Source organism: Stenotrophomonas sp. SORGH_AS_0321 (assembly GCF_031453215.1).
In the GTDB taxonomy this organism is placed as follows: Bacteria; Pseudomonadota; Gammaproteobacteria; order Xanthomonadales; family Xanthomonadaceae; genus Stenotrophomonas; species Stenotrophomonas chelatiphaga.
This window is the reverse complement of record NZ_JAVIZG010000001.1, coordinates 1,592,112-1,648,106: the sequence shown is the minus strand read 5'-3', so window position 1 is coordinate 1,648,106 and position 55,995 is coordinate 1,592,112. Positions and strand designations below refer to the sequence as shown.

The window sequence follows — 55,995 nt, the reverse complement described above, 5'->3', positions numbered from 1 at the left end:
CCGATGCGACACCCCCCTGCTCCGCCCACCGGTGCCACCGCCAGCGATGACGCGCTGCTGGAAGGCCTGCTGCAGCTTGCCGTGGAGGGCCATACGGACCAGACGCAGTTCCAGCAGATCGGCGAAGAAGTCTTCACCCGCCTGCTGGATACCTACGGCGTGGACAGCGGCACCCCGCGGGCGCGCTAGCCACCGCCGGTCGCGGCCCGCGCCCTCAGCCGCCCAGGCCGAAGCGCGGGTTGGACAGCTCGCGCAGGAAATGGTTGAAGATGCCCGGGTTCATCGCCAGCAGGAACAGCACGCCGAACGCCGCGCCGGCCAGGTGGGCGCTGTGGTTGATGCGGTCCCCGCCCTTCTTGTCCATCCAGATGCTGTAGCCCACGTAGAACACCGCGTACAGGATGGCCGGCGCCGGGATGAAGAACACCAGGATGATCGTCCACGGGCTGAGCAGGATGAAGGCGAACAGCACCGCCGACACCGCGCCCGATGCGCCCAGGCTGAGGTAGTTGGGGTTCTTCTGGTTCTTGATGTAGCTGGGCAGGATGGACACCACCAGCGCACCGAGATAGAACGCCGGATAGGTCAGGTAGCTGCTCCGGACAGCTGCACCATCACCGTTTCGATCTGCCCGCCGAAGAAGAACAGCGTGATCATGTTGAAGATCAGGTGCGGCCAGTCGGCGTGGATGAAGCCGTAGGTCACCAGCCGGTCGTACTGGCGGTGGCGATCCACCGCCGGTGGCCACAGGATCAGCCGGTCGGCCAGCTTGCGGTTGTTGAACGCCAGGTAGGAAACGATGGCGGTGATGGCGATCAGCAGGAGGTTTACAGGCGTCATGTCAGGCTCAGGCGGCGCGGTAGTTGTCGACCATGCGGTAACGGCGCGCATACCAGCCGAAGGCCAGTGCGGCGACGAACGCGAAGCCGGCGAAGAAGAACATCAGGAATGCCGCTTCGCTCAATCCAGTACTGGCGATCTGGTGGGTCACCGTATCGTTGCGCACCGCGGCGTTGGACAGCAGCACCCACAGGTTGCCGATGGTGGTGGTCAGGTTCCAGAAGCTCATCACCACGCCCTTCATCGCCTGCGGCGCCTGGCTGTAGGCGAACTCCAGACCGGTCGCCGAGACCAGTACCTCACCGAAGGTCAGCAGCGCGTACGGCAGCATCTGCCAGAAGATCGACATCGCGTTGCCGCCATCCATCACCACCTGGATGCCACCGACCACGATCCACGCCAGGCCGCTGAAGGCGATGCCGGCGGTCATGCGGCGCAGCGCGGTGGGTTCGAAGCCGAACCGGCGCAGCGCCGGGTACAGCACCAGGTTGTTGAACGGGATCAGGATCATCACCAGCAGCGGGTTCAGGGCCTGCATCTGCGAGGCGGTGAACCAGCTCGGCATCTGCATCTGCTGGCCCTGCAGCACCCAGGTGGAGGCTTTCTGGTCGAACAGCGAGAAGAACGGCGTGGTCAGCGCGAAGATGACCAGCACGCGCAGCACCGAGCGCACGCCTTCGACGGCTTCGTCCGGGTGCACTGCACGGGCGCGCTCCAGCTGCATCCAGGTACCTCCGCCGATACCGGCCAGGATCGACACCAGCGCCAGGCACAGGCAGATCACGATACCCAGCGTGCCGACCAGCCCGAACGAAGCGATCGCCAGCACCACGCCGGCCACGGCCAGCACCAGGCCAGGACGGCCGCGCCCTTCCACGCGCGCGGTCAGCGCCGTACGCACCACGTTGGCGAACGAATGCGGGTCCTTCGGCGGCAGCGGGGTCAGCACGTAGCGCTTTCGTCCCAGCCAGAACACGAAGGTCGCGATGAACATCAGGATGCCCGGGATGCCGAAGGCCCACTGCGGTCCCCAGTTCTTCAGCACCAGCGGGATCAGCAGCGAGGCGAACAGCGAGCCGAAGTTGATGATCCAGTAGAAGGCGTCGAAGACCAGCTTGGCCAGGTGCTTGTTGCCCTGGTCGAACTGGTCGCCCATGAACGAAGCGACCAGCGGCTTGATCCCACCGGCACCCAGCGCGATCAGGCCAAGGCCGAAGAAGAAGCCGCCGCGGCTGCCTTCGAACAAAGCAAGGCACAGGTGGCCGACGCAGTAGATCAGGCTGAACCACAGGATGGTGTGATACTTGCCGAAGAATCTGTCGGCCAGCCAGCCACCGAGCAGCGGGAAGAAATACACGCCGATCATGAAGCTGTGCATGATGTCCTTGGCTTCACCGGCACGGCCTTCGGCGGTGATCTCCTGCAGCAGCAGCGAGGTGATCAGGAACTGCACCAGGATGTTGCGCATGCCGTAGAAACTGAAGCGCTCGCAGGCCTCATTGCCGATGATGTACGGGATCTGGCGCGGCATGGATCCCTTGCCGGCGGGGGCGACTGCGTTATGGCTCATCCTGTAAGGCTTTCCTGCGGACACGAAAGCGCCAAGGTTACCGGAAGGCAGGCCCCCAGCGCACGCTGCACGGCTGCATGACAGCGCCCGGAAAGCATTGCAGGGACGCAACGGGGTCACGACGCCTGCACGGCGCAAGCGTAAACTTATCGTTATGCGCGCCCCCCCTTTCCCCTTGTTGCTGTGCGTTGGCCTGTTGCTGGCTCCTCTGGTGGTCCGTGCACAGCCGGCGGCGGCAACGCCGCTGGCCGAACTGAGCGTGGCCAGCCTGCAGCTCCCCGCGCAGGAGGATCCGGCCTGGGAACATCGTCGCGAAGCCATCGCCCAGCTGCTGGCTACGCTGCAACCGGACGTGATCACCGTCCAGCAGGTGTTGCAGGAGGGCAGGCGCAATCCAGCGTGCTGGCTGGCCAGCCGCCTGCGCTACAGCTGCGATTTCATCACCGCCGATCCGCCCAGCCAGGCCCAGCGCCACGGCAGCGCGATGCTCAGCCGGCTGCGCGTGGAAGAAGACGGCGTCACCCTGCTGCACCCGCCCGGCCGCTACAGTGCGGCGGGCATGATGCGCGTTGCGGTCGGCGAGGGCCAGGTCAACATCTACGTGGCGCGGTTGCGCCCCGAGCCGGATACCGCGGCCAGTCGCCAGCACCAGGCCAATGACCTGATGACCTGGATCGCCGCTACGTCCGATGGCCACCCCAGCCTGGTGGCGGGTGACTTTGCCGCCAGCAGCAGCGACGTTGTGCGTGGCATGCCCGGTTTCCAGCCAGCACGGCGCAATCCGTCGGCCAAGGTCGAGAAGCCGGGCGCGGGCAACGGCAACATCGACAGCCACGGGCTGGATGTGCTGTTCCAGGTCAAATCCTTCAGCGGCAAGCGCCAGCAGCGCATCGAACTGCCGGTCGAAGGCGATATGCCGGTGCTGCCACTGGGCGTCATGGCGGTGCTGCGTCTGCAGGCGCCGGCCGGCTGAGCCGACGCCGGCGGTCGTGCAACAGAAAAAGGCCGCGCTTGAGGGCGCGGCCTTTCTGCTGTTTACCGTGGCGCTGTTGCGATCAGGCAACCGCTTCCTGGTAACGACGCTCGACTTCATTCCAGTCGATCACGTTGAAGAACGCGCCGATGTATTCCGGGCGACGGTTCTGATACTTCAGGTAGTAGGCATGCTCCCAGACGTCCAGGCCGAGGATCGGCGTGTTGCCTTCCATCAGCGGGCTGTCCTGGTTGCCGGTGCTTTCCACCACGACCTTGTTGTCCGGGGTAACGCTCAGCCAGGCCCAGCCGCTGCCGAAGCGGGTCAGCGCAGCCTTGGTGAAGGCATCCTTGAACTTGTCGAAACCGCCGAGATCGCTGTCGATCTTCTTGGCCACGTCACCCACCGGGTTGCCGCCGGCATTGGGCGCCATCACCGTCCAGAACAGCGAATGGTTGGCATGGCCGCCACCGTTGTTGCGCACCGGGCCCTGCAGGTTTTCCGGCAGCGACTTCAGCTTCTTGACCAGCTCTTCCACCGGCAGGTCGGCATATTCGGTGCCTTCCAGCGCTGCGTTGACGTTGTTGATGTAGGTCTGGTGGTGCTTGGTGTGGTGGATCTCCATGGTGGCCGCGTCGATATGCGGCTCCAGGGCTTCATAGGCGTAGGACAGCTTGGGCAAGGTGTAGGCCATGGTGCATCTCCTCGTAGCTTGGGGACCTGGCAGGCGCCAGGTGGTGCGCAGTAAATGATGGGGACTGGCGTGAAGATTACCAAGAGGGATGTAAAGGAAACTTCGTCCTGCAGGTGACCGTCGTGCGACAGCAGCGGCCCTCATGCACGATGCAGGCCCGCGGCGCTACAGTGGGCGCCGTCCCCACGCCTGCCCTTCGCCATGCGCAATCCCCGGCTGTTGATCACCGCCATCGCCCTGCTGCTGCTCGGGCTGCTGGGCAATCATTTCCTGCAGCGCCCGGCCAAGCCACAGTTCGCGCCCAGCCTGTCCGGCGCGCCGGCAAGCGTGGCGCGGCCGGCTGCCATCGCCGGTGACGGCGAACTGCCCGGTTTCCTGCCCGCCGAAGCACGCCACACGATCACCCTGATCCAGCGTGGCGGACCGTTCCCGCACCGCCAGGACGGCAGCGTGTTCGGCAACCGCGAACAGCGGCTGCCGCAACGCGAGCGCGGCTATTACCGCGAGTACACCGTGGAAACGCCGGGCGCCGGCAATCGGGGTGCACGCCGCATCATCACCGGCGGTCAGCCACCCGATGCCTGGTATTACACCAGCGATCATTACGAAAGCTTCCGCAGCTTCAACGTACCTGCAGAAGGGACCGCGCCATGACCCACGATGCCTTTGGCCTCGGCCTGCACGACCTCAACAATGCCGGCGTGTATGCGATCGGCGAAGGCGACGAAGCCGCACTCGCCGCGGCGATGCGCGATGCCGGCCTGCAGGTGCGCCGGGTCGACCTGGAAGGGGTCGCGGACAAGCGCACCCTGCTGGCCCGGCTCGCCGCGCAGCTGGATTTCCCGACCGGTTCCGGCGGCAACTGGGACGCGCTGTCGGACAACCTGCGCGACCTGTCGTGGCTGCGTGCCGATGGCGGGCATGCGCTGTTCCTGGATCGCATCGATGCGCTGCGTGCGCAGGACATCGGCAGCTTCGACACCCTGCTGGACATCCTCGACGAGGCCAGCCAGTACTGGGCCGCGCAGGACGTGCCGATGTGGGCGTTCCTGTCCAGCGAGAGCTGAGTTGCCGCACGGCGCGCGCCGCGCGGCAGGCGTCAGCGGATGCTGCCGTTGTCTTCCTGCAGCTCTTTCTTGAACGGGATATCCGGCGGCGGACGCGCGATGGCCGGCTGGTCCTGCATGTTAGGATCGTTGAGGCCGCAGCCGCCACCGAACTGCAGCACCGAGATCACGCAGGAGATCTTCGTGCTGGTACCGGGCAGCGGGATTTCCACCGACTGCACGCCACGCCGGACCCATTCGGCCAACAGTGATTCATTGGGCACCCAGTACTTGTCGAACGAGGTCGGGGTGTAGTCATACGGCGGCCGTTTGAGCCAGGTGCCGGACTGCGCTATGCGGTCGCGGGTCCACCCATCGTTGTCGCCGCCGGGGGCGCCGCGATCGGCCGTGCCGGCGCCATCCTGGCCAGGAACGCGCACGCTGCCGTCGGCGTTGAAGACACCGGTGCCCTGCCCGGCATCGCGGTTGGCCTGCGCTCCCGCACTGCTGCCGGGACGATCCCGGTTGGACGCACCCCAGTCATCGCCACGCGCCGGCGTGGCCCAGTTGCCGGGCGTCGGCCGCGCCTGCGCACCGGCCTGGCCGGGCGCGCGCGACGCGGTCGCGGTGGCCGCAGGTGCGGTGGCAGGCGCAGTCGAAGATGACGAAGAAGACGCCTGCGCAGCGGCGGTGGTCGGCGCGCGTGCGGGTGCACTGGCGGCCGCGCTGGCAGGGGCGACGGCACGTTCGCGCACTGTCGGTTCACTGCTGGGACGCGTGCGCAGCACCGGTTCGCGCCCCGGCAGGGTCGGCACGCTGACGGCAGGGGCGGTCACGGTGGCCACTTCGCGCTCACGCACGGCGGTTGGATCCCGCGGCGTTACCTGCACCGCTACCTCGGCCTGCGGTATCCGCAGCGGGGTCGGTGCCTCCACGGCCAGGGCGACCTCGCGCTCACGCACCTGCACCGTGGTTTCCTGTGGCGTGCGAGTACGCACGGGCGTTACCGGACGCGGCGTGACCACGGCCGGGACCTGCACGATCTGCACCTCGCGTTCGCGGACCGACGGCGCCGCCTGGCGTGGGACATCGGTGACTTCGGTGCGCGGCACACTGACCGGCGGCACCACGAAATCGGTGGTCGCCTCGGCGACCTCGGTGGCCTGTATCGGCGGTGTCGGCAGTGGCGGCGCCGTTGCCGGTGGCGCCGGTTCGGCAGGCGGCGGTTCGGATGCGCTCGGCGGCGCCGCAGCGGCTTCAACCGGTGCAGGCTGCGCCGCGGCGGTCGATGCTGTCGGCGCGCTGTCCTGTGCTTCGGATGGGGCGGCGGCAGGTTCGGCCGGCGCCGCGGCTGCCGCTGCGCCGACCTCAGCCGCCGCCGCATCGCTGCCCGGCTGGTCGCCGCCACCTTCCTGCGCGCCCTGGCCGATGAACTCGACCTGCACCCGCTCGCCTTCTCCGCCCTGGGTATCCGGCTGCGAAGAACGCACCAACGCCACCCACAGCAGCAGGACGGCGAACAGCACGTGCAGCAGCAGGCTGGCGACGGCGGAGGTCCAGCGCATCCAGCGCTGGTCGCGCGGCGCCGGGTCCCACTGCTGCCACCCCAGGCGGCGCACCGCCTGCCACATCGTCAGTCCAGGCAGGCGCCCACCGGCGGCCGGCAACGGCCGCGGCAGCAGCACGGCGACTACCTCACGCGCATGCTGGGGCCGCGGCAGCGGCGGACGCGCGCGCAGCCAGATGGCCCACCCATAGGGCAGGCCGGTCTTCTTTTCGAGAATGGGCGGCTCCTGCTGGCGTGCCAGCAGGGCCTCGATCCACTGTGCAGCCCGGGATGACGGCACGCAGCGGGCGTCAGGCGACGTTGCCGCGCGGCATGTACGGCGCCTGCCCACTATCGTGGTCGGTGGCATCGCGCACGGCCGTGATGCCCGGAACCCGGCCCATCAGCGTTTTCTCGATTCCCTGCTTCAACGTGACATCGGCCATGCCGCAGCCCTGGCAGCCGCCGCCGAAGCGCAGCAGCACCACGCCGTCGGCAGACACTTCCTGCACCGCGACCTTGCCGCCATGCGAGGCAAGCTGCGGATTGACTTCGTTTTCGACAACCCAATGCACGCGCTCCACCAGCGAGGCCGCGTCTCCGGGTGCTTCACCCTTGATGCGCGGTGCCTTGATGGTCAGCTGCTGGCCTCCGGCATTGCCGGTGACGATGTCGATCTCGGCGCCGTCCAGCCAACCGACGCTGTCCGAAGCCACGTACAAGGTGAAGCCATCGCAGTCCACCGCCCACTCGTCGCCGAGCAGGTCGGCCGGTTCGGCGAACTCAAGGCGGGCGTCGGCGCGGGGGGTGCCGGCGTCGACCGCGGACACGCGCACGCCCATGCCGGGCACGCCTTCGCGTTCGATCAACTTGCGGAAATGGGTCTGGGCGGTGTCGGAGATCTGGATCATGGCGCTATTCTAACGAAGTACCTGTTACGCGATCATTCGGTTTATACACTGGACCGCGCAATGTTCAGTCAACGATTTCAGAGGTAGAGCATTCCATGAACGATCTGGTCCCGCTGGTACAGGCCCATTGCATCCCCCGCCGGGGCAACGAGCACCGCCTGGGGCAGGCCCGGCTGGCCGAGCTGCTGCCGCAGGTACCCGGCTGGGAGCTGGTCGAAAACGGCCAGGCGCTGCAGCGCACCTTCCGCTTCAAGGACTATTACCACACCCTCGCCTTCGTCAATGCGCTGGCCTTCATCGCCCATGGCGAGGACCACCACCCGGACCTGGGGGTGCATTACGACCGCGCCGTGGTGCGCTTTTCCACCCACGACGTGGGCGGGCTGAGCGAGAACGATTTCATCTGCGCTGCCAAAGCATCGGCCCTGACGGAGTGACTGCCATGACCCTGCGCTTGTTGACCCTGCCCCTGGTCGCCACGCTGTTGACCGCCTGCGGTGGTTCCGGCCAGCCCGCGACCCCGGCCGCAGCGGCCACCCCGCCCACCGAAGTCGCCGCGGTGAAGACCCCGCCGCCGCAGTACCCGATCGAACTGGCCTGCAGCGGCGTGGGCGGCACCACCACGCTGAAGGTGGTGGTCGGGGTGGAAGGCAAGTCCACCGACGTGACCCAGCTGACCAGCAGCGGCAACCCACAACTGGACGAACAGGCGCGCACGGCCGTGCAGGGCTGGCAGTTCAATGCCGCCAGCCGCAATGGCCAGAAGATTCCCGCCACGATCCAGGTGCCGGTGAGCTTCAACCCGCCACAGCCGCGCCCGGATGAGTGCTTCGCGGTGGAAGAACGCCTGCGCCGCGGCGGCTGATTCCTGCTTTACCCACCAAGGCCAGCCTGCGCCCGCCTTCCCTCCCCAACGCCCCGCCTGAGCGGGGCGATCGCTACCTGAAGGATCGCGCTGGCAGATGCTGCAGATTTCTACTGAAAACGTCTGGATCGCCATGGCGGTCACCCTGGCCGCTGGCCTGGCGACCGCGCTGGGCAGCCTGATGGTGTTCTTCGCCAAGCGCCCCAACCCGCGCCTGCTGGCCTTCGGCCTGGCCTTCGCTGGCGGTGCGATGGTCTATGTGTCGCTGTCGGAGATCCTCAACAAGTCGATCGACTCGTTCACCCAAGCCTACGATCCGCGCCTAGGCTTCACCTATGGCACCCTCGCCTTCCTGCTGGGCATCCTGGTGATCATGGGCATCGACCACCTGATCCCCAACCCGCACGAAAGCCTGGACGCCAAGGATCCAAGCTTCCGCGCCGACAACAAGGCCTACATCAAGCGGGTCGGCCTGCTGACCGCCGTGGCGATCACCGCACACAACTTCCCGGAAGGCCTGGCGACGTTCTTCGCCACGCTGGAGAGTCCCTCGGTGGGCATGCCGCTGGCCTTCGCCATCGCCATCCACAACATCCCCGAAGGCATCGCCATCGCGGTGCCGGTGTACTTCGCCACGCAGAACAAGTTCTACGCCTTCGCGGCCAGCCTGCTGTCTGGCCTGGCCGAGCCGATCGGTGCGGCGATCGGCTATTTCCTGCTGTCCGGGTCGCTGAACCACGCCACCTTCGGCTGGGTGTTCGGGCTGATCGCCGGCGTGATGGTGTTCCTGGCGCTGGACGAGCTGCTGCCGGCGGCCAAGCGCTACGCCAAGGGTCACGAAACGGTCTACGGCCTGGTGGCTGGCATGATGACCCTGGCCTTGAGCCTGGTGCTGTTCAAGTGGTGAGTGGGTTGGCGAACGGGTGAAACCCCCTCGCGGGGGGCGGTCTGCTGAAGCTGCTTTCTGGGGTAGGTCCGGGCGGGGTGGGTCTGCGGGACACGCGGTGAATCCATCCATGGAGGCTGCATCGCCGCATCCATGCGGCTCAGCGTCCCGCCAACCCACCCCGCCCGGCCCTTGGACAGGTTCCGTGGCCGCCAGCCGCGTGAAAAGAAAAACGGGGTCTGAGTCCTTTCGCTGCGCGAAAGGACTCAGACCCCTGCCTTCAATCTCTCATTACGCAGCGGATGGCAACCGGAATCTGTCAGGGGCCGGGCGGGTGGGGTATGCGGGGCCTTGAGCGGCAGGAGCCGCGAAGAGCTACATGGACGTACTTGCGCGTGCCCCGCATACCCCACCCGTCCGGCCCAACCCGGGATGCAGCTTGAAAACCATCCGCCGCGAGGGGCTCCGCCGTTCGCCGACCCCAAAACGGGGTCAGAGTCCTTTCGCTGCGCGAAAGGACTCTGACCCCTGCCTTCAATCTTTCCTTACGCGGCGGATGGCAACCGGAATCTGTCAGGGGGCCGGGCGCCGGGGCTGGGCGGGGGCGTTGAGCGCCATGGATGGCGCGAAACGAGGCCCGCAGGAGCGGCTTTTGCCGTCCCCCGCACAGCCCCGGCGCCCGGCCCAGCCCAGGATGCAGCTTGAAAACCACCCGCCGCGAGGGGCTCCGCCGTTCGCCGACCCAAAAACGGGGTCAGAGTTCTTTCGCTGCGCGAAAGGACTCTGACCCTGCCTTCAATCTTTCATTACGCGGCGGATGGCAACCGGAATCTGTCAGGGGGCCGGGCGCCGGGGCTGGGCGGGGGCGTAGAGCGCCAGGGATGGCGCGAAACGAGGCCCGCAGGAGCGGCTTTTGCCGTCCCCCGCACAGCCCCGGCGCCCGGCCCGGCCCGGCCCAGCCCAGCAGGCAGCTCGAAAACCACACGCCGCGAGGGGCTCCGCCGTTCGCCGACCTACTTCAACCGGTCCAGCGCCTCGACCAGTTCCTCGGCCAGCGGTGCGTTCAACACGTAAGGGGTCTTGCCCGCGTCCAGCGCGAACTCCAGCGAGGCCGCGTGCAGGAACAGCCGCTTCAGCCCGATCTGCTCACGAAACCGCTTGTTGACGACCGGATCGCCGTACTTGTCGTCACCGGCCACCGGATGACCCAGGTGCTGGGCGTGTACGCGGATCTGGTGGGTGCGCCCGGTTTCGATCCGCACCTCGCAGTAGGAATGGCCGCCGCGGCGCTCCAGCACCTTGAAATGGCTGATCGACGGCTTGCCGATCGCATTCACCTGCACGTGCCGCTCCCCGCCCTGGCGCAGGCCCACGTGCAGCGGCGCATCCACCGTCATGGTGCCGTCAGGCATGCGCCCGACCAGCAGCGTCAGGTATTTCTTGCGGATGCCGGCACCATGGTCCTCGCGCAGCAGCGCCTGCAGCTCGCTGAGCGCTGAACGCTTCTTGGCCACGATCAGCAGCCCGGAGGTGTCACGGTCCAACCGGTGTACCAGCTCCAGCGTCTTGCCCGGACGCAGCGCCCGCAGCGTTTCGATGGCACCGAAACTGATCCCGCTGCCGCCATGGCTGGCCACCCCGGAGGGCTTGTTCAGGGCCAGCAGACGCTCGTCTTCATAGACGATGGCCTGCTCCAGCCGGCGCATGAACGACTCCGGCGGGCCGGCCTTGTCTCCCTCCTCGCTGAGATGGACCGGAGGGATGCGGATCACCTCCCCGCCCTCCAGCTTGCGTTCGGCCTTGGCGCGGCCGCCATTGACCCGGACCTGGCCGCTGCGGACCAGCTTGTAGACCAGGCTGCGCGGCGCCCCTTTCAGTTGTCCGAGCAGGAAATTGTCCAGCCGCTGTCCCGCCCGGTCATCGGGAACGGTGATCATGCGCACGGAAGGCTTGTCGGAGTTGGGCTTTGCGGGGTCTTGAGCAGTCATCAGCCTGTTTATTCTGTTACACTCGGGCGGCGAGATAAGGGATTGATTTCGTTGGAAGTTACTCCGGGCCAGAAGCCTGTCTTCCAACGAATCCGGCACAGTGCGCGACCACCGCCCCCGGGGCGGCCATGTTAGCGGCTCACCGGCGCTCCCGGCCATCGCCGATTGCCTGACACGCAGTCGCGCTGAACATGTCCCGTGTGGCGCTCCAGTTTAGGCTGACAGCTGCCGCCGGTCCCGCAACACCCAAAAACCAGATAACAAGAGCGCTCCCGCGGCCTGCCGTGGTGTCGTAGCGCTGGAAACCCGGGCCACCCTCCCCGCGCCTGCGCGAATGGGCGGCCAGCCGTATCCAGAGGCGAAACTCCATGGCGTTCCGCGCGGTAGCCGCTTGCGAGGAACGCAACAATGAAGCGAATGCTGATCAACGCCACGCAGGCCGAAGAACTGCGTGTCGCCATCGTGGATGGCCAGTCGTTGTATGACATCGACATCGAGCAGCCGGCCAAGGAACAGAAGAAGTCCAATATCTACAAGGGCCGGATCTTCCGCATCGAGCCCTCGCTGGAAGCCGCCTTCGTCGAATACGGCGGTGGCCGCCATGGCTTCCTGCCGCTGAAGGAAATTTCCCGCGATTATTTCCAGGCCGGTGTCGACCACAACAAGGCCGGCATCAAGGAGCTCCTGCGCGAAGGCCAGGAAATCGTGGTGCAGATCGACAAGGATGAACGCGGCAACAAGGGCGCTGCCCTGACCACGTTCATCTCGCTGGCCGGCCGCTACATGGTACTGATGCCGAACTCGCCGAGCGCCGGTGGCGTCTCGCGCCGGATCGAAGGCGAAGACCGCGCCGCGCTGAAGGACGCGCTGGACAAGCTGAACATTCCCGACGAAATGGGCGTGATCATCCGCACCGCCGGCGTCGGCCGCGATGCCGAAGAGCTGCAGTGGGACCTGGATTACCTGCTGAACGTGTGGCGCGCCATCGCCGAAGCGGCGCTGAGCAAGCCCGCCCCGTTCCTGATCTACCAGGAATCGCGGCTGATCGTGCGCGCCCTGCGCGACTACCTGCGCGCGGACATCGGCGAGATCCTGGTCGACACCGAAGAGATGTACCAGCACGCCCGCGAGTTCATGCAGCAGGTGATGCCGCAGACCCTGCGCAAGCTCAAGCACTACACCGACGACATCCCGCTGTTCAACCGCTTCCAGATCGAGTCGCAGATCGAAGGCGCCTATGAGCGCAACGTGCGCCTGCCGTCGGGCGGTTCGATCGTGGTCGACCAGACCGAAGCACTGACCGCCATCGACGTGAACTCCTCGCGCGCCACCAAGGGCAGCGACATCGAGGACACCGCGTTCCAGACCAACCTGGAAGCGGCCGAAGAAGCGGCCCGCCAGCTGCGCCTGCGCGACCTCGGCGGCCTGGTGGTGATCGATTTCATCGACATGTCCTCCAACAAGCACCAGCGCGAGGTCGAAAACCGCCTTGCCCAGGCGCTGAAGTACGACCGTGCCCGCGTACAGGTCGGCCGCATCTCGCGCTTCGGCCTGCTGGAAATGAGCCGCCAGCGCCTGCGTCCGAGTCTGGGCGAATCCAGCCAGCTGGTCTGCCCGCACTGCGACGGCCACGGCCGCATGCGCAGCGTGGAATCGCTGTCGCTGTCGATCATCCGCGTCGCCGAAGAGCATGCGATGAAGGAGAACACCGGGCAGGTGCTGGTCCAGGCCCCGGTCGAGATCGCCAACTACCTGCTCAACGAAAAGCGCAGCGCCCTGCGTGAAATCGAAGCGCGCCACGAAGCCCCGATCGTGATCGTGGCCGACGAACAGCTGCACACCCCGCACTACACCGTGACCCGCCTGCGCGAGAACGAGCTGGGTGAGGAAAGCGGCAAGCCGAGCTACCAGCGTGGCACCCCGCGCAAGCTGCCGGTGCATGCCCTGACCAAGGGCCAGCTGAACATTCCGCCGCCGGCCGTGACCCAGGTCCAGCACAATTCGCCGGCCCCGATCCGCGAAGAAGCCGCGCCGCAGCCGGCGCCGGTTGCCGTGGCCGCTCCGGTCGCTGCACCGGCCGCTACCGGCGGCGTGGTCGGCTGGTTCAAGCGCATCTTCGGTGGCGAACCGGCTGCCGCACCGGCTCCGGCACCGGCCGCACGTTCGAACGGCGCTGAACATGGCCGCAAGGACCGCAATGGCAAGGATCGCAACGGCAAGGACCGCAAGGACCGCCGCGACGACAGCCGCAGCGCCGGCAACGGCGCCCCGCAGGCACAGGGCCAGGGCCGCAAGGAACGAGGCGAACGTGGTGAGCGTGGTGAGCGCCGCCAGGGCAACGGCCAGGGCGGCAACGCGCAGGTCGTGGCCGCCGCCAACGCGCAGGCCGGCAACGGCAATGGCCAGCAGCAGCCGAAGCAGCGTCAGGAACAGGGCCAGCAGGGTGGCAAGCAGCGCAATGAGCGTGGCGAGCGTACCGAGCAGGCCCAGGCGCCGGCACAGGCCCAGCAGCAGCCGAAGGTGAAGCAGCCGCGCCAGCCGCGTCCGCAGGAAAGCGACAAGCCGCAGCGCGACGGCAATGACATCGCCGCCGCCGCTGCAGCGGCAACCGTGCCGATGGGCGTGGACGCAGCCGCCGACGCGGCCGCTGCATCGCGCCTGGCCAACCAGCAGCTGCGCGGCGAAGTGGCCGACACGGTCGCTGCCACGCCGGCGGCGCCGCAGGCAACGGAAGCAGCAGCACCGATCCACGCTGCCGTGACCGATGCCGAAGCGGAAGCAGTGACTGCGGTGGGCACCGACGCAGGTGCCGATGGCATCAGCGCGCCGGCCTCTGAGGACGGCAATGGCGAGGGCGGTTCGCGCCGTCGTCGTGGTCGTCGTGGCGGTCGTCGTCGTCGTCGTGGCAATGCGGAAGGCACCGCCACTGATTCGCTGGGTCATGACGATTCGGACGAAGACGACAATGACGCAGACGAGCAGGACGTGGCTGCGGTCTCCGGCCTGGCCGATGCGGCCGGTACGGAAAAGCGCGAGCCCGCCTCGACGCGTCCGCAGCCTGAGTTCGACTTCGATGACGAAGGCGACGCGCCGGCTCCGGCCGATCGCGAAAAGCGTGCAGCTGCCGTGCTGGCGACCGCCGCCATCGTGCCGACTGCCGCCAGCGCGCTGACCGCCTCGCCCGCCGCGGTGGTCGAAGCCCCGAAGGCCGTGGAAGCGCCGAAGGTTGAAGCCGCGAATGTCGAGGCCCCGAAGGTGGAAACCGCTCAGGCCGAGGCCCCGAAGGTGGAAGCTGCGAAGGTGGAAGCTGCGAAGGTGGGAGCTCCGAAGGTGGAAGCTGCGAAGGTCGAGGCCCCGAAGGTCGAGGCAGCGGCCCCGCCGGCAGTGACCGCCGAGATCGACCGTCCGCAGCACGATGCCGTCACGCCGGTGCAGGCCGACGCGCGGAAGGTTGAAGCGCCTGTCGCTGCAGCACCCGCTGCGGCAGCCCCGGTCGCCGCCGAGCAGGCGCCGACCTGGCAGCCGGTGCCGCAGGCAGCGCCCAAGGTGGAGGCCGTCCAGGCCGAAGCCGAAGCGCCGAAGCCTGCCGCCATTGCAGCACAGCCGGCACCGGTGCAGACCAGCATGCTGGATGCCATCGATGCCGCTGCGCCGCGGGCTCCGGCCGTCACCGCACCCGCGGCGGTTGAGCCGGTCGTGGCGCCGGTCGTGGCGCCGGTTGCCGCTTCGCTGCCGGCTGCGGTTGCCGCACCGGCCGTGGTCGAAGCGGTCGAAGCCGCCGAGCCGGCCATCCTGGCCGGTGGCACCGATGCCGCCGCCCAGGCTGCGGTCGTGGCCCAGCCGGCAGCGGACGCCGAATCGGAAGCCGAGGACGACAAGGCCAAGCCGGGCAACCTGCCGCAGGGCTGACCCCCTGCCGGGGTGCAAACGAAAACAGCGGCCTTCGGGCCGCTGTTTTTTTATGTGTCGGTAGCGCCGAGCCGTGCTCGGCGAGCGCAGCGGCAAAGGCAACAGCGTGACGACCAACGGTCGTCACCCACCCGCGCAGGAGCTGACGGCCAGCGGCCGTCACTACCCGGCAGCAGCGCGTGGCCGGTAGCGCCGAGCCGTGCTCGGCGAGCGCAGCGGCGAGCGCGTGACGACCAACGGTCGTCACCCACCAGGCCCAACGGTCGTCACCCACCAGAGCAGGAGCTGACGGCCAACGGCCGTCACTACCTGCCGCAGCCGTCACTACCCGGCCTGCGGCCGGCGCTACCTGGGCGCGGACGCGGTGTCCGGTGCGAACTGCAGGCGCGTCCACACGCCGTAATGGTCCGACGCCCAGCGTCCGCCTTCATCGGGCTGGTCGAACAGGATCTTCGCCTCCCGCGCCAGCAGTTGGTCCTGCTGGAAGAAGATGTGGTCGATGCGCGATGGCGCCTCGAAATAGTGACGGTTGAGCGTGCTGACCTGCGCCAGGTCATTGTTGATGTGCACGCTGCCGTAGCTGTCGCCGTAATGACTGCGCAGCTCGCTCAGGTCACCCGCATCGACCATCGCATTGAAGTCACCGGCGATCACCACCGGTGCACCCGCCGAGGTGCTGCTGATGAAGCGCAGCAGGTCTTCCACCTGGGTGCGGCGGGTCTGGATGCCCTTCTCATCGGAACGTTCGTTGAGGTGCGTGGCGTAGACATTGACCGGCCTGCCATCGACCTCGATACGCAGGTGGCCCACGGTGCGGTAGTCAGCCAGTGGCTGCAGCAGGTGCTGGCCGCGCGCCAGGACCGGCCGGCGCGTCAGCAGCGCATTGCCGTAGCGCTTGGCCGCCCCGGGCGGGTCGGTGGATACGAACAGGTACGAATAGCCCAGTCGAGTGGCCAGCCATTCGGCCTGGTTGCGCACGTTGCGCTTCTGGATCACCTCCTGCAGCGCGATCGCATCCGGCTGCAGGCGCTGCAGTTCGGCCAGGATGGTCTTGCGTCGCCCGGGCCAGTCCTCGCGGTCATGGTGCAGGTTGAAGGTCACCATGCTCATGCCTGCCTCGCGCGTCGCGCTGACCGGCGCGCTGTTCAACCCGGCGACCGCGGCACGCGGCGGAGCATCCGCCGACAGCGCCACACCCGGCAGCAGCAGTGACACGCACACGGCTGCACCGAGCAACGTCCGCATGACACCCTGCGTGCCCTCCCCGCCCCTCACCCGCATGCTGGTCACCCCTTGCGTTCGGCCCGGCGCACGGCGGCCGGGACCTCGATCTCGATCTTCGCCGGCACCTGGTGCACGTGCAGTTCGCCGCCGATCCATTCGACCGGCTCGCCATTGATCGTGGTCGCGCCGGGCTCGCCCGCATACGGCCACGGCAGCACCAGGCCACCGGCTGGCGGCAGCACGCCGGCACCGACGTCCAGCACCAGTTGCCTGTCGCTGCGTTGCAGCCGGTAGTCGAGCTGGCCCTGTGGCGTGCGCAGTCCCTTCACCGCGATGCCCTGCCCCTCGAACCAGCGCACCGGTACGCCCGCCGCCAGCACCAGCGACTGGTCCACGTCACGGTTGTAGGCAAACATGTCCAGCGCCGAACGCACGAAGTCCGAAGCCACCCAGGCATGCGGCAGGTCGCCGACGAAGAACGGCTTGCGCGGCGTGCGCGACACCACTTCGGCCCACTGGTTCCAGGCCTGCGGCGAGCGGTCCTTGAAGAAGAATTCGGTCGCCTGCCAGGCCCGGTCACGCCAGCCCAGGCGCACGAAGGCGGCGACGTTGCGCCATTCGTACGGGGTGTAATCCTTCCACTCGCGCTTGCCGTCGCGGCGTGCCACGAACTCGGTCCAGTAGCGCTGGAAGGTGTTGTCCAGCTGCGGCTGCGGCAGGCGACCCTGCTCACCGCCGGGCGCCAGTGCGATGGTGGTGGAGGTCGCATCGAAGTCGCCCAGCTCCGCCGACCCCGGCAGGAAGTCGATGCGATGCTGGTCCATCGCCGCATACAGCGATGCCTGCAGGTCGGCGCGGAATTCATCGCGCGCGCCGGTGATCGCCAGCACTTCCATCTTCTGCAGGCGCTCGGCGATGATCCCGGCGTCCTTGTAGCCGCGCAGCGCCCAGAAGTTGTCCCAGTACGAATGCATCGGCTTGGCCGAATAGCCTTCGTGGCTGATCGAGGCCGGCATCATCCCGTAGAACGCCGGATTGCGCGCGCGGTTCTCTTCGGTGCGCTCGCTGGCGCGCAGGCGTTCCATGTAATGGAACGCGCCCGCCACGTGCGGCCACATCGCTTCCAGGAAGGCATCGTCTCCGGTGTAACGCCAGTATTCGGCGATGTTGTAGATCAGCTCGCCGTGACTGTCGTTTTCCGGTACCGGGTCACTGCCGCGGTCGTCCACGCAGCACGGCACCTTGCCGTTGTCGAACTGGAACGGGGCATACCACTGCACGTAATCGCGCACCGCGTCGCTGCGGCCCATGCGCAGCAGGCCTTCGGAAATCATCGCGCCGTCGCGGATCCAGCTGCGCCCGTAGGACCGCGTACCGGGCTGCAGGCGCGGGCCCACGCGGGAAATCAGCATGTGCGCCAGCGCCGTGCGCAGCGTGTCGGCCAGCGGCTGGCCCTCGCGCGGCAACTGCAGCTGCAGGCCATCCAGCTTCTGCCGCCACATCGCGGCCACCTGTGCCTGGGCTTTGTCGGCGTCAAAGCCGCGCGGATTGAAGCTGCCGACCTGGGGCAGCACCAGCGCCACTTCGCGGCTCTGTCCCGGCTCCAGCTTGAACGTGTACAGCAACGCGCCGGACGCCATGCCGGTCGGGTCCTTCACCGAGGTGGTGGTCGGCAGCGTGCCAGCGGCCAGGTGCATCACCTCCAGCTTGCCGTCGAACGGGGTGGCGAAGCGCGCATCCGGCGTCTGCACCGGATACAGCCGCGGCTCGCCGTTGACCTTCACCAGCCCTTCTTCCACATCCAGGCTGTCGATCCGGCTGAAGCCGCCGACGGTGTTGAGGAACTGGGTCGGCGGATTGACCTGCCAGGGGCGGATCGCCAACGCCAGGGTGTATTCGTGGGCCACCTTGTCCGGGTTCTTCAGCGAATAACGGGCCACCAGCTGCGAGGTGTCCGGCGTGCCCTGCACGAAACCGGTGACCGACAGCGACGCCTTGTCATGCTGCCAGTCCACGCTGGCGATCGGCAGGTAGCTGTCCTGCAGCGACTGGATCGGGCTGACATCGGCCCAGCTGACCAGTTTGCCGTCCAGCTTCAGGAACGGCTCCACGCTGAAGCTGCCACGCGCCATTTCCAGCGCGCCGTCTTCGCTGATCAGCGCCTGTTCGCGGCCGCCATCCAGTCCCAGCAGGGTCCAGCTCGGCTGCTCGCCCACGTACGCGCGCGGCAGCGAACCACGCGGCAGGTCGGCGGCCACCGATGACAGGAACGCATTCGGGGTGGCGGCGAAGGCCAGCGGCTTCAGCGCGATATCGCGGATGCCATAGCGCCAGTTCGGGCCGCCCTGCAGGTCGAAGCGCAGGTAGCGCGCATCGGTTTCCGGCAACGCCAGCCAGTCTCGGCCACCAGTGCCGGCGGTCACTTCGCGGATCGTGCGCCAGTCGCGCCCGTCCTGCGAAGCGCGCACGGTGTAACGCGTGGCCTCCAGGCCGGGCAGCCAGTCGATGACCGCCCCGCCCACTTCGCGCGGCTTGCCCAGGTCCAGGCTGATGGTCTGCTGCTTGACCCCGCCACTGACCCAGAACGTATCGGCCTTGCCATCGATCATGCGGTCCTGCAGGGCCGGGGCGGTATCGGCCAGCACCTCCGGGTGCAGCGCCGAATCATCCTGCGCGGGCAGGCCCTGCAGGGTCAGCTTGTCGAAGCACACCGTGCCGCGGCCGCCGACCTTGCTGTAGATGGTGAACTCCATCGACGCGCTGCGCTTGAGTTCCTTCTCCGGCGACGGGCCCCAGGCCTTGTCGATGTGGCGCTTGCGGAACTCCACCGGGGTCCAGGCCTTGGGGAACGCGTAGCCCGGGCGGTTGACCCACCACACGTTGTCACCGCTGGCGTCGATCAGCTTGAACTGCAGATCGTTGGCCGGCGAATCCCCGCGCAGCTGGAAGCCGAAGCGGTAGTTGGCCGGGTAGTCGATGTTCAGCGCGCGGCGCACGCCGACATGACCGGAGACCTCGTGGAAGTCGTAGTCCAGGCACATCGCGCGGCCGCCGCCGGCACCGGCGACGTTGCGCAGCGAGCCGCTGACCTGGTCGGACAGCACCAGCGTCCATTGGCCCATGTCGTCGAAATCGTCGATGACCTTCGGTGCGGGAGCGGCAGGAGGCGGGGCAGCAACTGCCACGCAGGACCACAACAGCGCCAGGCCGGCGACGATTCGACGATTCACCCTTTGACACTCCCCAACATGAGACCCTGGATGTAGTACCGCTGCAGCAGCAGGAACAGCGCGAGCACCGGGATCACCGTGACCACCGCGCCGGCCATCATCATCTCAACATCCATGATGTGTTCGCGTGACAGCGTGGCCAGCGCCACCGGCAGGGTGTAGTGCTCCTGGTCGGTCAGCACGATCAGCGGCCACATGAAGTCGTTCCACGCGCCCATGAACGTGAAGATGGACAGCGTGACCAGCACCGGCTTGAGCATCGGCAGCACGATCTGGAAGAAGATCCGCAGCTCCCCTGCCCCGTCCATGCGCGCCGCTTCCAGCAGTTCGTCCGGGATGGAGCGCGCGTACTGGCGCACCAGGAAGATGCCGAACACGGTCGCCAGCGCCGGCACGATCACCCCGCCGAAGCTGTTGACCAGGCCCAGCTGCTTCATCAACAGGAACAGCGGCAGCATCGCCACCTGCGCCGGGATCACCAGGGCGGCCATCAGCACCTGGAACAGGCGGTCACGGCCGACGAAGCGCAGCTTGGCGAAGGCGTAGCCAGCCATCGTGTTGAGCAGCAGCGACCCCAGTGTGATCGCCACCGACACCAGCAGGCTGTTGGCGAAGTTGACGCCCATGCCGGTGCGTGCGAACAGCTCGTGGTAGTTGCTGAAGGTGACCTGCGAGCCCACCAGCGGCGGCGGAAACTGCGTCGCCTCGCCGGCCGGCATCACCGACACCGACACCATCCACAGCAGCGGTGCCAGGCTGACCAGCGCCAGCACCAGCAACCCGCCGTTGATCCACCATCCGTGCCAGCGTGACTGGCCGATTTCGCGACTCATACCATCTGCCTTTTGCGCCCGAAGCGCAGCATCACCGAGGTCACCGCCAGGATGATCAGGAACAACAGGAACGCCACCGCCGATGCACGGCCGAGGTTCCACCACTTGAAGCCTTCTTCGAACATGAAGTACAGCACGCTGACGGTGCTCTGCAGTGGGTCGCCGCGGGTCATCACGTAGGGTTCGGCGAACAGCTGGAAGTAGCCGGACACGGTGATCACCCCGACCACCAGCAGCACCGGGCCGAGCATCGGCAGGGTGATGTGCAGGAACTGCTTCCAGCGCGACGCGCCGTCGATGCGCGCGGCCTCGTACAGGTCATGCGGGATCGCCTGCAGGCCGGCCAGGAAGATCACCATGTTGTAGCCGAAGTTCTTCCACACCGCGAACAGCATGATCGTCGGCATGGCCCAGTCCGGATCGCCGAGCCAGTCGATCGGGCTGATGCCGATGTGCCCCAGCCCGTAGTTCACCAGCCCGTAGCTGGTGTGGAACAGGTAGCGCCAGATCACTGCCACCGCCACCAGCGTGGTCACCACCGGGGCGAACAGCGCGGTGCGGAACAGGGCCTTGAAGCGGGCCGCCGGGGCGTTGAGCAGGATCGCCGCGCCGAGCGACACCGCGATGGACAGCGGCACGCCGATCACCACGAAGTACGTGGTGTTCCACAGCGATTTCCAGAACATCGGCGTCTGCAGCAGGTCGATGTAGTTGCCCAGCCCGACGAAACGCAGGTTCGCGCCGTCGGCCAGCGAGTACAGGTCGAAGTCGGTCACGCTCAGCGCCAGCGCCGAAGCCACCGGCAGGCCGAAGAACACACCCAGCACGATCACCGCCGGTGCAGCGAAGATCCAGCCGGCAAGCGAGGAACGGTTCATGGCTGGCCTCCGGTGGCCACGGGCGCGGCATCGCGCTGTTGCTCGATCACCTGCTCATGCATCCAGCGCCGCTTGGCCAGGACTTTGTCCACGCGGTCATCGAGTTCAGTCACCGCAGCATCCTGCGCCTGCCCGCCGCGAACCACTTTTTCAGTGACGATGCGCATTTCCTGCACGATGCGCTCCCATTCCAGCACCTTCGGCGTCGGCTTGACGCGCTCGAGCTGGTCACGGAACGCCGCGGCCAGCGGATCACCGGCCAGCGACGGGGCCTGCCAGGTGCTGCGACGCGGTGGCAGGTCGCCGATGATGGAATGGAAGCGTTCCTGGATCGCCGGCCGCGACAGGAACTCGATCAGCTTCCACGACGCTTCCTTCTGCTGCGCCTTGCGGAAGATCACCAGGCTGGTGCCCCCGGCGATGCCGGCACCGGGGCCGTCCGGCCCGGGCAGTGCTGCGGTGCCCCACTTGCCAGCCAGTTCCTTCGGTTCCAGCTTCTTGAACTCGCGGATGTTCCAGGGGCCGGAGATGTAGAACACATTGAAGCCACGGAAGAACTCGTCCCAGACGTTGGAGATCTGGGTTTCGGACATCTTCGGTGCCCAGCCCTTTTCAAACATGTTGGCGTAGAAACCCAGCGTGCGACGGAAGCCGGGGCTGCGGAAGTTGCCGCGGGTATCGTCATCGCGCAGCAGCGGATCGGGCTGCTGCAGGGCGAAGGACAGCTGCTGCTCGAATTCGTTGATCGGCATCAGCACCGCGTAACGGTTCGGGCCCTGCATCTTCTTGATGTCGGCCATCTGCTGTTCGAACTCGGCCCAGGTGCGCGGTGGCGCATCGTGGCCGGCCTGCGCGAGCAGATCCTTGCGGTAATACAGCAGGCGGGTGTCGACGTACCACGGCACCCCGACCACCTCGCCATGGATCACGTTGGTGTCCCAGATGCCGGGGAAATAATCGGCCGGCTCGACCACGCTGGAACGATCGATGTACGGCTGCAGCGGCTCCAGCGTGTTGAGTTCGGCGAACTCCGGGATCCAGGTGTTGCCGAGCTGGCAGACATCGGGCAACCCATCGGCGGCGAAGGCGGTCAGCAGTTTTTCGTGCGCGGCCGTCCACGGGATGTTCTGCACGTCCACCCGGATGCCGGGGTTCTCCGCTTCGAACTCGTGGATCAGCTCGGCCACCACTTCGGCCTCGCGCCCCATCGCCCAGAAGCGCACCGTGGTGCCCTCTTCCTTGCGCGCGCAGCCCGCCAGCACCAGGCCCGCCACCAGCGCGGCGACCCAGCGCAGGCGACGGCCCGGGGACGTGTTCTTCGTTGCCAGCTCCGGCTTACTTGCCCGGGTTGTTGTTGCGCGATGCATTCTTCTGTTCCTGTGCCGCGGCGGCGCGTGATTCTGCAATGCCGACCGCGCGTGCGTCGGCGGCCTTCTCGTCTTTTTCCAGCTGCAGCGGCTGCTGTTCGCCTTCCGGGGTCAGCCAGCCGCCGCTGAAACCAGCGCGCTCCAGCCCCTTGCGGATGTGCGGGTTCTTCTTCATCACCTCCCACACGAAATCGTTGCGGTAGTTGGCGATCATGGTCAGGATCGGGCCCTGGTCGATGCCGATGTAGTCGCTCGCCACCCAGCCGCGGTCGGGCACCATGCGCCCGGTCTTGATCGGGATGTCGTAGTTGAAGCTCGGGTTGAATGAATCCAGGAAGCCGTAGCTGGAGTAGATGTAATCACCGAAGCGCTTGTGCATTTCCTGGGTGGCCGGGATCACTTCTTCCGGCGCGAACACGATGGAGGAAATGGCCGCGGTGGGGGCGATGGTGCCGTCGTCGAAATTCTCGCGCAGGCCGGCGCCGCGCGAAGAGTAATGGCGGAACTGGCGCTGCTCGCCACGGTATTCCTGGGTGGTGTTCTGCGGGCCGTCGCTGGCGGTCAGGCCCCAGACGTTCTGGCCGTATTCCTTCCAGTTCATCGGGTTGCTGATCGCATACTCGCGCTGGGCCAGCGCGGCCGAACGGCTGTTGAGGAAATAGGTGCTGCCGCGTTCGCGCATGTAGGCGTCCTGGATATCGCGGAAGTCGATCCAGACATGGCTGTACTGATGGCCGAACAGCGGACCGAAGGACAGGTATTCCTGGCCCTGGTAGACGCCCCAGTCGTTGTCGTAGGTGCGCGTCCACACCGTCCAGGCATCCGGGCTGACCGGATGGGTCGGCGAACCCAGCGCCAGGATGTAGACGATCATCGCCTCGTTGTAGCCCATCCAGTCGTGTTCGATGGTGCCGCTTTCCGGGAACCAGCCCATCGAGATCAGCGGCGAACGCTCCTGCAGCCACGGCCAGTCCACGCGCTTGTACAGGGTCTCGGCGATGTCACGGATTTCCTTCTCGCGCGAATCCCCGCCGTCGTAGTACGACTGCGCGAACAGCACGCCCATCATCAGCAGCGCGGTATCCACCGAAGACAGTTCCACCCAGCTGTCGTAGCGGTGGCCGTCCTGCATGTCCAGGAAGTGGTAGTAGAAGCCTTTGTAACCGCCCTTGCCGGTGCGCTGCGGGCCCATCGGCACATCGCGCAGGAAGCGCAGCGTGGTCAGGGTACGGTCCACCGCCTGGTTGCGGCTGACCCATCCGTTTTCGATGCCGATCGGATAGGCAGTCAGCGCGAAGCCGACCGAGGCGATGCTGGCGAAAGGCCGCGAGGGATAGCGGTCCGGGGTCAGCCCGTTGATCTCATTGCTGGTGTCCCAGAAGAACTGGAAGGTGCGGCGTTCGATGTCATCGAACAGCGGCGGCAGCTCCGGCTTCATCGGGCGCGGTGGCAGGTCGGCTTCGACCAGGATCACCTGCGGGGCCGGCTTGGCCGGCTCGGGCGCGGCCTGCGGCTTGCAGCCGGCGGCGGCCAAGGTGATCGCGGCAATGGTCAACAGGTGGCTTACCCGCATCGGCCCCTTCCTTTTGTGCTGTTCAAGAATGGAGAGCATAACGTCCAATGACCTGAAATCGTTTACAAACGCGTCCCGAAAAAAAACCACCTCAGTGGTTGGACGCCAACGCTCATTGCCCAGCCCACTGCCCCCTCCAGGGCAGTGGGCTGGACAATGGACGGGCCCGAAGACCCGCCATTGCCTTCCCACGGTACCGCCCGCAGGCGGTACCGCGTCATGCATCAGGCGTTCCGGATCAGAACCGGAAGCCGACTTCCGCCTTCACCTGGCGCGGCGTACCGACGATGTCGCCGGTTTCGTTGTAGCTGGCCAGCAGCTTGCCGTTGGTCTTGGTGTAGTTGTAGTTGGAGAAGTTGTCGAAATTGAACACGTTGATGATGTCGATACGAGCGTACAGCTCGGTCTCGTGCGCCATCTTGAACGTCTTCGTCGCCTGCAGGTCGACCGAACGGTAGCCGAAGATCTTGCCACCGAGCAGGAACTTGCCGTTGCCGTTGGGCACCGCGGCGCCCGGGGTCGGCAGGTCGAAGCCGGTCGACTGGGCGACCGGGTACCAGTCGTTCACCGCGGTCGGGGTGGCCAGGGTGACCTTGCCGCCGAAGGTGATGCCCCAGAAGCCCGCGTACGAACCGGTGACCACCAGACGGTGGCGCGGCGCGCCGTTGGAGCGGATGGTCGGGTAGTCCTCGATCAGGCCGCGGTCGAAGGCGTACTTCTCGTTGATGTCGCGGTTGTGGCGTGCGGTCGTCCAGGTGTAGGCGATCGAGGAGCCCCAGCCGCTTTCCTGGGTGAACGGCTTCTGCGCCGACAGCAGGACCTGGGTCGCGCGGGTCTTGATGCCCTGCTGGCCGATGATCAGGCTGCCGAAGCCCGGCACGTTGCAGCTCCAGGCCTGGCTCAGGCCCGGATCGCTGCCACCGCACAGACGCGGGTCATCGAAGAACTGGCCGGTCGGGTAACGGTTGCCCAGGGTGAAAGCGAAGCCGTCGTAGCTCAGGGTGCGGGAAATGGTGGCATCGGTCAGCCACTCACCGACCTGGTTGCTCATGCCGAAGCTGAACTGATCCGAGTACGGCACCTTCAGGTTGTTGTTCAGCAGGTCCACTTCCAGGCCGGCGTTGCTGGTCGAACCGACCAGCGCCTGCAGGTTGCCGATGCCGTTGAGCAGGTTCGGGTTCCAGTCATAGCAGGCGGCCTGGCCATTGAGGCAGGTGCCGGTGTTGGGGTTGCGGAAGTAGATGGTCGGCTGCGGCAGCGCCAGCTTGGTGGTTTCCAGCTGCAGGTTGTCGAACAGGTCGCGATCGTAGGAACGACCGGCACCGCCGTGGAACACGTGCTGCTCGTCGGCGTTGATGTCATACGAGAAGCCGATGCGCGGCTGCCAGGCATCCTTGAACGCCTTGCGGTTCTTGCCGGTGCTGATGTAATCGCTGATGTCCAGGCCGCCCAGCGCCAGCGAATCGGCGTAGGTCTGGCCGGCGGCAGCACGCGGATCCTGCGAGTAGATCGCGTCGACCACCGCCTGCGGGGTCACGAAGTCCAGGTAGGCCGGGGTCCTTTCGTAGTCCCAGCGCAGGCCGAGGTTCAGCTGCAGGTGGTCGTTGACCTGCCAGTCGTCCTGGATGAACAGGCCGATCTGCTTGGACTTCGAACGCACTTCGCCGGACACGCCCGACACGCCGGTCACCGGCTTGACGAACTGCGCCTTGTACGGGATGTCGGACGGGAAGTCCGGATCGCCCAGCGTGTAGGTGAAGGCCGGGTTGATCTGTGCCGCATCCGATGCGTACAGGTCGATTTCCTTGTACTTGGCGCCCATCTTGATGGTGTGGTCGCCGTTCCACTCGATGCCATCCAGGGTCAGGTTGTCTTCGATCGCCCAGCCCTTCTGGCCCTTCACCTGCGAATCCAGCGCGGAGGCGCCACCGATCTTGACCAGGGTACGGTCTTCGGTGCCGTCCGGCGCGGTGTAGGTGTAGCCGTTGCCCAGGGTCAGCGGGGTCGGGTTGTTGAACGAATCTTCATGGGTGAGCATCAGTTCGTTGTAGTAACGCTCGCCGCTGTGGTTCCAGCGCAGCGCGTAACGACGGTCGGTGTTGACCACTTCACGGCCGGCTTCCGGCGCGGTCTGGCCACTGAACTGCTGCTGGGTCTCGTCGCGATCCTGGAAGCTCAGTTCGATGCGATCGTTGTCGGTCGGCTCGAAGTCGATCTTGGCGAAGATCAGGTCCTGCTGGAACGGCTGGCTGGCCGGGCCGAGGCCGGCGGCGGCGTCTGCCGGCAGCAGGCCGATGCGGTTGGTGACCGAGCCTTCCGGGGCGATGGTGACCGGCAGGTCGAAGCGCTTGGCTTCGTAGGTCACGAAGAAGTGCGCCTTGTCCTGGACGATCGGGCCACCGAGCGCGAAGCCGTATTCCTTCTCGGCCGACGCTTCCTTGGTCTGGCCCGGCTGGCGCTCTGCCGGGGTCTTGGCGCGCATGTCTTCGTTGGTGTAACGGTAGAAGGTTTCACCCTTGAACTCGTTGGTACCGGACTTGGTCGCCGCGGTCACGGCCGCGCTGGACACCTGGCCGTACTCGGCCTTGTAGTTGCCGCTGATGACCTTGTATTCACCGATCGCCAGCTGCGGGAACGGGTTGCCGGCGCTGCCGGACTGGCCGGCCACGCCGCCGCCCTTGACGTAGCTCTTCTGGCCCACGCCGTCGATGTAGACGTTGGTGCCATCGGCATTGGTGGCACCGCCACGCAGGGAGGTGTTGCCCTTCGCATCGCGGGTGAAGATCAGGCCCGGCACGGCGTCGGCGAACTCCAGGAAGTTGCGCGAGACCTGCGGGGTGGTCTGGATCTGCTGCAGGCTGACGGTCTTGCCGACTTCGGAGGTGCGCACTTCCTGCAGCAGGGTCGGGGCGACCACGGTCACCGCATCCAGGGTGGTGGCATCGCCGGCCGGAGCCGCCGCTGCCGCGCCGCTGAAGTTCAGCGTGGCGGCCGAGGCCACGGTCACGGTGACCTTCTGCGTCTGGCCATTGGCCACCACGTCGTAGGTGCCCGGATCCAGGCCCATCAGCGAGTAGCTGCCGTCAGCGCGGACGGTGCCGCGACGGGTGGTGCCGGTGGCCACGTTGGTGGCGACCACTTCGCTGCCGGCCTGGGCCGAAGCAACGGTGCCGCGCAGGCTCGCGTTGGCCGACTGGGCCATCACGTCCGGTGCTGCAGCGATGGCCAGGCAGCTGACCAGGGCGCACGTCAGCAGACGGCGAGCCGGCATCCGACGATGGTGATTGAACTGCGTCATGAAAATCTCCGGGGGTGGTGGCGACCGTGATGGCCGCCCCTTTCATGTCAAACAAAAAATGGAATCGCCTCTGGCTTCAACGGCCGGATGGCGTGTGGGTTTGGGTCCTGCGGGAAACACTCTTGCTTGAATCACGCACGATCAGCTTCGGCACAAGCGTCTGCTTGTCACCCGCGCTTTCCGTGCTTTTTGAATCCATCAACTGCATCAGGCGCGTCATCGCCATGTCACCAAGCTCGGCGATACTCACCTGCATCGTCGTCAACGACGGGTGAACGAAACGGGCCAGCGGAATGTCATCGAAACCGGCCAGCGCCACGTCATCGGGCACCTTCAGGCCTGCCTGCGCGAACGCATACAGGCAGCCCAGCGCCATCATGTCGTTGGCCGCGAATACCGCATCGGGCAGCGTTCCGGCTGCCAGCAACTCCTGACCGGCACGGTGGCCGGAAGCTTCGTCGAAATCGCCGGGCAGCTCGATGCCCTGCGCATCACTGCCAAAGGCAGCCAGCGCATCGCGGAAGCCCCGCAGGCGTTCGCGCGCATCGTAGTTGGAGTCCGGGCCTGAAATGAAGGCAATGCGGCGGTGGCCGACGTCGAGCAGGTGGCGGGTCATCGCCACGGCGCCGGCGTGGTCATCGATGCTCAACACAGGATGGTCCTGGTCGGGCAGGTAGGTATTGATCAGCACCGTGGGCAGCGACTGCGGCAGGTTGTCGGTCAGGAAACCCGGGCTTTCCGCATACGGGGACAGCACCAGCAGGCCATCGACCCGGCCGCGCATGGCACGCAGGGCCGCACCCTGCTGTTCCTGGTCGCCGTGGTAACTGGACACCAGCAGGTGCTGGCGGCGGATACGGGCGATCTGGTCGATGCCGCGCATCAGTTCGGAGAAGAACTCGCCATACAGGTCGGGCAGCACCACCCCGACGGTATTGGTGCGACGGCTGCTCAGGCTGCGGGCGGCGGCGTGCGGGGTGTAGCGCAGGCGCGCAGCCACCTCCAGCACCAGTTGGCGAACCGGCTCGGCGACATTTTCGTGTCCATTGAGCGCGCGCGAAACCGTGGCCACGGAGACCTTGGCTTCCCGCGCAACATCCTTGATGGTGATCGCTGCCTTGTTCACAAAGTCGCCCTCCACGACTCCAGCCCTACGGCTTGGCGCGGAATGTAAGCGTTTCCAATGTCCGATGTAAACACTTCGTTAGTCCTATAGGTCGTGGGGCGTCCGCCCGCTGTCCACCGCGGGACGCCCCGGGGACGTCACAGGACAGCAAGGGACACCGGATCAGCCAGCCTCGGCCGGAGTCTGCGCACGTATGGAAAGCGCGTGGACATCGGTCTGCATCATGTCGCCAAGTGCAGCGTACACGGCGCGATGTCGTGCAATCTGCCCCATTCCGGCAAATTGCTCGCTGACCACGTGGATGTTGAAATGACCGCGCCCGTCACGCGCGCCGGCATGGCCGGCATGACGATGACTGTCGTCTTCAACATGCAGGTGCGCGGGAGCCAGTGATTGCTGCAACGCATCACGGATTCGCTCCATGCGTCCGGCGTTGCTCACGGCAGGACCTTGCGGAACGGGCGGACCTCGGTGCGCACGTAGACGCCGGCTGCCACGTAGGGGTCGGCGTCGGCCCATTCGCGGGCAGCGGCCAGCGAATCGAACGCGGCGATCACCACGCTGCCGCTGAAGCCGGCCGGACCCGGGTCCTCGCTGTCGATCGCCGGGCACGGACCGGCCAGCAGCAACCGGCCCTGCTCCTGCAGGGCCTGCAGCCGCGCCAGGTGGGTCGGGCGGGCGGCGATCCGGGCCGGAAGCACGTCCTGGCCGTCGTAGCCTTCAATTACGTACCACATCGATTGTCTCCTGTTGTCCTGCGGGAACTGGCGCTGATTCTAGCGGCTGCCTGACCACGCGCCGCGCCTGACTGGACACCGCGATTGCAAAGCCGTAACCTGTTTGCATTGCACGTGACTGGACGCAGCGTCCCGTCGGTCCCATGGCCCCACAGGCCACCGATGATCGAACCGCTGCCCCCGACCAGACCGCGTAGACGACCTCCCCGTAGTTTCGTCGCTGCCGCCAGTGCGGTGCGTCCTGCTTTATTGATGTGTGGAATCGCGCCGATTCCGGCGTGTCCTGGTTTCCGCCATGGCCTGTCAGGCAGTTGCCTGGAGGCAATGGCCGGCACCGCGACCGGTCCGTTGCAATCCTGATGTCCTTTGATGACCTCTGAAACCGCGCTAGACGCGACCCCGTCAATCCGGCCGCCCACCCCACAGCAGCAGGAAATGCCGCTGGCCGTGGTGCATGGGCAACCGGTCCTGCAGATACCGCAGGACCTGTACATCCCGCCGGATGCACTGGAAGTCATCCTGGATGCATTCGAAGGGCCGCTGGACCTGCTGCTGTACCTGATCCGCCGCCAGAACCTGGATGTGCTGGACATCCCCGTCGCCGAGATCACCCGGCAGTACGTGGAATACATCACGGTGATGCGCGAGCTGCGTTTCGAGCTCGCCGCCGAATACCTGGTGATGGCCGCGATCCTGGCCGAAGTGAAGTCGCGGATGCTGCTGCCGCGGCCGGTCAGCGAGGACGGTGAGGAAGCCGATCCGCGCGCCGAACTGGTCCGCCGGCTGCAGGAGTACGAACGTTTCAAGCAGGCCGCCGAGGATATCGACGCCCTGCCCCGGCAGGACCGCGACACCACCGTGGTGCATGCCTTCGTCCCCGACCGCGCGGCGATCCGCCTGCCGCCGCCGGTGGAACTGAAGGAAATGCTGGTGGCCCTGCACGACGTGCTCAAGCGCGCCGAGCTGTTCACCGGGCACGCGATCAAGCGCGAAGCCCTGAGTGTCCGCCAGCGCATGGGCGACCTGCTGGGCCGCATGGAAGAAGGCGTGTTCTACCGTTTCGAATCGCTGTTCACCGCCGAAGAAGGGAAGCTCGGCGTGCTGGTCACCTTCCTGGCCATGCTGGAACTGGCCAAGGAGCAGCTGCTGGATATCGTGCAGGAAGCCCCGCTGGCGGCGATCTACGTCAAGTCGCTGGCGGCGGGAAACACCAATGAGCCGCTGTCTTTCAGCAGCGAATTCGATGACAACGACGCAGCCAACCCGAACGAGTGAGCGCGAATTGCCGATGGATCAACCGCTGATCAACCGAATCGTCGAAGGCGCGCTGCTGGCATCGCCGCAGCCGCTGACCCTGGTGCAGCTCAAGGAGCTGTTCCCGGAAGACGAGCCGGCGCCGGCAGGCAGCGTGGAACGCGCACTGGAAACCCTGCGCGAGGCCTGCGGCGAGCGAGGCGTGGAACTGGTGGAGGTGGCCTCCGGCTTCCGTTACCAGGTCACCGCCGAGGTCCATGGGCATATCAGCCGGCTGTGGACCGAGCGCAAGACGCGCTACACCCGCGCCACGCTGGAAACGCTGGCGCTGATCGCCTACCGGCAGCCGATCACCCGTGGCGAGATCGAACAGGTACGTGGCGTTGCGGTGAGCAGCAACATCATCCAGGCCCTGGAAGAACGTGAGTGGATCCGGGTGATCGGCCACCGCGATGTGCCTGGCAGGCCGGCGCTGTTCGGTACCACCAAAGGTTTCCTGGATTATTTCGGCCTCAAGCGCCTGGATGAACTCCCGCCGCTGTCCGAGCTGAAAGACCTGGCCGAACTGGAACCGCAGCTGCCGCTGGGCCCGGATGGCCAGCCCGATGCACCGCTGCCGGCCGCGGCCGCCAGCCCGGTCGCAGCCGCCAATGATGACGATGCCCCCGCCCCCGGCGGCACCGACGAAGAAGGCATCCCGGCCGCCGCAGGCGCTGATGCCGGACCCCTACCCCCTGCCGCGCCCGTCGCGGCAGACCCTGATGAGCAAGCACCTTCGCCCAGCGACAACGGGCACCCCGACACCGCGCCGGGCACGCGCGCGGCGCCAGTGAACGAGAGCGAAGACAACGCCGTCGCGAAGACGACCGTGGCTGTTGACCTAGCCGATTCCGAACCAGAGGCCGACGATGAAACGTCGGCCGGAGCCAAAGTTAATGAGTGATACCCCCCGCAAGCTGTCGTTGAACAAGCTGTCGCTGAAGCGCGAAGCCACCTCCGAACAGTTCAAGCTGGAAGAACGCCTGCACAAGGTACTGGCACAGGCCGGCCTCGGTTCGCGCCGTGCGCTGGAACAGCGCATCGCCGAGGGCCTGGTCAAGGTCAACGGTGAAGTCGCGCAGACCGGCATGTCGGTCCGCAGCGGCGACCGCATCGAGCTGGATGGCCGTGGCTTCGTCGCCACCGCCCTGGCCGAGCCCTCGCGCGTGCTGGTCTACAACAAGCCGGAAGGCGAAGTGACCACCCGCGAAGATCCCGAAGGCCGCCCGACCGTGTTCGAGTCGCTGCCGGCGCTGAAGGGCGCCCGCTGGATCGCCATCGGCCGCCTGGACATCAACACCACCGGCCTGCTGCTGGCCACCACCGACGGTGAACTCGCCAACGCGATGATGCACCCGTCCTTCGAAGTCGAGCGCGAGTACGTGGTGCGCGTGCGCGCCCCGGAAGGCCAGGAAAAGGTCGACGACAACACCATCCTGCGCCTGCAGCGTGGCGTCGCGCTGGAAGACGGCCCGGCCAAGTTCGATGAAGTCGAGCGCATCGGCGGCACCGATTCGCACGACTGGTTCCGCGTGGTGGTCAAGGAAGGTCGCAACCGCGAAGTCCGCCGCCTGTGGGAATCGCAGGGCTGCCAGGTCAGCCGCCTGAAGCGTACCCGCTACGGCACCGTGAGCCTGCCGCGCGAACTGACCCGTGGCCATTCGGTGGAACTGCCGACCGCCCAGGTCGAAGCGCTGCGCGCCAAGTTGAACCTGGAAGAAGGCGCACCGTCCGCGCTGACCCTGCAGCCGGTGATCGGCCAGCGTCGCGCGGCCAAGACCACCGTGCGCATGGGCCGCGAAGGCGGCCGGGGCACGGCCTACGTCAACGGCCACAACACCGCCGATGAAGGTCGCGAGCTGCGTCGCTTCGACAACGTCCGCGAAGAGCGCGGTCGTGGTCGCGGTGGCAAGGGCGGCGGCGGCTTCAAGGGCGGCCTGACGGTCAGCGGTGAAGCCGCGGCCAAGCAGTCGCAGCGTCCGTTCAAGGCGCGCCCGCAGAAGAATGACCGTGGCCTGCCGGAAGGCAATCCGGCGGCATTCCGCAGCTGGTACGTGCCGGACGGCGTCAGCACCGGCCCGAGCGGCCACCGCAACGCCGGTCCCGGCGCAGCGCGCGGCCCGGGTGCCCGTGGTCCCGGCGGCCCCGGTGCCCGTGGTCCGGGTGGTCCGGGTGCGCGCGGCCCCGGTGCACGCGGTCCGGGCCAGGGCGGTGGTTACGGCCAGGGCCAGGGTGAAGGCGGTCGTGGCGGTTACGCCAAGCCGAAGTCGCCGGGTGCCGGTGGCAATCGCGGTGGCCAGGGCCAGGGCGGCCAGGGCAACAAGCATCCGTACGGTCATCCGGGCAACGCACCGTCGTTCCCGTCCGACCATGCCAACCCGGGCTTCAGCCCGTACGGCAGCACCCCCCGTCCGGCCAGCGGCAATCGCGGCCCGGGTGGCAATCGTTCGGCCGGTGGCCCGGGTGGCAACCGCGGACCGGGGGGTCCCGGTGGCAACCGCGGCCCCGGCGGCCCGGGCGGCAACCGTGGCCCGGGTGGCCCCGGTGGCAACCGTGGCCCGGGCGGTCCGGGTGGCAACCGCGGTCGCGGTGGCCCGCGCGGCAGCTGATCCCCTCGCGTGATGCATCAAAAAACCCGGCTTCGGCCGGGTTTTTTGTTGCCCCGTCAGCGTGACCGGTAGTGACGGCCGCTGGCCGTCGTGCCAAGTTTCCCGGTAGTGACGGCCGCTGGCCGTCGAACAAGTCGCGATGACGGCCAGCGGCCGTCACTACCCCGCCCTCAGCGCCGTTCGATCGTGAACGCCGTGCCGTCGATCCCCAGGTCCCAGCCCTTGCCGGTACCGGCCAGCGCCAGCGAGATATCGCCCTTGGTCATCGCCACCGCACCGCTGGAGCGGACCGCGCCGGCATGCGCGCTGACCGCCGCATACGTGCCGAACAGGTCATCGGGGGAGTAAGCGCCGCTGAAACGGCCCGTGCCATCGACGATCTTCGACTTGCCCACGGTCAGCCCACCGCCCTTGACCTTCAGCGTGACCGGCATGCGCATGCCGTTGTCGCAGGTGATCGTCCCGGTGCCGGAGGCGGTCTTGTAGAACACCGACCAGCCGGACAGGTCATAGCGCAGGCTGCACTCGATGTTACCGGCAGCCTGTGCGGCGGGCGCAACGAAAGCCGAAGCGAACAGCACAGCCACCAGGGAAACAGCGTTCTTCATCGTCGGGAAACTCCGGATTTCATGATGCGCCGAATCTAGCAGCGCGCCGCCCCGTCAGGACAGGGCCGGCGGCCCCCATCCCGGGCGCGGTTCAGCCGGCGCGCGGCGGCGGATCCAGCTCGAAGCGGTCCGCGTCCAGCATCGCCGGGAAGCGCGCACGATGGGCAGCCAGCGCCTGCGCCGACAGCGTGGTGGTCACCACCTGCTCGACTTCGCGCACTTCCACCTGGGGCTGTCCGAGGTAATCGATGACCGCGCTGTCGCCGGCGTAATGCAGGTCGTTGCCGTCCACGCCCACCCGGTTCACCGCCGCCACGAAACACAGGTTTTCGATCGCGCGTGCGCGCAGCAGCGTCTTCCACGCATAGGCCCGCGCCGAAGGCCAGTTGGCGACGAAGATCTGCAGGTCGAAATCCAGCTGCCCTGCCCGCTCCACATCGAAACGGTTGCGGCAGAACACCGGGAAACGCAGGTCGTAGCAGACCTGCGGATTGATCCGCCAGCCCTTCCATTCCACGCTCAGGCGTTCATGTCCGGCGGCATAACGTTCGTGCTCGCCACCGTAGCGGAACAGGTGTCGCTTGTCGTACTGCTGCAGGTCGCCGTCCGGGGTAGCGAACAACAGCCGGTTGTAGACCGCATCGCCTTCGCGCAGCTGCACGCTGCCGGTGACCGCGGCGCCCAGTTGAACCGCCTGCTCGACGATCCAGGCCACGGTCGGGCCATGCATGTCTTCGGCCTGGCTGATCGCCGCGTTGGAAAAGCCACTGGTGAAGGTTTCCGGCAGCACCACCAGGTCGGTCGTGCCTGCCAACGGCGCCAGCAGCGCGGCGTAATGCGCGCGGTTGCCGGCCGGATCGTGCCAGCGCGTATCGCCCTGCACCAGGCTGATGCGCAGGTCCTGCGGTGCACCGCTCACAGCCGCTTCAACCGTTCGATGGCCGCATCCAGCGTGGCTTCGTTCTTGGCAAAGCACAGCCGCACGATGCGCTGGTCAACCGGCGGCGTCTCATAGAACGGCGACAGCGGGATCGCCGCCACGCCCTTTTCAATGGTCAGCCACTTCACGAACTCATGGTCGGGCAGGTCGCTGATCGCCGAATAATCGACCAGCTGGAAGTAGCCGCCCGGCACCGCCAGCGGCAGCAGCCGGGTCTGCGCCAGCTGCTCGCGGAAACGGTCGCGCTTGGCCTGGTAGAACGCCCCCAGTTCCAGGTGATGCTGCGGCTCGTCGCGGATCATCGCGGCGAAACCGTACTGCGCCGGGCCGAAACTGGTGAAGGTGTTGTACTGGTGGACCTTGCGGAATTCCGCGCTGAGCGCGGGCGGTGCGATCGCATAGCCGATCTTCCAGCCGGTGCAGTGGTAGGTCTTGCCGAAGCTGGAAATCACGAACGCGCGTGCGCGCAGTTCCGGGTGGCGCAGCGCCGATTCGTGGCGGCGGCCGTCGTAGATGATGTGCTCGTACACCTCATCGGAGATCAAGTAGATGTCGGTGCCACGCAGCAGGTCGGCCAGCGCCTGCAGGTCGGCCTCGGCCAGCATCGCCCCGGACGGATTGTGCGGGGTGTTGACCATCAACAGGCGCGTGCGCGGGGTGATCGCCGCGCGTACGCGGTCCCAGTCCACCGCGAAGGTCTGCGGGTCCAGCGGCACGTGCACCGCGCGCGCGCCGGCCAGGTCGATGGCCGGCTCGTAGCAGTCATACGCCGGGTCCAGCACGATCACTTCCTCGCCGGCACGCACCACGGCGTGGATGGCATTGAAGATCGCTTCGGTGGCGCCACTGGTGACGGTGATTTCGGTATCCGGATCCACCTGCGCGCCGTACAGGTCCAGCGACTTCTGCGCGATCGCCTGGCGCAGAGGCGCCACCCCGGTCATCGGCGGGTACTGGTTCAGGCCTTCGGCCATCGCGGCGGTGGTGGCATCGATCAGGCGCTGCGGCGCGCTGAAATCGGGAAAGCCCTGGCCAAGGTTGACGGCGCCGTGTTCGGCGGCCAGCTGGGACATCACGGTGAAGATGGTGGTGCCCACCTTGGGCAGCTTGGTCTGCGGTTGCATCGGCCTGTGCGGGGTTGGAAGACAGGCATGTGAGTGTAGCGCCTTGACGGCCAGCGGCCGTCACTACCGGCCAGCGGCCCTCTCTACCCTTTACAATCAGGGCCCGTGTTCGGCGCAGAGAATCGCCCCTTGGATACCCCTGCGCTGCTGGCCGCACATGGCCTTTGCTTCTCACGAGATGACGAACGCGTGTTCGGCCCGCTCGATTTCCACGTGGACACCGGCGAAGCGCTGCTGGTGCAGGGCGACAACGGTGCCGGCAAGACCACCCTGCTGCGCGTGCTGGCAGGCCTGCTGCGGCCTTCGGCCGGGCGCGTGGAGATCGATGGCCGCGCCGCCAGCACCGCCGAACGCGCGCGCTTCGTGGCCTACCTGGGCCACCTGCCAGCGATGAAACCGGACCTGGATACGCTGCAGAATCTGCATTTCCTGTGCGGCCTGCATGGCCGTCGTGCGCGCCAGATGCCCGGCAACGCATTGGCGGTGGTCGGGCTGGCCGGGCACGAAGACACCCTGGTACGGCATCTGTCGGCCGGGCAGAAGCGCCGGCTGGCGCTGGCGCGGATGTGGCTGTCGCCTGCACCGCTGTGGCTGCTGGACGAACCCTATGCCAACCTCGACCTGGAGGGCATCAACCTGGTCAACCGGATGATCTCCGCGCACCTGCGCGGCGGTGGCGCGGCGCTGGTCACCACCCACGGCGCCTACGCCGCCCCGCCGGTGCGCACGCGCCAGCTGCAGTTGGCGCTGCCGCAGGTGGCCGCATGATCGCCCCCGGCACCGAACCCGGCCTGTGGCAGACCGCGCGTGCGCTGGCCGTGCGCGACCTGCGGCTGGTCTGGCGCCGCCGCGGCGATGCGCTGCAGCCGGTGCTGTTCGCCTTGCTGGTGGTGGTGCTGTTCGCGCTGGCGTCCGGCCGCGATCCACGCCAGCTGGCCGGCAACGCCGTCGCGGTGCTGTGGCTGGCAGTGCTGCTGGCCGGACAGCTGGCGCTGGATTCGCTGTTCCGTTCCGATGCCGAAGATGGGTCGCTGGAACAGTGGCTGCTGGCGCCGGTGCCGCTGGCCTGGCTGGTGCTGGTGCGCGTGCTGATGCACTGGCTGACGACGGCCCTGCCGCTGATCGTACTCAGCCCGTTGCTGGCGGAAATGCTGCATCTGCCACATGACCAACTACCGATGTTGCTGGCATCGTTGCTGCTGGGCACGCCGCTGTTGAGCCTGATCGGCGGCATGGTGGCGGCACTGACGGTCGGCATCCGGCGCTCTGGTATCCTCGTGGCGTTGCTGTCGTTGCCGCTGTACGTGCCGGTTCTGGTGTTCGGCGCAGGCAGCGTCGCTGCGGCCGCACGCAACCAGGATCCGTATGGCGCGCTGCTGATGCTCGCCGCCGGGCTGGTGGTGGCGCTGGTGCTGGCGCCACTGGCTACCGCTGCCGCCATCCGCATTTCCTTGAGCTGAGCCACACCGACAACCCGGGATAGCCGCTACCGCATGCAACCGATCGTCCGCTGGTTCCACCAACTCGGCTCGCCGCCCACCTTCGACCGTTTCGCCCGTCGCTGGTCCCGCGTCTTCCACCTCGCTGCGCTGCCGGTGCTTGCCTTCGGGCTGTGGCAGGCGTTGTTCGTGGTGCCGGCCGATTACCAGCAGGGCGACAGCTTCCGCATCCTGTTCGTGCACGTGCCCAGCGCATGGATGAGCCTGTTCGTGTTCGCGCTGATGGCGCTGTATGCGGCAATCGCACTGGTGTGGAAGATCAAGGTCTGCGAAGTCCTGGCGATGGCGTGCGCGCCGATCGGTGCAGGCTTCACCCTGATCACCCTGCTCACCGGCAGCATCTGGGGCCGGCCGATGTGGGGCACCTGGTGGGACTGGGACCCGCGCCTGACCACCGAACTTATCCTGCTGTTCCTCTATTTCGGGGTTATCGGGCTGTACATGGCCATCGAAGACCGGCGCAACGCCGCGCGCGCGGCGGGCCTGCTGGCCATCGTCGGGGTCGCGCTGCTGCCGGTCATCCGGTATTCGGTGGACTGGTGGGGCAGCCTGCACCAGGGCCAGACCATCCGCCTGTTCGGGCCGACCACGCTGGATGCCAGCATGCAGCTGCCGCTGTGGCTGATGGTGATCGGCACCAAGCTGTGGTTCGTCGGCTCGCTGCTGGCCAAGGCGCGTGCGGACAACCTGCAGCGCGAAGCCGGCAAGGACTGGGTGCAGCGCCAGCTGCAGGGGGAACCATGACGTACCTGGGCTACGTGGTCGCCGCCTACGCGGTGTTCGCCGGGGTGCTGGCGATCGATGCCATCGGCTCGCACCTGCGCCTGCGCCGCGCGCAGCAGGACGCCCGCCAGCGCCAGCTGCGCCAGCAGGCACGCCGCTCGGCCAGCGCCGGCAACGGGCTGCCGCTGGAGCTCGAGCGATGAATCCGCAGCGTCGCCGTCGCCTGCTTTGGGTGCTGCTGCTGGTGGCCGCGTCCGGGCTGGCCACTGCGCTGGTGGCGATGGCCCTGCAGCGCAACGTCGCCTACCTGTACACCCCGGCCGAAGTGCTGCGCGGTGATGCCGGCAGCGCCGAACGCTTCCGCCTGGGCGGCATGGTCGCCAAGGGCTCACTGAAACGCGAGCCCGGCTCGCTGGTGGCGCTGTTCACCGTCACCGATGGTGATGCGGACATGACCGTGCGCAGCGACCAGATCCTGCCGGACCTGTTCCGCGAGGGCCAGGCCGTGGTGGTGACCGGGCGCCTGCAGGGCGACCGTTTCATCGCCGAAGAAGTGCTGGCCAAGCACGATGAAACCTACATGCCGAAGGAACTGGCCGACAAGATGGGCAAGGCACACGTCAAGCACGATGTGCCCGTGCCTGCGCCCGAGGTGCGCTGAGTGCTGCCCGAACTGGGACAGATCCTGCTGCTGCTGGCGTTATTGGCGGCGCTGCTGCAGGCCAGCCTGCCGCTGATCGGCGCCCAGCGCGGCATCGCCAGCTGGATGCAGGTCGCGCGGCCGGCGGCGCTGGCGCAGTTGCTGCTGGTGGCGGCCGCCTTCGCGGTGCTCACCGCTGCGTTCGTGCAGCAGGATTTCTCGGTGCGCTACGTCGCGGAAAATTCCAACACGCTGCTGCCGATGGTGTATCGCTGGTCGGCGGTGTGGGGCGCGCACGAAGGCTCACTGCTGCTGTGGGCGCTGGTGTTGGCCGCATGGACCGGCGCGGTGGCGCTGGGCTCGCGGCGGTTGCCCGCCACCGTGCAGGCGCGCGTGCTGGCGGTGATGGGCCTGGTCAGCATCGGCTTCCTCGCGTTCCTGATCTTCACCTCCAATCCGTTCGCGCGCCTGATCCCGGCGCCGCTGGAAGGCCGTGACCTCAATCCGCTGTTGCAGGACCCCGGACTGATCATCCACCCGCCGATGCTGTACCTGGGCTACGTGGGGTTCTCGGTGCCGTTCGCGTTCGCCGTTGCCGCGCTGCTGGATGGCCGGGTCGACACGCGCTGGGTGCGCTGGACACGGCCGTGGACCAACGTGGCCTGGGCGTTCCTCACCCTGGGCATCGCGCTGGGCAGCTGGTGGGCCTACTACGAACTGGGCTGGGGTGGCTGGTGGTTCTGGGATCCAGTGGAAAATGCCAGCTTCATGCCGTGGCTGGCCGGCGCCGCGCTGATCCATTCGCAGGCGGTGACCGAAAAGCGCGGCACCTTCGCCAGCTGGACGTTGCTGCTGGCGATCGCCGCCTTCGCGCTGTCCCTGCTCGGCACCTTCCTGGTGCGCTCGGGCGTGCTGACCAGCGTGCATTCGTTCGCCGCCGATCCCTCGCGCGGCATGTTCATCCTGCTGTTCCTGGCAATCCTGGTGGGCGGGGCGCTGCTGCTGTTCGCGCTGCGCGCCGGCCGCCTTGGCGTGGACAGCAGCGATCCGCGCCGCGGCTTCACCGCCACCTCGCGCGAGACCCTGCTGCTGGCCAACAACCTGCTGCTGGCCAGCGCCTGCGCGATGGTGCTGCTGGGCACCCTGTATCCCTTGCTGGCCGATGCGATGGGGCTCGGCAAGATCTCCGTCGGGCCGCCCTACTTCGGCAGCCTGTTCCTGCTGCTGATGGCCCCGCTGGTGTTGCTGCTGCCGTTCGGCCCACTGGTGAACTGGCAACGTGACCAGCCCTCGCGCGCGCTGGCGCTGCTGCTGCCCTGGCTGGCGCTGGCCATGCTGCTGGCCGCGCTGGCCTGGTGGCGCGCACCGCAGAACGGCTGGAAGGTCGGCCTGGGTGTCGGCGCGGCCGCCTGGGTGGGACTGGGCACGGCACGCTTCATCTGGCAGCGCCTGCGTGGCAATGGACGCTTCACCGCGGAAATGACCGGCATGCTGCTGGGCCATGCGGGCATGGCGGTGTTCCTGGCCGGCGCGCTCCTGGTTGAAGCGCTGAACGTGCAACGCGAGGTGGCCCTGTCACCCGGGCAGACCGTGGTGGTGGGCCGCCATGAAATCCGCTTCGAAGGCGTCGACCACCGCGAAGGCCCGAACTTCAGCGCCGACCGCGGACACCTGCGGGTGTTCCGCGATGGCCGCGAACGCGCGCTGCTGCACCCGGAAAAACGCCTGTATGCCAGCGGTGGCCAGGTGATGACCGAAGCCGGCATCGACGCGCGGCTTTCCGGCGATGTCTACGTGGCAATGGGCGAGCCGCTGGGCAACAATGCATGGGCCGTACGCGTGCATATCAAGCCATTCGTGCGCTGGATCTGGCTCGGGGCGCTGTTGATGGCGCTCGGTGGCCTGGTCGCTGCCGTTGATCGTCGTTTCCGCCGTCCGTAGGAGTCCTGTTTTCCATGTCCGAATCCCCCGCCCCCCGCCCTTCCCGTCCGCTGCCCCCGGTGGCCATCGTGATCGGCGTGCTGTTCTTCTTCGGCCTGCTCGGGCTGATGGTGTATGGGGTGATGAAGAGCGGCGATCCGCAGCGCGATGTCCTGCCCTCGCCGCTGATCGGCAAGCCGGCGCCGGCCTTCGAACTGCCGGTGCTGCATGATCCGGACATCCACGTGCGCAGCGAAGAACTGCGCGGTGCACCGTACCTGATCAATGTCTGGGGCAGCTGGTGCGCCGCCTGCCGCGAAGAACACCCGGTGCTTACCCGCTTCGCCGAAACCAAGCGCGTGCGGGTCATCGGCTACAACTGGAAGGATGAACCGGCCGATGCCCTGCGCTGGCTGGAACAGCTGGGCAATCCCTTCATGGTGGTGTTGAGTGACATCGAAGGCCGCACCGCGATCGACTGGGGCATCACCGCCGCACCGGAAACCTTCCTGGTGGATGGCAGCGGCGTGGTGCGCTGGAAGTACAGCGGCGCGATGACCCAGGCGGTGGTCGACCAGAAGTTGATCCCGGCACTGGAACAGATCGAAAAAGCCCAGGCCGATGCCGGCAATGCACTGCACGCCACGCCCTGACCCGCAGGGCGCGCGCCGCTTCGCAGGCGGCCTGCTGATGGCCGTGCTGCTGCTGGCCTCGCTGTTCTGCAGCGTCGCCCGCGCACAGCAGCCGGTCCACGACGCGCGGCCGCTGCAGTTCACCGATGCCGCCGAAGAAGCACGCTTCCACGCACTCGCCGCGCAGCTGCGCTGCGTGCAGTGCCAGAACCAGTCATTGGCCGATTCCAATGCGCAGATCGCCCAGGACCTGCGCCGCGAAGTGCTGCAGTTGATCCAGCAGGGCCATGACGATGCCGAGGTGAAGCGCTTCCTGGTGCAGCGCTACGGCGAGTTCGTGCTGTACCAGCCCACGCTGCAGCCCGGCACCTGGCTGCTGTGGGGCGGGCCGCTGCTGTTCCTGCTGGGCGGCGGGCTGGTGGTGTGGCGGCTGGTGCGGCGCCGGGGCGGCGCCGTGGTGGTCGACGAAAACCGCGGTGACGGCTGGTGACGGCCGCGTTGGCCGCGCTGGCCGGCGTTGCCGGCTTGCTGCTGGCACTGGCCGTGCTGTGGCCGTTGCGCGCGCGTGGGCGGCTGGGTTTCATGGCTGCCTGCCTGAGCATCGGCGTGGCAAGCGCCAGCCTGTACCTGCTGGTCGGCGATCCGCGCGCCGCGCAGGCACCAGCCGCGCCCTCGCTGGCGGAACTGCGCGATGGCGTGCAGGCGCTGGAACAGGCACTGGAGCAGGAACCGCAACGTGCCGATGGCTGGGTGCTGCTGGGCCGCTCGCGCGCTGAGCTCGGCCAGCTCGATGCCGCTGCCGCCGCGTACAGCCGCGCTGCAGCGCTGGCGCCGGACGACGCCGGGGTGCTGGTGGAAGCCGCCCAGGCGCGTGCCCAGGCCGATCCGGGAAAGCGCTTCGATGACGTGGCGCTGGAGTGGCTGCAGCATGCGCTGCAGGTGCAGCCCGATGCCGAACGCGCGGCCTGGCTGCTGGGCATCGCGCTGCGCCAACGCGGCCGCGATGGCGAGGCGGTGGCCGTGTGGTCCGCGCTGCTGCCGCGCCTGCAGCCCGGGGCGGCGGCGGCGCTGGAACAACAGCTGGTCATCGCACGCGCTGCGGCCGGTGCCCAGGCGCCCGCTGCGTCAGCGGGCGCGGTGCAGGAAAAGGCGGCGACGCGGGTGCGCGTGCGCATCGCGCTGCCGCCCGGTTTCGATCCCGCGCAGTGGCCGCAGGGCGCGGCCCTGTTCGTACTGGCGCGTGCACCGGGAGGCCCGCCGATGCCGGTGGCGGTGCGCCGCTATCCGCTGCAGGCGCTGCCTGCCAGCGTCAGCCTCAGCGACGCCGACAGCCCGATGCCGACCCAGCCGCTGTCCGCGCATGCACGCGTGGAGGTGCTGGCACGGCTGTCGCGCGATGGAACCGCCGCGCACGCCGATGGTGACCTGCAGAGCGAGCCGGTGATGGTGCAGCTGCCGCAGCGCGGCGAGTTGGACCTGCAGTTGCGGTAACGCGGTCAGCCTACCGACCGCTGCGCTCGCCGACCATGGGTCGGCGCTACCGTACTGCCCTGGTAGCGCCGAGCCGTGCTCGGCGGAATCCTGACGACCACCGACCGCTGCGCTCGCCGACCATGGGTCGGCGCTACCGTGCGGCCCTGGTAGCGCCGAGCCGTGCTCGGCGGAATCCTGCCGCGGCCAGCCCGCTGCGCTCGCCGACCATGGGTCGGCGCTACCGCCCTGGCCCCGATCGGCGGATGCGCAAACGAAAAAGCCCGGTGCGAACCGGGCTTTTCGTCATGCATCGGCATCCGCGCGGGGCTTAGTCGCCCTGCTGCTTCTGCAGGTGTTCCCAGCGCTCCTGCGCATCGATGGTGCGCTCGGCGGTCAGGCGCGCCTCCAGGCGATCCAGGCCGATCTCTTCACCGGTGTCCACGCAGTAGCCGTAGTCACCTGCTTCCAGGCGCTTGAGCGTGCTGTCGATCTTGCCGATCAGCTTGCGGTAACGGTCGCGGGTGCGCAGTTCCAGCGAGTTCTCGGTTTCGCGGGTCGCGCGCTCGGCTTCATCGCCGATGTCACGCACTTCCTCACGCAGGTTCTCGATGGTCTGCTTGGATTCTTCCACCAGGTCGGCGCGCCAGTCCTGCAGGCGCTTGCGGAAGTATTCCTGCTGCAGGGGGCTCATGTATTCCTCTTCCGCGCCCGGCTTGTAGCCGGTGGGCAGGATCGGACGGCCGGTGGCTTCGTCGGTCTTGTACTCGACCACCTTGTACTTGCTGCGCGGCGCCGGAGCGGTCGAGCGTGCGGTCACTGCCACGGCAACCTTGCCCACCGGGCGGGTAACAGTCTTCGGGGCGGCATCGGATTTCACAGGGGTTTTCGCGGACGATTTCGAAACGGGCACGGGATTCTTGATTTGCGGGGCCTGCTTGGCTGGCGCCTTGGCCACCTTTTCAGGTGCCTTGGTGCCGGCGTCGCTGGCCGGGACAGACGTGGCCGGAACCGGCGGCGCCGGCTTCGGTACGGACTTCACTGCAGGCACTGCCGCCGGCTTGCCGGCAGCCTTGCCGACCGCGGGCTTTGCCGTGGCGGTCTTGTTCACCGCCGGACTGGCCGACGGCTTGCTTGCGGTCGCCTTGCCGGAAACCGGCTTGGCGGCCTTGGCCGCCTTGGCGACCGTGGAAACCTTCTTTGCGGGGGCCGGCGTGGCCACGGGCTTCTTTACTGCCGCTTTGCTGGCCGGCTTGGTGGCCGCCTTGGCAGGCTTGGCAGCGGCCTTGGCCGGCTTGCTGGCGACCTTGGCCGGCGCTTTCTTCGCCGCTACCTTGGTCACTGCCGTCTTCCTGGCCACCACCTTCTTCGCCGGTGCCTTGGTGGCCGCAGCCTTCTTGGCCACGACCTTCTTTACCGGCGCCTTCTTCGCGGGCGCTTTCGCTGCCGGCGCCTTCTTCGCCGTGGCCGTCCTGGCCGCTGTCTTTCCCGTCGCCTTGGCCACCGGCTTGGCCGGCTTGCTGGCTACGGACTTGGCCGCCGTCTTCTTCGCAACAGGGCTGGCGGACTTCTTGGCGGCCTTGACGGCCTTTTTTGCAGATTTTTTAGCAGCCACGAAACGCTCTTCCTTGGATTCCCCGGGGCCCGGGAAAGCGGGCCTTTATAGCCTACCCGGCCGACTGCAGCAACCGCGTGACAGGACGCACACACGGCCCTTGCAACACGGGGCTGTGGCATGCCCGGAACCCGCATGACCTGCTGCGCGGCACGGAACCTGGTCGACGGACACAGCCGCCGACATGGCTGCGGCGCAGGACGCGTGCGGCAGCCAACGCCCCATCCTGCGACAAATATGCGCCGCTGCCAACCATGTGCCCCAACGGGCCTGCACTGAATGGGCAGACGCCATCCACCGGGCGGCGCGGGCCAGCCTCCCATGCCGCCGCGATTCACCCCAAGCGCGGACACTCGTTTTACTATGAACGGGTGATCTCCCACTTGCTCATCGCCCTGCTGCGCTTCTACAAGCGCTTCATCAGCCCGCTGCTCGGGCCGCGCTGCCGCTTTGTCCCCAGTTGTTCCGAATATGCCATGCAGGCCATCGCCGGCCACGGTCCGCTGCGTGGCAGCTGGCTTGCCGTGCGCCGTATCGGCCGCTGCCACCCCTTCCATCCCGGCGGATTCGATCCGGTGCCTGAACGCACCGAAGATCCCGCCTGCCGCTGCAAAGGAAACCACTGACATGCCTTCCACGCTGATTACCAACGCCCGCCTGGTCAACGAAGGCCGCGTCTTCGATGCCGACCTGCGCATCGAGAATGGCCGCATCGCACGCATTGAAAGCGGGCTGGCCGCGCGCGATGGCGAGCAGGTGGTCGATGCCGCCGGCCGCTGGCTGCTGCCCGGCATGATCGATGACCAGGTGCACTTCCGCGAGCCGGGCCTGACCCAGAAGGGCGACATCGCCACCGAATCGGCCGCCGCGGTGGCCGGTGGCCTGACCACCTTCATGGACATGCCCAACACCAACCCGCCGACGCTGAACGCCGACGCCCTGCAGGCCAAGTACGATTCCGCCGCCGGCCGCGCGCGCGCCAATTACGGCTTCTACATGGGCGCCAGCAACGACAACCTGGAGCACATCCAGCGCCTGGATCCGAAGACCGCGCCGGGCATCAAGGTGTTCATGGGGGCCTCCACCGGCAACATGCTGGTGGACAACCCGGAAACGCTGGACGCGATCTTCCGCGACGCGCCGACCCCGATCATCACCCACTGCGAAGACACGCCGATGATCGACGCGCTGATGAAGGAATACCAGGCGCAGTACGGCGACACCCTGAGCGCCGAGCAGCATCCGGACATCCGCTCGCGCCAGGCCTGCCTGAAGTCGTCCGAACTGGCGGTATCGCTGGCCCGCAAGCACGGCACCCGCCTGCACGTACTGCACATTTCCACCGCCGACGAACTGGCCCTGTTCGAGCGCGGCCCGCTGATCCGCGCCGACGGCAGCCGCAAGCAGATCACCGCCGAAACCTGCATCCATTTCCTGCGCTTCGACCGCACCGATTACGCGCGCCTGGGCAACCTCATCAAGTGCAATCCGGCGATCAAGGACGTGGCTGACCGCGAGGCGCTGACCGCTGCGCTGGTGGAAGACATCATCGACGTGTTGGCCACCGATCATGCCCCGCACACGTGGGAAGAAAAGCAGAAGCCCTACGCGCAGGCGCCGTCCGGCCTGCCGCTGGTGCAGTACGCGCTGACCGCCGCACTGGAACTGGTGCACGAAGGCAAGCTGGACATCGCCCGGGTGGTGCAGAAGTTCGCGCACGCGCCGGCCCAGTTGTTCGACGTGGCCGAACGCGGCTTCCTGCGCGAAGGCTATTTCGCCGACCTGGTGCTGGTGGAGGACAAGCCGTTCACCGTCAAGCGCGAAGACGTGCTGTCCAAGTGCGGCTGGTCGCCCTTCGAAGGCACCACCTTCCAGTCGCGCATCGCCTCGACCTGGATCAATGGCCAGCTGGCCTGGGACGGCACGCAGATCGTGGGGGCGGCCAACGGCCAGCGCCTGGCGTTCAACCGCTGATGCGGGCGCTGTTGCTGGGCTCGGTGCTGGCCGGCGCCCTGCCCGTGCTGCTGTCCGCGGCGGCCCCGGTCGAAGCACAGGCCACCGACAGCCGCGTGGTGTTTCCCGCCAGCGCCTCGCAGGGCGCGATGGTGATCGGCAAGGTGCCGGCCGGCAGCAGCGTGCGCTATGCCGGTCGCAGCCTGCGGGTGAGTGGCTACGGCAGCGTGGTGTTCGGCATCGGTCGCGACGAGCAGGGTCCGCTGCAGGTTGACGTACAGCGCCCCGACGGCGGCAGCGAGCGCGTCGCGATCGCGGTGACGCCGCGTGACTGGCCGGTGGAACGGGTCAACGGCGTGCCGCCGAAGACGGTCAATCCGCCGCCGGCCATCGCCGAACGGATCAAGCGCGAACAGGCCCAGGTGACGGCGGCGCGGGCGCGCGATGACAACCGCGCCGACTTCGCCCAGCCGTTCGTGTGGCCCGTGCAGGGTCGCATCAGCGGCCGCTTCGGCAATGCGCGTGTCTACAACGGGCAGCCCGGATCGGGCCATTCCGGCATGGACATCGCCGTGCCCACCGGCACGCCGGTCAAGGCACCGGCGGCTGGCGTGGTGACCTTCGCCGCACCGGACCTGTACCTGACCGGCGGCACGCTGCTGCTGGACCACGGCTTCGGGGTGAGCTCGAACTTCCTGCACCTGTCGCGCATCGACGTGAAGGTCGGCGACCGGGTCGAACAGGGCCAGGTGATTGCCGCGGTGGGGGCTACCGGGCGGGCGACCGGCCCGCACCTGCATTGGGGCATGAACTGGTTCGACACCCGCATCGACCCGCTGCTGGTGCTGGAACGCAGGTAGCGCCGAGCCGTGCTCGGCGGAATTTTTCAGACCACCGCCCGCTGCGCTCGCCGACCATGGGTCGGCGCTACCGTCTCGTTCTGGTAGCGCCGAGCCATGCTCGGCGGAATCGGTCAGGCCACGGCCCGCTGCGCTCGCCGACCCTGGGTCGGCGCTACCGACGCGTTCTGGTAGCACCGAGCCGCGCTCGGCGGAATCTTTCAGAGCACCGCCCGCTGCGCTCGCCGACCTTGGGTCGGCGCTAGCCGCGCGGCATCATCCGCGCGCGGCCCACCACACACGCAACAAGGTGCGCACCGGCGTTGCTTCAATCGGCTTGCCACTGGCCTGCGACTGCAGCCGCGCACGCGCCAACGCCGCCCAGATCCGCCGCGGCCGCGGGCCGGCAACGCGCAGCTTCCAGTCCCTCAGCAGCTCACCGGCCCAGCGCCGTGGAGCGGCGGCAGCGTCGGGTTCCAGCAGCGAGCGCGGCACGCCGGTCACGCCCGCGTCGTAAAGCCGCTGCGCCAGCGTCTGCTGCAGCACGGCCTGGCCCGCACCGGCGCGCGGGCGGTCTTCGAACAGCACCACCTCCACTGCCGCCACCGCTTCGGCGAACGCGGTCAACGCACGCTGCGCGGCGGCCGCATCCACGGCCACGGCACGCGCCTCCACCAGGCTCGGCAGCGCATCGGCCAGTACCGCCCACGGTGCGCGGATCGGCTCCAGCACGCGGCCCAGCGGGTGGCGCGAGCGCTGGCCCGCCCAGCTGCGCAGCTCTTCGCCCCACCAGGCCAGCTTGGCATCGGCCGGCAGCGGGTCGCCGCTGGTGTTGAGCATGTCATCCAATTCCTGCAGCAACGAAAACCACGCCACCGCCCGCGCACGATGTTCCGGCGCGACGAACGGCTCGGCCACCGACCACTCGGGCCAGCGTGCACGCCACTTGTCCAGGAAGCTGTCCAACGCACTGCTGTTCACTACGTATCCTTCAATGCTTGACCGGCGGTGCCGGGAGGGTCGGCCAGCGTGTGGCCTGCTGCAGCAAGTGCGCATCTTCCAGCGCAACATCGGCGTTCCAGCTGGCCGGATCGTCATCGGCCAGGCGATAGCCCCACAACGCGGCGACCGACGGCATTCCGGCAGCGCGCGCGGCGATGATGTCGCGCTCGTCATCGCCGACGTACACACAGTGCGACGGCGCGATGCCGATCGCCTGCGCCGCATGCAGCAACGGCAGCGGGTGCGGCTTGCGCTCGGGCAGCGAATCGCCGCCGACCAGCACCGCACAGCGCGCCTGCCAGCCGTGCTGCGGCAGGATCAGCCGCGCCAGGTATTCGGGTTTGTTGGTGACGATGCCCCAGCGCACGCCGGCAGCGTCCAGCGCGGCGAGCATGCCCGCCACGCCATCGAACAGCGTTGCATGCTGGCCGATCAGTGCCTGGTAACGCTGCAGGAACTCCGGGATCAACGCATCGCGCTCATCGCCGGGCAGCTCGGGGAAGGCCACGGCCAGCATCGCCCGCGAGCCCTTGGAGACCACCGGGCGAAGCGCTTCAAGGGAGATCGGCGGCCGGCCGCGAGCGGCCAGCATGTCGGCCGCGGTCGCAACGAAATCCGGCGCGCTGTCCAGCAGGGTACCGTCCAGGTCGAACAGCACCGCGGGCGGGAAGCGCACTGCGGTCATGCCGGCTTGGTCGCGTGGGCGAGATAGTTGATGTCGGTACGGCTGGACAGCCGTGCGCGGTTGCGCCACGGCTCGTAGGCCATGCCGCTGACGTCCTGCAGCTGCAGGTCGGCGTCGCGCAGCCAGCGTGACAGCTCGGCCGGGGTGATGAATTCCTGGTAGTGGTGGGTGCCCTTGGGCAGCAGCCGGGCCACGTATTCAGCCCCCACGATCGCCACCGCGAACGCGGCGGCGGTGCGGTTGATGGTGGACAGGAACAGCTGGCCGCCGGGTTTCAGCAGGCGCTTGCAGGCTTCGATGATCGCACCGGGGTCCGGCACGTGTTCCAGCATTTCCATGCAGGTCACAACGTCAAAGCTGCCCGGCTGCTCGGCGGCCAGATCCTCGGCGGCCTGCACCCGGTAGTCCACGGTCACGCCGGTTTCCAGCGCATGCAGGCGCGCCACCTTGACCAGTTCCGGCGCCAGGTCGATGGCGGTCACCTCGGCACCGGCCTGGGCCAGCGCCTCGCTGAGCAGGCCGCCACCGCAGCCGATGTCCAGCACGCGCAGGCCGCGCAGTGGTGCGCGGTCGGCGACATACTTGGTGCGCACCGGGTTGAGCGCATGCAGCGGCTTCTGCGGACCTTCCGCGTCCCACCAGCGGTTGGCCAGGGCGGCGAACTTGTCCAGCTCGGCCTGGTCGAAATTGGAAGAAGCGTTCGGGGCGTTCATGGGGTGTCCTTGCGGCGCCGGAAGGCGCGCGGATGGGATGGATCAGGCGCGCACGTGGCGGATGCGCTCGCGCCACTGGCGCGCGTTGGCGATGATGCCCGGCAGGTCCATGCCGACCAGTTCGCGCTGCACCAGCTTGGGCTGGCCGGCGATCCACACATCGCTCACCTGCTGGCGGCCGGTGGCATACACCAGCTGCGACAACACGTTGTGCAGGGGCTGGGTTTCCAGCGCGGACAGGTCCACGCAGACCAGGTCGGCCTGCTTGCCGACTTCGATCGAGCCGATGCGCTGTTCGAAGCCCAGCGCACGCGCACCGCCCAGCGTGGACGCGCGCAGCGTGCTCGCCGCATCCAGCGCGGTCGCATCGTTGGCCACGGCCTTGGCCAGGATCGCCGCGGTGCGGTTTTCGCTGAACATGTCCAGGTCGTTGTTGCTGGCGCAGCCGTCGGTGCCGATGGCCAGGTTCACCCCCGCGCGCTGCAGCGCGCAGGCCGGGCAGAAGCCGGACGCCAGCTTGAGGTTCGATTCGGGGCAATGCACCACGCTGACGCCGCGCTCGGCGCACAGGTGGATTTCCGCGTCGGTCAGCTGGGTCATGTGCACGGCGATCAGGCGGTCGTTGACCAGCCCCAGCCGATCCAGGCGCGCCAACGGGCGCTGGCCGTGCAGCTTGATCGAATCGCTGACTTCCTGCGCGGTCTCATGCGTGTGCAGGTGCACCTGCATGTCCAGCTGGTCGGACAGCATGCGCACGCGCTCGAAGTTCGCATCGTTGACCGTATACGGCGCATGCGGCGCGAACGAGGTGCCGATCAGCGGATCGTTGCGCCATTGGTCGTGCAGCTCGCCGGCCTTGGCGAAGTACTCGTCATCGCTCTTGGCCCAGGCGGTGGGGAAGTCGATGATCACCGCGCCGACCAGCGCGCGGAAACCGTGCTTCTTGTAGACCGCGGCCTGCACGTCGCCGAAGAAGTAGTTTTCGTTGGCGCAGGTGGTGCCGCCGCGCAGCATTTCGGCGATCGCCAGGGTGGTGCCGTCGGCGACGAATTCCGGCCCGATCACCGCTGCCTCCACCGGCCAGATGTGCTGCTGCAGCCAGGTCATCAACGGAAGGTCGTCGGCCACCCCGCGCAGCAGGGTCATCGGATTATGGGTATGGGCGTTGACCAGGCCCGGCATCAGCGCCGCCTCCGGGCGGCTGACCACCTGGGCGGCAGTGAAGCGTTCGCGCGCCTGGCTGCGTGGCAGGATCGCGATGATCTCGCCGTTGCGCACCGCCACTGCGTGGTCTTCCAGCACCACGGCATGCGGCTCGATCGGGACCACGTAACCGGCTTCGATCAGCAGGTCACAGGCTTCGGGGAGGTGCGGGCTATCGCTCATGCGGGCTCACTGGCTGGGGGGCGGCGAGATACTGCTGGGGGACACGCCCCTGAGTCAGGGGCTGCCGCGAAGCGGCGGGGTCTGGAGACTCGTGAAGCGGGGCCCATGATCTGCCGAAGCAGATCATGGGAGCGCCAGCGCGAATGCGATGGCGCGTACCCGGCCAGCGGCCGTCCCTACCGTAATCCGGCTGTGCCGGATTACTTTACGCGTGCGGAGTATTCGCCCGAACGGGTGTCGACCTTGATGATCTCGTCCTGGTTCACGAACAGCGGAACGCGGACCACCGCGCCGGTTTCCAGCGTGGCCGGCTTGCCGCCGCCGCCGGAGGTGTCACCACGCACGCCCGGATCGGTCTCGGTGATCTTCAGTTCAACGAAGTTCGGCGGCTGCACGAAGATCGGCGAACCGTTCCACAGAGTCACGATGCAGGATTCTTCACCCTTCAGCCACTTCTCCGCGCCGCCCATGCCGGCCTTGTCGGCCTGCACCTGCTCGAAGGATTCCGGGTCCATGAAGTGCCAGTACTCGCCGTCGCTGTACATGTAGTCCATGTTGGTGTCGACGACGTCGGCCACTTCCACGTCATCGGTGGCCTTCATGGTCATTTCCACGGTCCGGCCGGACTTGATGAAGCGGTAGCGCACGCGGGTGAAGGCCTGGCCCTTGCCCGGCTTGATGAACTCGGTTTCCGAGATGACGGCCGGTTCATTGTTGACCAGGATCTTCATCCCGTTCTTGACATCGTTCATGCCCGCAGTGGCCATGCTCAAGCTCCTCAAATGGCGAAACCGCCGCATGTGCGGCGAGCCGGATAGAATGGAAAGCCCACCGGAGGCCGGTGGGCACTGATTTATGCCCCCATGATAACCGCAGGCCCCCTGTCCATGCAGCTCTCCGCCGCTCACCGCCCCGTTTCCGCCCGCTGGCAGCAGCTCTGGCGCCAGGCGATACGCGATCCCGGCGAACTGCTTGCGCGGCTCGGCCTGGAGCCTGCCGCGCTGGGTGTTTCCGAGGCGGCCCTGCAGCAGTTCGCGCAGCGCGTACCGGAAGGGTTCGTGGCCCGCATGCGGCATGGCGACCCGCACGATCCACTGCTGCGCCAGGTGCTCCCGATCGACGCCGAAATGCGCCAGGTGCCCGGCTTCAGCCTGGATGCGGTCGGCGATGGCGCGGCCAAGAAGGCCACCGGGGTCATCCAGAAGTACCGCGGTCGGGCGCTGCTGGTGACCACCGGCAGCTGCGCGATCAACTGCCGCTACTGCTTCCGCCGCCACTTCGATTACGGCACCGAAAACGCCGCCAAGGGCGGCTGGCAGGAGGCGGTGCGGGCCATCGCCGAAGACCCGGGCATCGACGAGGTCATCCTGTCCGGCGGCGATCCCCTGTCGCTGGCCACGCACAAGCTGGTGGAGCTGACCGACGCGCTGCGCGCCATCCCGCACCTGCGCCGGCTGCGCATCCACAGCCGCCTGCCGGTGGTGCTGCCCGAGCGCGTGGATGATGAACTGGTAGCCTGGCTGGGCAGCCTGCCGTGGCCGCTGGCCTTCGTGATCCACGCCAACCACGCCAACGAATTCGATGCCAGCGTGGATGCCGCCCTGGCGCGCCTGCGCGCGGCCGGCGCGCAGCTGCTGAACCAGGCCGTGCTGCTGCGCGGGGTCAACGACAGCGAAGACGCGCTGGCCGCGCTGAGCGAACGCAGCTTCGCCGCCGGGGTGATGCCGTACTACCTCTACCAGCTGGATCGCGTGGAGGGCGTGGCCCACTTCGAAGTGGACGATGCAACGGCCAAGGCCCTGATCGCCGCTCTGACCGCACGCCTGTCCGGCTACCTGGTCCCCAAGCTGGTCCGCGAACTTCCCGGCGACCCCAGCAAGCGCCCCGTATAGCCGGAAATCAGGCGCCGGATTCGATCATCTGCACCACTGCGGTGGCGGTGATCGGGTGGCTCAGCCAGTACCCCTGGGCCAGGTCGCAGCCGCGCTGGCTGAGCAGGTCGAACTGCACTTCCTGCTCGATGCCTTCGGCCACCACGGTGATTCCCAGCGCGTGGGCCATGGCGATGATCGCGGTGGTCAGCGCCAGGTCATCCGGGTCGCGCTGCATGTCGGCGACGAAGCTCTTGTCGATCTTCACCCCGTCCACCGGCACCTGGCGCAGGTGGCTGAGTCCTGAAAAACCGGTACCGAAATCGTCCAGCCATACTTTCACGCCGGTGCGGTGCAGCTTGTCCAGCAACTGGGCGGCCAGCATCTCATCGCCTATCACGGCCGTCTCGGTCAGCTCCAGGTGCAGGCGCGAAGCCGGCAGTCCGGATTCGTGCAGGCACTGCGCGACCAGGTCCGGCAGTTCGCCGCCGCGCAGCTGCCGCGGTGACACGTTGACCGACACGAACATCCCCTCGCCATCCCCGCTGCGCGGCCACTGCGCCGCTTCCATGCACGCCGCGCGCAGCACCTTCGGGCCGATCACTTCGATCAGTCCGCTCTGCTCGGCCACTTCGATGAACACCGATGGCGGGATCGTGCCCAGCGTCGGGTGCTGCCAGCGCAGCAGCACTTCCACCCCGACCATGCGCCGGTCGCGGGTGCGGAAGATCGGCTGGTAGGCCAGCCGCAGTTCACCGCGTTCCCAGGCACCGCGCAGCTCCTGCTCCATGTGCACGCGGCGTTCCACGGCGTGGTCCATCGCGCGGCTGTAGTAGCGATGGCAGTTCTTGCCCGCCATCTTGGCCTGGTACATGGCGATGTCGCCGTTCTTCAGCAGGGTGGTCGCATCGGCGGCATCATCGGGGAACAAGGTGACGCCGATGGACGCCCCCAGGAACAGCTCGCGGCCCTGTACGCGCAGTGGCTTGCCCAGCTCGCGCACCAGCAGGTCGGCCAGCTCGCGCGCCTGCGCGGCGACATCGCCTTCGGCCAGCAGGATCACGAATTCGTCGCCGCCGAAGCGCGCCAGCAGCGCCTCGTCGCCGCCCGCCGCAGAAACGGCCTCGCTGATCCGCTGGACGAACTGCAGCAGCGCTTCATCGCCTGCTTCGTGGCCCAGCGTGTCGTTGACCCGCTTGAAGTCATCCATGTCGGCAAACAGCAACGCCAACTGGTGGCCCGACGCGCGCGCCGCCATCAGGCGATGGTCCAGCGTCTCGCGGAACGCCAGCCGGTTGGTGAGCCCGGTCAGGGCATCGGTGTAGGCCATGTGCCGCACTTCGCGGTCATGCCGGGCAATGGCATCGCGCATCCGGGCGAAGGCGCGCACCAGCTCGCCGACTTCATCGTCGCGATGGTTCTCGCGCAGCGGCACCTGGTAGTCGCCGGCCTCGATCTGCCGCGCCGCCATCGCCAGCCCACGGATCGGCGTGACCAGGGTGCGCTGTACGTACAGCACCACCGCCACCCCGATCGCCACCAGCAGCGCCAGCATCAGCAGCAGCCAGCCAAGGTGGCGGGTGCCGACCTGTTCCAGCCGCTGCGCCAGGGTCTGGCTGGCCTGCGCCTCCAGCACCTGCACTTCCTTCAACGAAATGCCTACGCGCACGCCACCCAGGCGCTGGTTGCCGACCATGATCGGCATGCTGTTTTCCAGCACCTTGGGCGATTCCTGCACCAGCGCGGCCTTGGCGGCCACCGCCTTGGCCGCGAGTGGATCGGACATCGCACGCCCATAGTCCGGCACGGCCACCGACCCGTCATGCAGCAGGCGGCCCTTGGCATCGAACACCAGCACGTAGCCCACCGCGCGTTGCCGCGACACGTTGCGCACCAGCGCACCGACCTGCTCCAGGTCGTTGTAGTACAGCGGGTTGGACAACGCATCGGCCAGTTCACGGGCCATCGTCTCGCCGCGGCTGCGCATGCTGCGGTCGAACAGTTCGTGGATGACCGTGCCGCTGAGGCGGGTCACCTCCCGCTGGGAGGCCGCCTGCCGTCCCAACAGCACCGCCAGGATGGCCACCACCACCAGCATCGCCCCGCCCATCGCCAGCACGAAGCGCGCCTGCATTCCCGATCCCAAGCCCAGGCGCTTCATTCCACTTCCATCCGCACGCGTACCAGTCCTCGTTTCAAATCATCCAGCCGCCGAAGCATCCGCGCATCAACGCGATGGAAGCCGGATGTACCAAAAAACCGTGCCAATGCATCTTTCGCCTGCGGGTCCTGCGCGGCCTGCAGCAGCACCTGCTGCAGGCGATCGCGCACCTGCGGATCCAGGTCCGCGCGCACCACCTCCACCGCGCGCGGATACGGCGCAGTGCGATGGATCACCCGCAGGTCATGCTTGAACGCCGGCGGCACCCGCCGCTCATCGTCCCAATCCACGCTGCTCACCGCACCGGCGTCGACCATGCCCTTCTGCACGAACGTGGCGATGTTCAGCTCGGTACGCGCGAACACGTAACCCACCGCATCGGCGGTGGGCGTGTCATCGGGCTCCTGCAGGATCTGCGGCACCAGGCCGTTTTCCAGCAGGGTCATGGCCGGCACCAGGTAGGCACTGGTGGAGGCCGAATTCTGCAGCGCCAGGGTATGCCCGCGCAGGTCCGCCAACTGGTGCAGTTGGCTTTCGCGGCGCACGAAGAACACGCTGTGGTATTCGCGCACTCCGCTGCGTTCGGTCAGCAGCAGCGGGCGTGCATCCGCGCGCTGGCCCAGCGCCACCGCGGTGCTGGCCGTTTCGGTGACCCAGTCAACGCGTCCGCGGCGCAGGTAACTGGCCATCTGCTGCGCATCGCGCGCCATCAGCACGCGGCCTTCGGTGATGCCCAGGTCGTGCATGTGCGCCACCACGTAATCCAGCAGGGGCTGCAGCTGCGCATAGTGTGACTTCGGATCGTCGCTGATGCGGCC

50 protein-coding genes and 1 pseudogene (1 of these 51 cut by a window edge) are annotated in these 55,995 nt (G+C 67.5%); 24 read left to right on the top strand and 27 right to left on the bottom strand.

Features of this window, described 5'->3' with window-relative positions:
- The first annotated feature begins 3 nt into the window (after positions 1-3).
- On the top strand, positions 4-189 hold the full coding sequence (locus tag QE373_RS07175; protein WP_309685054.1) for a hypothetical protein: 186 nt from the start codon (positions 4-6) through the stop codon (positions 187-189).
- A 25-nt stretch (positions 190-214) separates the two neighbouring features.
- Here the strand turns inward: QE373_RS07175 and QE373_RS07170 are convergent.
- Positions 215-840 (bottom strand): annotated as a pseudogene (locus QE373_RS07170) (rhomboid family intramembrane serine protease).
- A gap of 7 nt (positions 841-847) precedes the next feature.
- Entirely contained in the window at positions 848-2,410 is a 1,563-nt protein-coding gene (locus tag QE373_RS07165; RefSeq protein ID WP_057687174.1) for an oligopeptide:H+ symporter, read from the bottom strand.
- Between the two features lie 154 nt (positions 2,411-2,564).
- Here QE373_RS07165 and QE373_RS07160 point away from each other — a divergent pair, with 154 nt between their 5' ends.
- The gene (locus QE373_RS07160; protein WP_309685052.1) at positions 2,565-3,383 is read left to right on the top strand and encodes an endonuclease/exonuclease/phosphatase family protein; all 819 of its coding nucleotides are present in this window, start codon (positions 2,565-2,567) and stop codon (positions 3,381-3,383) included.
- 82 nt (positions 3,384-3,465) lie between these two features.
- Here the strand turns inward: QE373_RS07160 and QE373_RS07155 are convergent, their stop codons facing one another.
- On the bottom strand, positions 3,466-4,077 hold the full coding sequence (locus tag QE373_RS07155) for a superoxide dismutase (protein ID WP_309685050.1): 612 nt from the start codon (positions 4,075-4,077) through the stop codon (positions 3,466-3,468).
- 201 nt (positions 4,078-4,278) lie between these two features.
- On the opposite strand from QE373_RS07155, the gene QE373_RS07150 reads away from it, so the two are divergent.
- On the top strand, positions 4,279-4,731 hold the full coding sequence (locus tag QE373_RS07150) for a ribonuclease domain-containing protein (protein ID WP_309685048.1): 453 nt from the start codon (positions 4,279-4,281) through the stop codon (positions 4,729-4,731).
- A complete protein-coding gene (locus tag QE373_RS07145) occupies positions 4,728-5,144 on the top strand; it encodes a barstar family protein (protein ID WP_309685047.1) in 417 nt (138 codons plus the stop codon). Before QE373_RS07150 ends, QE373_RS07145 begins: the two co-directional genes overlap by 4 nt.
- Before the next feature lie 32 nt (positions 5,145-5,176).
- Here QE373_RS07145 and QE373_RS07140 read toward each other — a convergent pair whose 3' ends face one another.
- Together QE373_RS07140 and QE373_RS07135 are read right to left on the bottom strand one after the other, a co-directional pair.
- The gene (locus QE373_RS07140; protein WP_309685046.1) at positions 5,177-6,970 is read right to left on the bottom strand and encodes a hypothetical protein; all 1,794 of its coding nucleotides are present in this window, start codon (positions 6,968-6,970) and stop codon (positions 5,177-5,179) included.
- Positions 6,971-6,980: 10 nt separating this feature from the next.
- The gene (locus QE373_RS07135) at positions 6,981-7,580 is read right to left on the bottom strand and encodes an NfuA family Fe-S biogenesis protein (RefSeq protein WP_057687180.1); all 600 of its coding nucleotides are present in this window, start codon (positions 7,578-7,580) and stop codon (positions 6,981-6,983) included.
- A gap of 95 nt (positions 7,581-7,675) precedes the next feature.
- Between QE373_RS07135 and QE373_RS07130 the strand changes: the two genes are divergently transcribed.
- The 3 genes from QE373_RS07130 to zupT all read left to right on the top strand — a co-directional run bounded on the left by QE373_RS07130 (position 7,676) and on the right by zupT (position 9,352).
- The gene (locus QE373_RS07130; protein WP_057687181.1) at positions 7,676-8,017 is read left to right on the top strand and encodes a 4a-hydroxytetrahydrobiopterin dehydratase; all 342 of its coding nucleotides are present in this window, start codon (positions 7,676-7,678) and stop codon (positions 8,015-8,017) included.
- 5 nt (positions 8,018-8,022) lie between these two features.
- Positions 8,023-8,445 carry an energy transducer TonB gene (locus tag QE373_RS07125; RefSeq protein WP_309685043.1) on the top strand — a complete coding sequence of 141 codons (423 nt, stop codon included), beginning with the start codon at positions 8,023-8,025 and terminating at the stop codon, positions 8,443-8,445.
- Between the two features lie 97 nt (positions 8,446-8,542).
- The gene (zupT, locus tag QE373_RS07120) at positions 8,543-9,352 is read left to right on the top strand and encodes a zinc transporter ZupT (protein WP_309685041.1); all 810 of its coding nucleotides are present in this window, start codon (positions 8,543-8,545) and stop codon (positions 9,350-9,352) included.
- A 992-nt stretch (positions 9,353-10,344) separates the two neighbouring features.
- Here zupT and QE373_RS07115 read toward each other — a convergent pair.
- Positions 10,345-11,319, bottom strand: coding sequence for an RluA family pseudouridine synthase (locus QE373_RS07115; RefSeq protein WP_309689615.1), 975 nt, complete (start codon positions 11,317-11,319; stop codon positions 10,345-10,347).
- Between the two features lie 408 nt (positions 11,320-11,727).
- Here QE373_RS07115 and QE373_RS07110 point away from each other — a divergent pair, with 408 nt between their 5' ends.
- The gene (locus tag QE373_RS07110) at positions 11,728-15,228 is read left to right on the top strand and encodes an Rne/Rng family ribonuclease (protein WP_309685039.1); all 3,501 of its coding nucleotides are present in this window, start codon (positions 11,728-11,730) and stop codon (positions 15,226-15,228) included.
- 345 nt (positions 15,229-15,573) lie between these two features.
- Here QE373_RS07110 and QE373_RS07105 read toward each other — a convergent pair whose 3' ends face one another.
- The 10 genes from QE373_RS07105 to QE373_RS07060 all read right to left on the bottom strand — a co-directional run bounded on the left by QE373_RS07105 (position 15,574) and on the right by QE373_RS07060 (position 29,494).
- Positions 15,574-16,473, bottom strand: coding sequence for an endonuclease/exonuclease/phosphatase family protein (locus QE373_RS07105; protein ID WP_309685037.1), 900 nt, complete (start codon positions 16,471-16,473; stop codon positions 15,574-15,576).
- Between the two features lie 41 nt (positions 16,474-16,514).
- Positions 16,515-19,637, bottom strand: coding sequence for a discoidin domain-containing protein (locus QE373_RS07100; RefSeq protein WP_309689613.1), 3,123 nt, complete (start codon positions 19,635-19,637; stop codon positions 16,515-16,517).
- Between the two features lie 41 nt (positions 19,638-19,678).
- On the bottom strand, positions 19,679-20,515 hold the full coding sequence (locus tag QE373_RS07095; protein WP_309685035.1) for a carbohydrate ABC transporter permease: 837 nt from the start codon (positions 20,513-20,515) through the stop codon (positions 19,679-19,681).
- Positions 20,512-21,393 (bottom strand): sugar ABC transporter permease, encoded by an 882-nt coding sequence (locus QE373_RS07090; protein WP_057506835.1) that lies wholly within the window; start codon positions 21,391-21,393, stop codon positions 20,512-20,514. Before QE373_RS07090 ends, QE373_RS07095 begins: the two co-directional genes overlap by 4 nt.
- A complete protein-coding gene (locus QE373_RS07085) occupies positions 21,390-22,760 on the bottom strand; it encodes a sugar ABC transporter substrate-binding protein (RefSeq protein ID WP_309685031.1) in 1,371 nt (456 codons plus the stop codon). Before QE373_RS07085 ends, QE373_RS07090 begins: the two co-directional genes overlap by 4 nt.
- Positions 22,729-24,333 (bottom strand): glucoamylase family protein, encoded by a 1,605-nt coding sequence (locus QE373_RS07080; RefSeq protein ID WP_057506836.1) that lies wholly within the window; start codon positions 24,331-24,333, stop codon positions 22,729-22,731. The genes QE373_RS07085 and QE373_RS07080 overlap by 32 nt, the downstream gene beginning before the upstream one ends.
- A gap of 238 nt (positions 24,334-24,571) precedes the next feature.
- Positions 24,572-27,631 (bottom strand): TonB-dependent receptor, encoded by a 3,060-nt coding sequence (locus tag QE373_RS07075; protein WP_309685028.1) that lies wholly within the window; start codon positions 27,629-27,631, stop codon positions 24,572-24,574.
- 76 nt (positions 27,632-27,707) lie between these two features.
- Positions 27,708-28,772, bottom strand: coding sequence for a LacI family DNA-binding transcriptional regulator (locus QE373_RS07070; RefSeq protein ID WP_123699774.1), 1,065 nt, complete (start codon positions 28,770-28,772; stop codon positions 27,708-27,710).
- Positions 28,773-28,919: 147 nt separating this feature from the next.
- Positions 28,920-29,180 carry a BolA family protein gene (locus tag QE373_RS07065; protein WP_309689611.1) on the bottom strand — a complete coding sequence of 87 codons (261 nt, stop codon included), beginning with the start codon at positions 29,178-29,180 and terminating at the stop codon, positions 28,920-28,922.
- Positions 29,181-29,194: 14 nt separating this feature from the next.
- Positions 29,195-29,494 carry a YciI family protein gene (locus QE373_RS07060; RefSeq protein WP_057506840.1) on the bottom strand — a complete coding sequence of 100 codons (300 nt, stop codon included), beginning with the start codon at positions 29,492-29,494 and terminating at the stop codon, positions 29,195-29,197.
- Between the two features lie 369 nt (positions 29,495-29,863).
- Between QE373_RS07060 and QE373_RS07055 the strand changes: the two genes are divergently transcribed.
- Genes QE373_RS07055 through QE373_RS07045 form a run of 3 tightly spaced genes read left to right on the top strand, consistent with a single transcriptional unit; the run spans position 29,864 to position 33,396 of the window.
- Positions 29,864-30,769, top strand: coding sequence for a ScpA family protein (locus tag QE373_RS07055; RefSeq protein ID WP_057506841.1), 906 nt, complete (start codon positions 29,864-29,866; stop codon positions 30,767-30,769).
- 13 nt (positions 30,770-30,782) lie between these two features.
- Positions 30,783-31,691 (top strand): SMC-Scp complex subunit ScpB, encoded by a 909-nt coding sequence (scpB, locus tag QE373_RS07050; RefSeq protein ID WP_309685024.1) that lies wholly within the window; start codon positions 30,783-30,785, stop codon positions 31,689-31,691.
- Complete coding sequence (locus QE373_RS07045) at positions 31,684-33,396, top strand: pseudouridine synthase (protein ID WP_309685022.1); 1,713 nt, start codon at positions 31,684-31,686, stop codon at positions 33,394-33,396. The genes scpB and QE373_RS07045 overlap by 8 nt, the downstream gene beginning before the upstream one ends.
- Before the next feature lie 170 nt (positions 33,397-33,566).
- Here the strand turns inward: QE373_RS07045 and QE373_RS07040 are convergent, their stop codons facing one another.
- The 3 genes from QE373_RS07040 to QE373_RS07030 all read right to left on the bottom strand — a co-directional run bounded on the left by QE373_RS07040 (position 33,567) and on the right by QE373_RS07030 (position 36,068).
- Positions 33,567-34,004, bottom strand: a complete 438-nt coding sequence (locus tag QE373_RS07040; RefSeq protein WP_309685020.1) for a hypothetical protein — start codon at positions 34,002-34,004, stop codon at positions 33,567-33,569.
- A gap of 91 nt (positions 34,005-34,095) precedes the next feature.
- Positions 34,096-34,923: an amidohydrolase gene (locus QE373_RS07035; protein ID WP_057506845.1), complete on the bottom strand. Its 828-nt coding sequence runs from the start codon at positions 34,921-34,923 to the stop codon at positions 34,096-34,098.
- Positions 34,920-36,068: a pyridoxal phosphate-dependent aminotransferase gene (locus QE373_RS07030; protein WP_309685017.1), complete on the bottom strand. Its 1,149-nt coding sequence runs from the start codon at positions 36,066-36,068 to the stop codon at positions 34,920-34,922. Before QE373_RS07030 ends, QE373_RS07035 begins: the two co-directional genes overlap by 4 nt.
- Before the next feature lie 129 nt (positions 36,069-36,197).
- Between QE373_RS07030 and ccmA the strand changes: the two genes are divergently transcribed.
- Genes ccmA through QE373_RS06985 form a run of 9 tightly spaced genes read left to right on the top strand, consistent with a single transcriptional unit; the run spans position 36,198 to position 42,973 of the window.
- Positions 36,198-36,836, top strand: a complete 639-nt coding sequence (gene ccmA, locus QE373_RS07025; protein ID WP_057506847.1) for a heme ABC exporter ATP-binding protein CcmA — start codon at positions 36,198-36,200, stop codon at positions 36,834-36,836.
- Complete coding sequence (gene ccmB, locus QE373_RS07020; RefSeq protein ID WP_057506848.1) at positions 36,833-37,528, top strand: heme exporter protein CcmB; 696 nt, start codon at positions 36,833-36,835, stop codon at positions 37,526-37,528. Before ccmA ends, ccmB begins: the two co-directional genes overlap by 4 nt.
- A 33-nt stretch (positions 37,529-37,561) precedes the next feature.
- The gene (locus QE373_RS07015) at positions 37,562-38,311 is read left to right on the top strand and encodes a heme ABC transporter permease (protein WP_057506849.1); all 750 of its coding nucleotides are present in this window, start codon (positions 37,562-37,564) and stop codon (positions 38,309-38,311) included.
- Positions 38,308-38,493, top strand: a complete 186-nt coding sequence (gene ccmD, locus QE373_RS07010; RefSeq protein ID WP_309685013.1) for a heme exporter protein CcmD — start codon at positions 38,308-38,310, stop codon at positions 38,491-38,493. Before QE373_RS07015 ends, ccmD begins: the two co-directional genes overlap by 4 nt.
- Positions 38,490-38,951 (top strand): cytochrome c maturation protein CcmE, encoded by a 462-nt coding sequence (gene ccmE, locus QE373_RS07005; RefSeq protein ID WP_057506851.1) that lies wholly within the window; start codon positions 38,490-38,492, stop codon positions 38,949-38,951. Before ccmD ends, ccmE begins: the two co-directional genes overlap by 4 nt.
- A complete protein-coding gene (locus tag QE373_RS07000) occupies positions 38,952-40,871 on the top strand; it encodes a heme lyase CcmF/NrfE family subunit (RefSeq protein WP_309685010.1) in 1,920 nt (639 codons plus the stop codon).
- A 14-nt stretch (positions 40,872-40,885) separates the two neighbouring features.
- Positions 40,886-41,503, top strand: a complete 618-nt coding sequence (locus tag QE373_RS06995; protein WP_057506853.1) for a DsbE family thiol:disulfide interchange protein — start codon at positions 40,886-40,888, stop codon at positions 41,501-41,503.
- Positions 41,504-41,540: 37 nt separating this feature from the next.
- Positions 41,541-41,972 (top strand): cytochrome c-type biogenesis protein, encoded by a 432-nt coding sequence (locus QE373_RS06990; protein ID WP_152983342.1) that lies wholly within the window; start codon positions 41,541-41,543, stop codon positions 41,970-41,972.
- Positions 41,969-42,973, top strand: a complete 1,005-nt coding sequence (locus tag QE373_RS06985) for a cytochrome C biogenesis protein (RefSeq protein WP_309685008.1) — start codon at positions 41,969-41,971, stop codon at positions 42,971-42,973. Before QE373_RS06990 ends, QE373_RS06985 begins: the two co-directional genes overlap by 4 nt.
- 310 nt (positions 42,974-43,283) lie before the next feature.
- Here QE373_RS06985 and dksA read toward each other — a convergent pair whose 3' ends face one another.
- Complete coding sequence (gene dksA / locus QE373_RS06980) at positions 43,284-44,567, bottom strand: RNA polymerase-binding protein DksA (RefSeq protein ID WP_309685006.1); 1,284 nt, start codon at positions 44,565-44,567, stop codon at positions 43,284-43,286.
- A 371-nt stretch (positions 44,568-44,938) separates the two neighbouring features.
- Here dksA and yidD point away from each other — a divergent pair, with 371 nt between their 5' ends.
- Genes yidD through QE373_RS06965 form a run of 3 tightly spaced genes read left to right on the top strand, consistent with a single transcriptional unit; the run spans position 44,939 to position 47,380 of the window.
- Positions 44,939-45,193 (top strand): membrane protein insertion efficiency factor YidD, encoded by a 255-nt coding sequence (gene yidD / locus QE373_RS06975; RefSeq protein WP_042615209.1) that lies wholly within the window; start codon positions 44,939-44,941, stop codon positions 45,191-45,193.
- A gap of 1 nt (position 45,194) precedes the next feature.
- Positions 45,195-46,541, top strand: coding sequence for a dihydroorotase (locus QE373_RS06970; RefSeq protein WP_123699762.1), 1,347 nt, complete (start codon positions 45,195-45,197; stop codon positions 46,539-46,541).
- Complete coding sequence (locus QE373_RS06965) at positions 46,541-47,380, top strand: peptidoglycan DD-metalloendopeptidase family protein (RefSeq protein ID WP_309685003.1); 840 nt, start codon at positions 46,541-46,543, stop codon at positions 47,378-47,380. The genes QE373_RS06970 and QE373_RS06965 overlap by 1 nt, the downstream gene beginning before the upstream one ends.
- Positions 47,381-47,635: 255 nt before the next feature.
- On the opposite strand, the gene QE373_RS06960 is transcribed toward QE373_RS06965, so the two are convergent.
- The 5 genes from QE373_RS06960 to efp form a co-directional block, all read right to left on the bottom strand.
- Entirely contained in the window at positions 47,636-48,340 is a 705-nt protein-coding gene (locus QE373_RS06960) for a phytoene/squalene synthase family protein (RefSeq protein ID WP_309685001.1), read from the bottom strand.
- Positions 48,341-48,350: 10 nt separating this feature from the next.
- A complete protein-coding gene (locus QE373_RS06955; RefSeq protein WP_309684999.1) occupies positions 48,351-49,046 on the bottom strand; it encodes a phosphoglycolate phosphatase in 696 nt (231 codons plus the stop codon).
- Positions 49,043-49,759 (bottom strand): bifunctional 2-polyprenyl-6-hydroxyphenol methylase/3-demethylubiquinol 3-O-methyltransferase UbiG, encoded by a 717-nt coding sequence (gene ubiG, locus QE373_RS06950; protein WP_057506862.1) that lies wholly within the window; start codon positions 49,757-49,759, stop codon positions 49,043-49,045. The genes QE373_RS06955 and ubiG overlap by 4 nt, the downstream gene beginning before the upstream one ends.
- A 42-nt stretch (positions 49,760-49,801) precedes the next feature.
- Positions 49,802-51,145, bottom strand: coding sequence for a TRZ/ATZ family hydrolase (locus QE373_RS06945; protein WP_057506863.1), 1,344 nt, complete (start codon positions 51,143-51,145; stop codon positions 49,802-49,804).
- A 200-nt stretch (positions 51,146-51,345) separates the two neighbouring features.
- Positions 51,346-51,912 (bottom strand): elongation factor P, encoded by a 567-nt coding sequence (gene efp / locus QE373_RS06940; protein WP_182339677.1) that lies wholly within the window; start codon positions 51,910-51,912, stop codon positions 51,346-51,348.
- A 120-nt stretch (positions 51,913-52,032) separates the two neighbouring features.
- Here efp and epmB point away from each other — a divergent pair, with 120 nt between their 5' ends.
- Positions 52,033-53,037, top strand: coding sequence for an EF-P beta-lysylation protein EpmB (gene epmB / locus QE373_RS06935; protein WP_057506865.1), 1,005 nt, complete (start codon positions 52,033-52,035; stop codon positions 53,035-53,037).
- Between the two features lie 7 nt (positions 53,038-53,044).
- On the opposite strand, the gene QE373_RS06930 is transcribed toward epmB, so the two are convergent.
- Together QE373_RS06930 and QE373_RS06925 are read right to left on the bottom strand one after the other, a co-directional pair.
- Entirely contained in the window at positions 53,045-55,177 is a 2,133-nt protein-coding gene (locus QE373_RS06930; RefSeq protein WP_057506866.1) for a GGDEF domain-containing phosphodiesterase, read from the bottom strand.
- Positions 55,174-55,995, bottom strand: the 3' portion of a protein-coding gene (locus QE373_RS06925) for a phosphate/phosphite/phosphonate ABC transporter substrate-binding protein (protein WP_309689607.1). It continues 60 nt past the right edge of the window; only the last 822 of its 882 coding nucleotides appear in the window; the start codon falls outside the window, past its right edge — the gene reads right to left on this strand; its stop codon occupies positions 55,174-55,176. The genes QE373_RS06930 and QE373_RS06925 overlap by 4 nt, the downstream gene beginning before the upstream one ends.

What these genes read in the sequence shown, in the direction of transcription:
- QE373_RS07175 (WP_309685054.1), top strand. Translation starts at nt 4, where the DNA reads ATGCGACACCCCCCTGCTCCGCCCACCGGTGCCACCGCCAGCGATGAC.
- QE373_RS07165 (WP_057687174.1), bottom strand. Translation starts at nt 2,410, where the DNA reads ATGAGCCATAACGCAGTCGCCCCCGCCGGCAAGGGATCCATGCCGCGC.
- QE373_RS07160 (WP_309685052.1), top strand. Translation starts at nt 2,565, where the DNA reads ATGCGCGCCCCCCCTTTCCCCTTGTTGCTGTGCGTTGGCCTGTTGCTG.
- QE373_RS07155 (WP_309685050.1), bottom strand. Translation starts at nt 4,077, where the DNA reads ATGGCCTACACCTTGCCCAAGCTGTCCTACGCCTATGAAGCCCTGGAG.
- QE373_RS07150 (WP_309685048.1), top strand. Translation starts at nt 4,279, where the DNA reads ATGCGCAATCCCCGGCTGTTGATCACCGCCATCGCCCTGCTGCTGCTC.
- QE373_RS07145 (WP_309685047.1), top strand. Translation starts at nt 4,728, where the DNA reads ATGACCCACGATGCCTTTGGCCTCGGCCTGCACGACCTCAACAATGCC.
- QE373_RS07135 (WP_057687180.1), bottom strand. Translation starts at nt 7,580, where the DNA reads ATGATCCAGATCTCCGACACCGCCCAGACCCATTTCCGCAAGTTGATC.
- QE373_RS07130 (WP_057687181.1), top strand. Translation starts at nt 7,676, where the DNA reads ATGAACGATCTGGTCCCGCTGGTACAGGCCCATTGCATCCCCCGCCGG.
- QE373_RS07125 (WP_309685043.1), top strand. Translation starts at nt 8,023, where the DNA reads ATGACCCTGCGCTTGTTGACCCTGCCCCTGGTCGCCACGCTGTTGACC.
- zupT (WP_309685041.1), top strand. Translation starts at nt 8,543, where the DNA reads ATGCTGCAGATTTCTACTGAAAACGTCTGGATCGCCATGGCGGTCACC.
- QE373_RS07115 (WP_309689615.1), bottom strand. Translation starts at nt 11,319, where the DNA reads ATGACTGCTCAAGACCCCGCAAAGCCCAACTCCGACAAGCCTTCCGTG.
- QE373_RS07110 (WP_309685039.1), top strand. Translation starts at nt 11,728, where the DNA reads ATGAAGCGAATGCTGATCAACGCCACGCAGGCCGAAGAACTGCGTGTC.
- QE373_RS07105 (WP_309685037.1), bottom strand. Translation starts at nt 16,473, where the DNA reads ATGCGGACGTTGCTCGGTGCAGCCGTGTGCGTGTCACTGCTGCTGCCG.
- QE373_RS07095 (WP_309685035.1), bottom strand. Translation starts at nt 20,515, where the DNA reads ATGAGTCGCGAAATCGGCCAGTCACGCTGGCACGGATGGTGGATCAAC.
- QE373_RS07090 (WP_057506835.1), bottom strand. Translation starts at nt 21,393, where the DNA reads ATGAACCGTTCCTCGCTTGCCGGCTGGATCTTCGCTGCACCGGCGGTG.
- QE373_RS07085 (WP_309685031.1), bottom strand. Translation starts at nt 22,760, where the DNA reads ATGCATCGCGCAACAACAACCCGGGCAAGTAAGCCGGAGCTGGCAACG.
- QE373_RS07080 (WP_057506836.1), bottom strand. Translation starts at nt 24,333, where the DNA reads ATGCGGGTAAGCCACCTGTTGACCATTGCCGCGATCACCTTGGCCGCC.
- QE373_RS07075 (WP_309685028.1), bottom strand. Translation starts at nt 27,631, where the DNA reads ATGACGCAGTTCAATCACCATCGTCGGATGCCGGCTCGCCGTCTGCTG.
- QE373_RS07065 (WP_309689611.1), bottom strand. Translation starts at nt 29,180, where the DNA reads ATGGAGCGAATCCGTGATGCGTTGCAGCAATCACTGGCTCCCGCGCAC.
- QE373_RS07060 (WP_057506840.1), bottom strand. Translation starts at nt 29,494, where the DNA reads ATGTGGTACGTAATTGAAGGCTACGACGGCCAGGACGTGCTTCCGGCC.
- QE373_RS07055 (WP_057506841.1), top strand. Translation starts at nt 29,864, where the DNA reads ATGACCTCTGAAACCGCGCTAGACGCGACCCCGTCAATCCGGCCGCCC.
- scpB (WP_309685024.1), top strand. Translation starts at nt 30,783, where the DNA reads ATGGATCAACCGCTGATCAACCGAATCGTCGAAGGCGCGCTGCTGGCA.
- QE373_RS07045 (WP_309685022.1), top strand. Translation starts at nt 31,684, where the DNA reads ATGAGTGATACCCCCCGCAAGCTGTCGTTGAACAAGCTGTCGCTGAAG.
- QE373_RS07040 (WP_309685020.1), bottom strand. Translation starts at nt 34,004, where the DNA reads ATGAAGAACGCTGTTTCCCTGGTGGCTGTGCTGTTCGCTTCGGCTTTC.
- QE373_RS07030 (WP_309685017.1), bottom strand. Translation starts at nt 36,068, where the DNA reads ATGCAACCGCAGACCAAGCTGCCCAAGGTGGGCACCACCATCTTCACC.
- ccmB (WP_057506848.1), top strand. Translation starts at nt 36,833, where the DNA reads ATGATCGCCCCCGGCACCGAACCCGGCCTGTGGCAGACCGCGCGTGCG.
- QE373_RS07015 (WP_057506849.1), top strand. Translation starts at nt 37,562, where the DNA reads ATGCAACCGATCGTCCGCTGGTTCCACCAACTCGGCTCGCCGCCCACC.
- ccmD (WP_309685013.1), top strand. Translation starts at nt 38,308, where the DNA reads ATGACGTACCTGGGCTACGTGGTCGCCGCCTACGCGGTGTTCGCCGGG.
- ccmE (WP_057506851.1), top strand. Translation starts at nt 38,490, where the DNA reads ATGAATCCGCAGCGTCGCCGTCGCCTGCTTTGGGTGCTGCTGCTGGTG.
- QE373_RS06995 (WP_057506853.1), top strand. Translation starts at nt 40,886, where the DNA reads ATGTCCGAATCCCCCGCCCCCCGCCCTTCCCGTCCGCTGCCCCCGGTG.
- QE373_RS06990 (WP_152983342.1), top strand. Translation starts at nt 41,541, where the DNA reads ATGGCCGTGCTGCTGCTGGCCTCGCTGTTCTGCAGCGTCGCCCGCGCA.
- QE373_RS06970 (WP_123699762.1), top strand. Translation starts at nt 45,195, where the DNA reads ATGCCTTCCACGCTGATTACCAACGCCCGCCTGGTCAACGAAGGCCGC.
- QE373_RS06965 (WP_309685003.1), top strand. Translation starts at nt 46,541, where the DNA reads ATGCGGGCGCTGTTGCTGGGCTCGGTGCTGGCCGGCGCCCTGCCCGTG.
- QE373_RS06955 (WP_309684999.1), bottom strand. Translation starts at nt 49,046, where the DNA reads ATGACCGCAGTGCGCTTCCCGCCCGCGGTGCTGTTCGACCTGGACGGT.
- ubiG (WP_057506862.1), bottom strand. Translation starts at nt 49,759, where the DNA reads ATGAACGCCCCGAACGCTTCTTCCAATTTCGACCAGGCCGAGCTGGAC.
- QE373_RS06945 (WP_057506863.1), bottom strand. Translation starts at nt 51,145, where the DNA reads ATGAGCGATAGCCCGCACCTCCCCGAAGCCTGTGACCTGCTGATCGAA.
- efp (WP_182339677.1), bottom strand. Translation starts at nt 51,912, where the DNA reads ATGGCCACTGCGGGCATGAACGATGTCAAGAACGGGATGAAGATCCTG.
- epmB (WP_057506865.1), top strand. Translation starts at nt 52,033, where the DNA reads ATGCAGCTCTCCGCCGCTCACCGCCCCGTTTCCGCCCGCTGGCAGCAG.
- QE373_RS06930 (WP_057506866.1), bottom strand. Translation starts at nt 55,177, where the DNA reads ATGAAGCGCCTGGGCTTGGGATCGGGAATGCAGGCGCGCTTCGTGCTG.